The organism is Corynebacterium sp., from assembly GCF_043426755.1.
Taxonomy (GTDB): Bacteria; Actinomycetota; Actinomycetes; order Mycobacteriales; family Mycobacteriaceae; genus Corynebacterium.
Window position 1 is genome coordinate 1 of the sequence record NZ_JBHWRP010000071.1, and the last position, 50780, is coordinate 50780.

At 59.8% G+C, this 50780-nt stretch carries 49 protein-coding genes, 1 tRNA gene and 1 rRNA gene; 31 read left to right on the forward strand and 20 right to left on the reverse strand.

The window, feature by feature from the left end; translation table 11 throughout:
* The first annotated feature begins 219 nt into the window (after positions 1-219).
* Positions 220-337: ribosomal RNA gene (gene rrf, locus ACHFGA_RS06810) — 5S ribosomal RNA — on the forward strand.
* A 240-nt stretch (positions 338-577) separates the two neighbouring features.
* On the opposite strand, the gene ACHFGA_RS06815 is transcribed toward rrf, so the two are convergent.
* Positions 578-706 (reverse strand): hypothetical protein, encoded by a 129-nt coding sequence (locus tag ACHFGA_RS06815; protein WP_394281655.1) that lies wholly within the window; start codon positions 704-706, stop codon positions 578-580.
* Positions 707-748: 42 nt separating this feature from the next.
* Between ACHFGA_RS06815 and ACHFGA_RS06820 the strand changes: the two genes are divergently transcribed.
* The 13 genes from ACHFGA_RS06820 (at position 749) to ACHFGA_RS06880 (ending at position 12929) form a co-directional block, all read left to right on the forward strand.
* Positions 749-1423: a hypothetical protein gene (locus ACHFGA_RS06820; protein ID WP_394281656.1), complete on the forward strand. Its 675-nt coding sequence runs from the start codon at positions 749-751 to the stop codon at positions 1421-1423.
* Between the two features lie 10 nt (positions 1424-1433).
* Positions 1434-2417 (forward strand): HAD-IIA family hydrolase, encoded by a 984-nt coding sequence (locus ACHFGA_RS06825; RefSeq protein ID WP_394281657.1) that lies wholly within the window; start codon positions 1434-1436, stop codon positions 2415-2417.
* A gap of 3 nt (positions 2418-2420) precedes the next feature.
* Positions 2421-2588, forward strand: coding sequence for a hypothetical protein (locus ACHFGA_RS06830; RefSeq protein WP_394281658.1), 168 nt, complete (start codon positions 2421-2423; stop codon positions 2586-2588).
* Positions 2589-2610: 22 nt separating this feature from the next.
* Positions 2611-3438, forward strand: a complete 828-nt coding sequence (locus ACHFGA_RS06835) for a TlyA family RNA methyltransferase (protein WP_394281659.1) — start codon at positions 2611-2613, stop codon at positions 3436-3438.
* Positions 3435-4358 (forward strand): NAD kinase, encoded by a 924-nt coding sequence (locus ACHFGA_RS06840; protein WP_394281660.1) that lies wholly within the window; start codon positions 3435-3437, stop codon positions 4356-4358. The genes ACHFGA_RS06835 and ACHFGA_RS06840 overlap by 4 nt, the downstream gene beginning before the upstream one ends.
* Before the next feature lie 11 nt (positions 4359-4369).
* Positions 4370-6106: a DNA repair protein RecN gene (gene recN / locus ACHFGA_RS06845; RefSeq protein ID WP_394281661.1), complete on the forward strand. Its 1737-nt coding sequence runs from the start codon at positions 4370-4372 to the stop codon at positions 6104-6106.
* 67 nt (positions 6107-6173) lie between these two features.
* The gene (steA, locus tag ACHFGA_RS06850; RefSeq protein ID WP_394281662.1) at positions 6174-7361 is read left to right on the forward strand and encodes a putative cytokinetic ring protein SteA; all 1188 of its coding nucleotides are present in this window, start codon (positions 6174-6176) and stop codon (positions 7359-7361) included.
* A 48-nt stretch (positions 7362-7409) separates the two neighbouring features.
* Positions 7410-8381 carry a copper transporter gene (locus ACHFGA_RS06855; RefSeq protein ID WP_394281663.1) on the forward strand — a complete coding sequence of 324 codons (972 nt, stop codon included), beginning with the start codon at positions 7410-7412 and terminating at the stop codon, positions 8379-8381.
* Between the two features lie 28 nt (positions 8382-8409).
* Positions 8410-9060 (forward strand): NUDIX domain-containing protein, encoded by a 651-nt coding sequence (locus ACHFGA_RS06860; protein WP_394281664.1) that lies wholly within the window; start codon positions 8410-8412, stop codon positions 9058-9060.
* On the forward strand, positions 9061-9966 hold the full coding sequence (gene xerD, locus ACHFGA_RS06865; RefSeq protein ID WP_394281665.1) for a site-specific tyrosine recombinase XerD: 906 nt from the start codon (positions 9061-9063) through the stop codon (positions 9964-9966). It begins immediately after the preceding gene.
* A gap of 139 nt (positions 9967-10105) precedes the next feature.
* Complete coding sequence (locus ACHFGA_RS06870; RefSeq protein ID WP_394281666.1) at positions 10106-11050, forward strand: hypothetical protein; 945 nt, start codon at positions 10106-10108, stop codon at positions 11048-11050.
* 161 nt (positions 11051-11211) lie between these two features.
* A complete protein-coding gene (locus ACHFGA_RS06875) occupies positions 11212-12081 on the forward strand; it encodes a ParA family protein (RefSeq protein ID WP_394281699.1) in 870 nt (289 codons plus the stop codon).
* Positions 12082-12119: 38 nt separating this feature from the next.
* On the forward strand, positions 12120-12929 hold the full coding sequence (locus ACHFGA_RS06880) for a segregation and condensation protein A (RefSeq protein WP_394281700.1): 810 nt from the start codon (positions 12120-12122) through the stop codon (positions 12927-12929).
* On the opposite strand, the gene ACHFGA_RS06885 is transcribed toward ACHFGA_RS06880, so the two are convergent.
* On the reverse strand, positions 12926-13489 hold the full coding sequence (locus ACHFGA_RS06885; protein WP_394281667.1) for a GNAT family N-acetyltransferase: 564 nt from the start codon (positions 13487-13489) through the stop codon (positions 12926-12928). The genes ACHFGA_RS06880 and ACHFGA_RS06885 overlap by 4 nt on opposite strands.
* A 110-nt stretch (positions 13490-13599) precedes the next feature.
* On the opposite strand from ACHFGA_RS06885, the gene scpB reads away from it, so the two are divergent.
* The 5 genes from scpB to ACHFGA_RS06910 are packed head-to-tail and all read left to right on the forward strand — an operon-like array spanning position 13600 to position 19152.
* Entirely contained in the window at positions 13600-14151 is a 552-nt protein-coding gene (gene scpB, locus ACHFGA_RS06890; protein WP_394281668.1) for an SMC-Scp complex subunit ScpB, read from the forward strand.
* Positions 14152-14195: 44 nt separating this feature from the next.
* Positions 14196-15095, forward strand: coding sequence for a pseudouridine synthase (locus ACHFGA_RS06895; protein ID WP_394281669.1), 900 nt, complete (start codon positions 14196-14198; stop codon positions 15093-15095).
* Positions 15096-15106: 11 nt separating this feature from the next.
* Positions 15107-15787: a (d)CMP kinase gene (cmk, locus tag ACHFGA_RS06900; protein ID WP_394281701.1), complete on the forward strand. Its 681-nt coding sequence runs from the start codon at positions 15107-15109 to the stop codon at positions 15785-15787.
* Positions 15784-17343 carry a ribosome biogenesis GTPase Der gene (gene der / locus ACHFGA_RS06905; protein WP_394281670.1) on the forward strand — a complete coding sequence of 520 codons (1560 nt, stop codon included), beginning with the start codon at positions 15784-15786 and terminating at the stop codon, positions 17341-17343. Before cmk ends, der begins: the two co-directional genes overlap by 4 nt.
* A gap of 6 nt (positions 17344-17349) precedes the next feature.
* Positions 17350-19152 carry an alpha/beta hydrolase family esterase gene (locus ACHFGA_RS06910; RefSeq protein ID WP_394281671.1) on the forward strand — a complete coding sequence of 601 codons (1803 nt, stop codon included), beginning with the start codon at positions 17350-17352 and terminating at the stop codon, positions 19150-19152.
* 16 nt (positions 19153-19168) lie between these two features.
* Here the strand turns inward: ACHFGA_RS06910 and ACHFGA_RS06915 are convergent, their stop codons facing one another.
* Positions 19169-19951, reverse strand: a complete 783-nt coding sequence (locus tag ACHFGA_RS06915) for a class I SAM-dependent methyltransferase (protein WP_394281672.1) — start codon at positions 19949-19951, stop codon at positions 19169-19171.
* A gap of 83 nt (positions 19952-20034) precedes the next feature.
* Here ACHFGA_RS06915 and ACHFGA_RS06920 point away from each other — a divergent pair, with 83 nt between their 5' ends.
* From ACHFGA_RS06920 to ACHFGA_RS06935, 4 genes are read left to right on the forward strand one after another with little or no spacing between them, the layout of a single operon-like run.
* Positions 20035-21489 carry an ABC transporter transmembrane domain-containing protein gene (locus ACHFGA_RS06920; RefSeq protein WP_394281673.1) on the forward strand — a complete coding sequence of 485 codons (1455 nt, stop codon included), beginning with the start codon at positions 20035-20037 and terminating at the stop codon, positions 21487-21489.
* Complete coding sequence (locus tag ACHFGA_RS06925; protein WP_394281674.1) at positions 21486-23240, forward strand: ABC transporter ATP-binding protein; 1755 nt, start codon at positions 21486-21488, stop codon at positions 23238-23240. The genes ACHFGA_RS06920 and ACHFGA_RS06925 overlap by 4 nt, the downstream gene beginning before the upstream one ends.
* A 5-nt stretch (positions 23241-23245) precedes the next feature.
* Positions 23246-24271, forward strand: a complete 1026-nt coding sequence (locus tag ACHFGA_RS06930) for an alpha/beta hydrolase family esterase (RefSeq protein WP_394281675.1) — start codon at positions 23246-23248, stop codon at positions 24269-24271.
* A 45-nt stretch (positions 24272-24316) separates the two neighbouring features.
* The gene (locus tag ACHFGA_RS06935; RefSeq protein WP_394281676.1) at positions 24317-25294 is read left to right on the forward strand and encodes a diacylglycerol/lipid kinase family protein; all 978 of its coding nucleotides are present in this window, start codon (positions 24317-24319) and stop codon (positions 25292-25294) included.
* Between the two features lie 3 nt (positions 25295-25297).
* On the opposite strand, the gene ACHFGA_RS06940 is transcribed toward ACHFGA_RS06935, so the two are convergent.
* From ACHFGA_RS06940 to ACHFGA_RS06960, 5 genes are all read right to left on the reverse strand, one after another.
* Positions 25298-25675 (reverse strand): zinc ribbon domain-containing protein YjdM, encoded by a 378-nt coding sequence (locus tag ACHFGA_RS06940; protein WP_394281677.1) that lies wholly within the window; start codon positions 25673-25675, stop codon positions 25298-25300.
* A 15-nt stretch (positions 25676-25690) separates the two neighbouring features.
* Positions 25691-26302 carry a maleylpyruvate isomerase N-terminal domain-containing protein gene (locus tag ACHFGA_RS06945; protein ID WP_394281678.1) on the reverse strand — a complete coding sequence of 204 codons (612 nt, stop codon included), beginning with the start codon at positions 26300-26302 and terminating at the stop codon, positions 25691-25693.
* A 102-nt stretch (positions 26303-26404) separates the two neighbouring features.
* A tRNA-Pro gene (locus tag ACHFGA_RS06950) sits at positions 26405-26478 on the reverse strand.
* Positions 26479-26550: 72 nt separating this feature from the next.
* Positions 26551-26934, reverse strand: a complete 384-nt coding sequence (locus ACHFGA_RS06955; protein WP_394281679.1) for a YchJ family protein — start codon at positions 26932-26934, stop codon at positions 26551-26553.
* Positions 26927-28099, reverse strand: a complete 1173-nt coding sequence (locus ACHFGA_RS06960) for an alpha/beta fold hydrolase (protein WP_394281680.1) — start codon at positions 28097-28099, stop codon at positions 26927-26929. Before ACHFGA_RS06960 ends, ACHFGA_RS06955 begins: the two co-directional genes overlap by 8 nt.
* A 125-nt stretch (positions 28100-28224) precedes the next feature.
* Between ACHFGA_RS06960 and secA2 the strand changes: the two genes are divergently transcribed.
* The 5 genes from secA2 to ACHFGA_RS06985 all read left to right on the forward strand — a co-directional run bounded on the left by secA2 (position 28225) and on the right by ACHFGA_RS06985 (position 33307).
* Positions 28225-30516 (forward strand): accessory Sec system translocase SecA2, encoded by a 2292-nt coding sequence (gene secA2 / locus ACHFGA_RS06965; RefSeq protein WP_394281681.1) that lies wholly within the window; start codon positions 28225-28227, stop codon positions 30514-30516.
* 145 nt (positions 30517-30661) lie between these two features.
* The gene (gene odhI, locus ACHFGA_RS06970; protein ID WP_394281682.1) at positions 30662-31087 is read left to right on the forward strand and encodes an oxoglutarate dehydrogenase inhibitor Odhl; all 426 of its coding nucleotides are present in this window, start codon (positions 30662-30664) and stop codon (positions 31085-31087) included.
* Between the two features lie 146 nt (positions 31088-31233).
* Positions 31234-31980 carry a MerR family transcriptional regulator gene (locus ACHFGA_RS06975; protein ID WP_394281683.1) on the forward strand — a complete coding sequence of 249 codons (747 nt, stop codon included), beginning with the start codon at positions 31234-31236 and terminating at the stop codon, positions 31978-31980.
* 27 nt (positions 31981-32007) lie between these two features.
* Positions 32008-32628: a bifunctional nuclease family protein gene (locus ACHFGA_RS06980; RefSeq protein WP_394281684.1), complete on the forward strand. Its 621-nt coding sequence runs from the start codon at positions 32008-32010 to the stop codon at positions 32626-32628.
* A 121-nt stretch (positions 32629-32749) separates the two neighbouring features.
* On the forward strand, positions 32750-33307 hold the full coding sequence (locus ACHFGA_RS06985; protein ID WP_394281685.1) for a MerR family transcriptional regulator: 558 nt from the start codon (positions 32750-32752) through the stop codon (positions 33305-33307).
* A 96-nt stretch (positions 33308-33403) separates the two neighbouring features.
* Here ACHFGA_RS06985 and ACHFGA_RS06990 read toward each other — a convergent pair whose 3' ends face one another.
* The 6 genes from ACHFGA_RS06990 to gndA form a co-directional block, all read right to left on the reverse strand.
* Positions 33404-34777 (reverse strand): vWA domain-containing protein, encoded by a 1374-nt coding sequence (locus tag ACHFGA_RS06990; protein ID WP_394281686.1) that lies wholly within the window; start codon positions 34775-34777, stop codon positions 33404-33406.
* A 44-nt stretch (positions 34778-34821) separates the two neighbouring features.
* Entirely contained in the window at positions 34822-35670 is an 849-nt protein-coding gene (locus tag ACHFGA_RS06995) for a 3-methyladenine DNA glycosylase (RefSeq protein WP_394281687.1), read from the reverse strand.
* Position 35671: 1 nt separating this feature from the next.
* Positions 35672-36724: a hemolysin family protein gene (locus tag ACHFGA_RS07000; protein ID WP_394281688.1), complete on the reverse strand. Its 1053-nt coding sequence runs from the start codon at positions 36722-36724 to the stop codon at positions 35672-35674.
* Positions 36724-38103 (reverse strand): hemolysin family protein, encoded by a 1380-nt coding sequence (locus ACHFGA_RS07005; protein ID WP_394281689.1) that lies wholly within the window; start codon positions 38101-38103, stop codon positions 36724-36726. The genes ACHFGA_RS07000 and ACHFGA_RS07005 overlap by 1 nt, the downstream gene beginning before the upstream one ends.
* Positions 38104-38128: 25 nt before the next feature.
* Entirely contained in the window at positions 38129-39469 is a 1341-nt protein-coding gene (locus ACHFGA_RS07010; RefSeq protein WP_394281690.1) for a DEAD/DEAH box helicase, read from the reverse strand.
* A 161-nt stretch (positions 39470-39630) separates the two neighbouring features.
* Positions 39631-41091 carry an NADP-dependent phosphogluconate dehydrogenase gene (gene gndA / locus ACHFGA_RS07015; RefSeq protein WP_394281691.1) on the reverse strand — a complete coding sequence of 487 codons (1461 nt, stop codon included), beginning with the start codon at positions 41089-41091 and terminating at the stop codon, positions 39631-39633.
* A 91-nt stretch (positions 41092-41182) separates the two neighbouring features.
* On the opposite strand from gndA, the gene ACHFGA_RS07020 reads away from it, so the two are divergent.
* A complete protein-coding gene (locus tag ACHFGA_RS07020) occupies positions 41183-41626 on the forward strand; it encodes a PaaI family thioesterase (protein WP_394281692.1) in 444 nt (147 codons plus the stop codon).
* Here the strand turns inward: ACHFGA_RS07020 and corA are convergent.
* A complete protein-coding gene (corA, locus tag ACHFGA_RS07025) occupies positions 41623-42696 on the reverse strand; it encodes a magnesium/cobalt transporter CorA (protein WP_394281693.1) in 1074 nt (357 codons plus the stop codon). The genes ACHFGA_RS07020 and corA overlap by 4 nt on opposite strands.
* Before the next feature lie 65 nt (positions 42697-42761).
* On the opposite strand from corA, the gene ACHFGA_RS07030 reads away from it, so the two are divergent.
* Positions 42762-43364, forward strand: a complete 603-nt coding sequence (locus ACHFGA_RS07030) for a class I SAM-dependent DNA methyltransferase (protein ID WP_394281694.1) — start codon at positions 42762-42764, stop codon at positions 43362-43364.
* Positions 43365-43375: 11 nt separating this feature from the next.
* Here the strand turns inward: ACHFGA_RS07030 and pflA are convergent, their stop codons facing one another.
* The 4 genes from pflA to ACHFGA_RS07050 all read right to left on the reverse strand — a co-directional run bounded on the left by pflA (position 43376) and on the right by ACHFGA_RS07050 (position 48326).
* Entirely contained in the window at positions 43376-44179 is an 804-nt protein-coding gene (gene pflA / locus ACHFGA_RS07035) for a pyruvate formate-lyase-activating protein (RefSeq protein WP_394281702.1), read from the reverse strand.
* 110 nt (positions 44180-44289) lie between these two features.
* Complete coding sequence (gene grcA2 / locus ACHFGA_RS07040) at positions 44290-44541, reverse strand: autonomous glycyl radical cofactor GrcA2 (RefSeq protein WP_394281695.1); 252 nt, start codon at positions 44539-44541, stop codon at positions 44290-44292.
* A gap of 38 nt (positions 44542-44579) precedes the next feature.
* Complete coding sequence (locus tag ACHFGA_RS07045; RefSeq protein WP_394281696.1) at positions 44580-46676, reverse strand: pyruvate formate lyase family protein; 2097 nt, start codon at positions 46674-46676, stop codon at positions 44580-44582.
* Between the two features lie 243 nt (positions 46677-46919).
* Positions 46920-48326, reverse strand: a complete 1407-nt coding sequence (locus ACHFGA_RS07050) for an NAD(P)/FAD-dependent oxidoreductase (RefSeq protein WP_394281697.1) — start codon at positions 48324-48326, stop codon at positions 46920-46922.
* A gap of 177 nt (positions 48327-48503) precedes the next feature.
* Here ACHFGA_RS07050 and ACHFGA_RS07055 point away from each other — a divergent pair, with 177 nt between their 5' ends.
* On the forward strand, positions 48504-49820 hold the full coding sequence (locus ACHFGA_RS07055) for a class I SAM-dependent methyltransferase (RefSeq protein WP_394281698.1): 1317 nt from the start codon (positions 48504-48506) through the stop codon (positions 49818-49820).
* 177 nt (positions 49821-49997) lie between these two features.
* On the opposite strand, the gene ACHFGA_RS07060 is transcribed toward ACHFGA_RS07055, so the two are convergent.
* The gene (locus ACHFGA_RS07060; protein WP_394281703.1) at positions 49998-50693 is read right to left on the reverse strand and encodes a YceI family protein; all 696 of its coding nucleotides are present in this window, start codon (positions 50691-50693) and stop codon (positions 49998-50000) included.
* Positions 50694-50780 lie beyond the last annotated feature (87 nt).

Here is a 50780-nt window from a genome sequence, read left to right on the forward strand (position 1 = left end):
GAGATGATGGGGTTGATAGGCCGGATCTGGACACGTGGTGACATGTGGAGGTGACTGGTACTAATTTTGACCGATAAAAACACATTACAAAGCGAAACGAGTAATAAAGGTTTGTTTGCGTCCACTGTGCAGTGTCTGACACAACACGCTTGGTGTGTGTCATGACTTGTTTGATGACCGTTCGTCTGATTGGTTGTCGACACGTTGCCCTAGAGGTGTGTCGGTGGTTGATGGCGGCGGGGAAACGCCCGGTCCCTTTCCGAACCCGGTAGCTAAGCCCGCCCGCGCTGATGGTACTGCATCCGGGAGGATGTGGGAGAGTAGGTTACCGCCGACCTAAAAATTTGAATAGTGAATCTGGAGCGTAGTTGGGATGAGCTGAGTCTGAGTACTCCTTATTCCTACTACGCTCCTTTTTCGTTTCTCTGCTCATAGACCTACTAGAGTAGAAGGACGTGCCGATCATAGAAAGGGCCAGTAGATGAGCGACGAGACGTCATCCCAGAATTTCCGCGAAGACCGCCCTCGTGGTAGAAAGCCGTACAAGGACAATCGCCGCCGCGACTACAAAGGTGGCTCAGGTCCACGTCGGGATGGGAAGCCCTCTGATCGGCGGGACGGTCGTCGACACGCGCAGGGCGGCAAACGCGACGACCGCGACAGAAGCCCGCGCAACGATCGAAACGATCGCGGAGAAGTTCGCCACGATCGATCGAACCCTCAACGGCAAGGCTTTCGTGAAGACCGCATGGCACAAAAGCTGTCTGAGCCTGATCTGCCCAGCGACATCGATATCAAAGACTTAGACCCTATGGTTCTCCAGGACCTGCGGGTCCTGTCGAAAGACAACGCTGATCGAGTCGCTCAACATCTCATCATGTCTGCCACCTTGCTCGAAGACGACACACAGCTGTCGTTGAGCCACGCACGTGCTGCGAAAAACCGTGCTGGTCGGGTCGGTGTCGTCCGCGAAATGAATGGTGTAGCTGCCTATCACGCCGGCGAATGGAAAGAGGCCCTTGCCGAATTGCGCGCTGCCCGTCGAATGATGGGAGGCCCGGGCATGCTTGCCGTCATGGCTGACTGCGAACGCGGCCTCGGACGCCCGGAAAAAGCAATCGAATTGTCGCGTACTCCCGAGGCTCGGCAATTGGATCCAGCATCACGAATTGAGTTAGCCATCGTTGTCGCTGGCGCCCGCCGTGATTTAGGACAGAACGAAGCCGCTGTGGCCACTTTGCAGCGAATGAACCCGTCAAAGGATGCTGATGGGGTCTCACAGATGCGCCTTGCTTATGCCTACGCGGACGCTTTGCTCGAGGTTGATCGCCGTGAAGAAGCCAAGGAATGGTTTGAACACGTCGCAGCCATCGACGTCGAAGAATTGACCGACGCAAACGTGCGGTTGGAAGAGCTGGGCTAAGGTCATAGGTATGAGCCTCATAGAACAGTACGATTCTCTTCTCCTTGACCTTGACGGTACCGTCTGGGCCGGCGGCGATGCTATTGCCGGTGCAGTTGAAGCGATCACAACCTCCGGCCTTCCGGCCGCGTACGTAACCAACAATGCTTCCCGAGGCCCCGCGGAAGTAGCAGAGAAGCTCCGAGCCATCGGTTTGGAGGCTGCGGACACGGACATCATCACCTCGGCCCAAGCCGCCATCGTCATGGCTAGCGAATACCTCGAGTCCGGTGACCCTGTCCTCGTCGTTGGCGCGCCCTCCTTCAAGGAGCTTGCCGCTCAGGCGGGCTACCGCCTCGTCGATAGTGCTGACGACCAGCCCAAAGTGGTCTTGCACGGGCATTCCCCTGAGACCGGGTGGGCCCAGCTGTCAGAGGCTGCGCTGTCCATCCGTCAAGGGGCGACCTATCTAGCGTCGAACATGGATACCACGCTGCCGATGGAGCGCGGCTTGCACGTGGGCAACGGATCCATGGTGGCAGCTGTCACCAGCGCGACCGGAGTCGTACCTGCCTCAGCTGGCAAGCCCGAACCGGCAATGTTTTTCCAGGCCGCAGAAGCGATGAACTCGAAAGCGCCGCTGGCAGTGGGCGACAGGCTCGACACGGATATTGCAGGCGCGGTCGCCGCGAAAATGGATTCCCTGCACGTGCTCACCGGCGTATCCGGTCCCATGGCGCTGATTGAGGCTACCCCGGAGATGCGTCCACGCTATATCGCAGAGGACATGAGCGCGCTTCACGACGATCCCTTCGCGCTGGTGCCTGGCCCACAGGGTGGATTCACCGCACGTGTCGACGGCGAGGATATTCTCCTTGAGCGTGGTAATCCTGACGCAACCAGCATCGAAGCCCTGCGGACAGTGTTGAATGTCGCCTGGTCTATGCCTCATGCTCCTGCGTTTATCCGCCCCATGTCGGATGCTGCAGACGCAGCAACCGCCCAGTGGTGGTAGCTAGTGTCTGCGCCTAAACCGCACGATCCTCGGACCACGGCCGTCCGGCCGGAGGACCTAACGCGTACTTTCGACGAGATCCTGGCACAGCCAGCCGACACCTTGGCCGAGGAAGTCGACCTGCTGGCTCGTGCGCACAGCGTTCTGCACGACGCACTACAGGATAATTAACAACACAAAGGATGGACGATTCGTGGCCCCTGGACGCAGAAGGCTCGATGCGGAGTTAGTTCGCCGCAAAATCGCGCGATCCCGCGAGCAAGCAGTGGACTGGATTAAATACGGTCGGGTCACAGTGAACGGGTTTGCTGCCCACAAACCAGCTACGGTGGTCGAACCAGACGCTTCCATCAAGGTAGCAATGGATGAGGATGACCAGTGGGCTTCACGCGGGGCTCACAAAATGATCGGTGCCCTTGATGCCTTCACGCCTCTGGGGCTCGATGTCGTCGATAAGCGTGTGCTCGATGCTGGGGCATCCACCGGTGGGTTCACCGACGTGCTGTTGGACCGAGGTGCGCGCGAAGTAATTGCCGTGGACGTTGGCTATGGGCAATTGATTTGGCGGCTTCAGAATGACCCGCGCGTCACCGTGCTTGACCGGACCAATATGCGTCACCTCACTCCCGAGATGATGGGTGGGCCTGCTGATTTGATGGTGGGCGACCTCTCCTTTATCTCCTTGAGGCTCGTGCTGCCGGCGATCGCGGACTGTCTTCGTGACGGGGCAGACTTGCTGCCGATGGTGAAACCTCAGTTCGAGGTAGGTAAGGAACGTTTGGGCAGCGGGGGAGTCGTGCGTTCAAATGAGCTGCGTGCGGAGGTCACGGGCGATGTTGCCCGGTTCGCGGCCGGATTAGGGTTGAGCTGTCGGGGCGTAGTGGCCTCCCCGCTGCCGGGCCCCAGCGGCAACGTAGAATACTTTTTATGGTTGGTGAAAGATGGCGGTGCGTCCGTCCCAGCTGACCGGGATCTTGACGCAATGATCGCCACTGCCGTGAAGGAAGGACCTGCGCAATGAGTTCGGATGGACAACGTGAGATTCTCATGGTCCCGCACACCACACGCGAGGGCAATATCTCCGCGGCCGCACGCGCAGCGGAATTAATCCAGGGTGACGGCATCAAGGTACGAATCTTGGCGCAGTCGGATATGGAGGCGATCGACGCGCACCCTAGCTTGGCCAGGTTAGAGCGCGTCGCCCACACCAAAGATGCTGCCCAAGGCTGCGAACTTGTGTTGGTCCTCGGTGGCGACGGAACCTTTCTGCGTGCAGCAGACCTCGCGCATGCTCAAGATATCCCAGTTCTGGGCATTAACTTAGGCCACGTCGGGTTCCTCGCAGAATGGGAGGCCGAAAGCCTTGATATGGCGATCCGGCGGGTGATCGACCGGACCTACGGTATCGAAGACCGCATGACCATCGACATCACCGTCTTGGATCCGGGTGGCAAGGTGCTGGACACCAGCTGGGCGTTGAACGAAGTCAGCGTGGAAAACTTGAACCGCCGTGGCGTACTAGACGCGACCCTTGAGGTCGATTTTCGCCCGGTGTCCACTTTTGGCTGTGACGGTGTTCTGATTTCCACGCCGACTGGTTCGACCGCGTATGCGTTCTCGGCCGGTGGGCCGGTGATGTGGCCGGAGTTGGACGCGATCCTTGTGGTTCCGAACAACGCGCACGCGCTCTTTACTAAACCGTTGGTCGTGTCGCCGGATTCCACTGTGGCAGTGGAATCGCACCCCACCACGTCACCTGCCATGGTGGTGATGGACGGCTTCCGCCCGATCGCTATGCCACCGGGTTCGCGCTGCGAGGTTGTGCGTGGCTCTCGGCCGGTGCGCTGGGTGCGTCTCGACGACTCACCCTTTACCGACCGCCTGGTTCGAAAGCTCCGGTTACCTGTGGATGGTTGGCGTGGTCCGGCCAAACCACAGTAAGTTGGGGCATTATGCTGCTTGATATTTCTATCGAGAACTTAGGCGTGATCCCTCACGCCACTGCCGAGCTTGCCGACGGCCTGACCGTACTGACCGGTGAGACAGGCGCGGGTAAAACGATGGTTGTCACCGGGTTGCGGCTGCTCACAGGTGGGCGTGCCGACGCCTCGCGAGTACGCACCGGTGCGCAGCAGGCCCTCGTCGAAGGTAGTTTTAATGTCGACGCGCTGCCGAAGGACATTAGGGAAGAGGTCTCGGGCATCGTTGATACCGCCGGAGGTGCCGCGGATGAAAACGGGGAATTTTTAGCCTCGCGTTCGGTGAAGGCAACGGGGCGTTCGCGTGCGCATCTTGCCGGCCGCAGCGTCCCGGCGGCGACCCTGGCTGAGTTCTCTTCGCAGCTGTTGACGATCCACGGCCAAAACGATCAGCTCCGCCTGCTCGCGCCGGAGGAACAACTAGCAGCACTCGACCGCTTCGACAACACTATTGGCCCATTGCGCTCTGCTTACACAGAAGCATTTTTGACGTGGCGCGCTTATGCCAAAGACTTTAAGGAACGCACGGAGAAACGTCGTGAACTGGCGCAGGAAGTCGACCGTCTGCAGTTTGCTCTCGACGAAATTGCTGCCATTGACCCGGTGGATGGGGAAGATGAACAGCTGGTGGCAGATATCCGCCGCCTCCAAGACGTCGACAGTCTGCGAGAAGCAGCGGAGACCGCACTGGCCGCGATCGACGGGCCAGACGCCGTGGGCGGATATGGGGATGAAGATGGCGCCTCCACTCTGTCGGGGCAGGCTGAAGCCGCACTGGCGCAAAGCAGCGACAAGCAGCTTGCAGAACTTGGCGGCCGGCTCACGGAATCTACCGCGATTTTGTCCGAAGTGGCGGCAGAACTGGGTAGCTATTTGGCCGACCTACCCAGCGACCCGGCGGGTTTGGATTCAATGCTGCAGCGCCAGCAGGACCTGAAGTCCCTGACAAAGAAGTACGCTCCGGATATTGCCGGAGTGATCGCGTGGAGGGACAAGGCCCAGGAGCGTTTGGCCAGCATCGATACCTCATCGGAGGCATTGGAGAGCCTGAAAAAGCAGGTGGCCGAAGCTGAGCAAGAGATGGTGGCCAAAGCACGCAAGCTCACCCAGGCACGCACGAAAGCTGCTAAAAAGCTCGGCGCGGCGGTCACCGAGGAGCTGCACGGCTTGGCGATGCCGAAGGCCCGGCTTGACGTGGTCGTCGGAAAGCATAAGTACACGCGCGACGGTGCCGATACCGTGGAGATGCGGCTCGCTCCCAACGCAGCCATGGAGTCCCAGCCATTGGCCTCCAGCGCGTCCGGCGGTGAATTGTCACGCGTGATGTTGGCGCTTGAGGTGATTTTGTCGTCAACATCGACTGGTACCACCCTTGTGTTTGATGAGGTAGACGCTGGTGTGGGCGGTCGCGCCGCGGTAGAGATCGGGCGTCGGCTGGCTCGGCTGGCCACGCACAACCAAGTAATCGTCGTCACGCACCTGGCGCAAGTAGCGGCGTACGCGGATACGCACTTGCACGTAGCGAAGAATGTCGGGGATGAGTCGGTGACTTCGGGTGTGTCGGCGCTTTCCGACGAGGAACGTGTCGAAGAGCTTGCCCGGATGATGGCCGGGCTCGACGACACGGATACGGGGCGGGCGCACGCTACTGAACTGTTTGATCGGGCGCAGGCTGAGGTCGTGGAGATGCGAGGAATAACCTCTGGGTAAAGGTGAAGCGTGAAGCTTTCCGCGCGCCTTCCCCACTTGCGGAGTTCTACCGGCCACAATAGGTCCCATGAGTAGCAAGATCACCAGTACTTCTGACCACCCCGGTCTGCAGGGCGCCCTGCGTGACTGCACCCCTCAGGGCAAAGGTCTGAAGCGTTTAAAAGCCGGTGAGATCGCCGTGATTGATGCTCCAGATCTGTCACGCAGGCAGGCACAGGCGCTTGTCGACGCCCGCCCGGCCGCAGTGGTGAATATCGCCGAGTTTTCCACCGGGGCGATTCCTAATTATGGCCCGCATATACTGCTCGATAGTGACGTGGCACTATATGAAAACGCGGGCGCTGAGCTGCGGGCTGCCTTTCGCGACGGGAAAAAGGGTGGTATCACCGAGGATGGTGAGATCTATGTTGGGAAGAAGACAGTCGGCACGGCCACCGAGCTGCTGCGCGGCGACGCTGATACTAACTTCAACGAGGCTCAGCGTCACCTGGTTGACCACATGGAAGCCTACTTCGGAAATACCATCCAGTTCATCCATTCTGAGGCGCCACTGCTGATCGATGGCGTGGGCGTTCCAGACCTCGGCGATGATATGGACGGGCGCAAGGTGCTCATCGTTTCCCCTGAGCAGGGCCATCGCGAACGCATGGCTGGGTTGCGTAACTTCATCCGTGAGTTCAACCCGGTGCTCATCGGCGTGGCTGGGGCGGCTGACACGCTCATGGATTTGGGCTATAAACCTGACTACATCGTTGGCAACCCCAAGGACGTGGCCTCGGAGACGCTGCGCGGCGATGCGCGAGTGATCCTGCCGGCCGATCCTGATGGGCATGCCGAAGGCCTGGAACGGATCCAGGATCTCGGCGTAGGTGCTATGACGTTCCCGTCAGCCCTGGATAATCCCACGGACCTGGCGGTGCTGCTTGCGGTATTCCACGACGCACAAATGATTGTGACAGTCGGGGAGCGTATGGACCTCGACGCAATCTTCTCCAACCGCGAGTACGCGCAACCAGCGTCACTGTTGACCTGGTTGAAGGGCGGTGGACGGATCGTCGATGCGTCTGTGATTGAGGATCTGTATAACGTCAGCTCCGGCCGTGGCGTTGCGTGGGCATGGGCGATTTTGGGCCTTCTGGTGGCCGTGGCTGCGATCATCCTAGTGGTGGGATTCGGAGGCGATGACTCCTTCGCCAATAATTTGATCGATACATGGAACTCCATCGCTTTGACCGTCCAGGGCTGGTTTAACTAGCTGTGGCGCCGCGCGTGCTGCGCGGAGATAGAAAGAGAGACGATAGTTATGGCAGGGAAGAAAACTTCCCGCAGCGGGTGGCTTGTCACCGGCCTCGGGTTCGGTGTCGCAGCGGGTGTCGCGCTGGGCACCCTCGTGCTGGCTCCAGCAATGGGTGATGGGGCTTCGGGCGTATCGACGAATACTTCTGCCGACGCCGGATCCCAGGACACAACTAATACTGAGGGGGAAAGCCAGCAGGCAGAAATCGCAGCGGCCCAGGCCGACGCGGCCGACGGTCTCATTAATGGCATCGGGGACGACGCCGTGGCGGGGACTCTGGAGCAGCGCCCCGTGCTGATGCTGCTCACGGCGGATGCCGACCAGGCCGATGTTGACGCGGTGTCGTCCTTACTGGAGGCTGCTGGTGCCGAGAACTCCGGACAGATTACGCTCACGGAGCAGTTCGGTGATCAGACGAGCGCGGACGAGCTGAAGTCCATCATCGCTAATACGCTGCCGGCAGGGGCCCAGTTGTCGGAAGATAACCTGGCGCCTGGCCTGCACGCCGGTGAGTCTTTGGGCACCGCCTTGCTTTACGACGAGGAGGGCGCGGAGCCCCTGGCTTCGGTGGGAGATCGCGCGCTGGTGTTGCAGACTCTGCGCGAGGCCGGTTTCATCGATTATGAGGATGGCACCATTTTGCCTGCTCACGCCATCGTTATAGTGACCGGTGACGCCGACGGTGCGGGGGATTCGTCGTTTAGCACCGGCGTACTCGTGGACCTGGTCCAAGGTATGGAATCCCGCGGTGGCAACTTGGTGGTCGCCGGCCGCATCCATACTGCCGCCGACCAGGGTGTGATTGGACGGATTCGCAGTACCCCAGAATTGGCCGAGTTAGTGTCTACGGTCGATTCGGTCGACCGGTCCTTTGGCCGAGTGGCTACTGTGCTGGCAGCCTCCGAACTGCTTGAAGGTGAGTCTGGCGCTTATGGTGCGGCCGCTAGCGCCGAGGCGCCTTCGCCTGCGCTGCCGTAGAGTGCGCGGAAAAGCTAGATTGGGTTTTATGAACCGTCACGAATTTTCCGTCACTGACTCCGAGTTGTTGCACGAGGCGCCAATTCTGGCGCTGCGCAGAGACACCGTCACCATGCCCGGTGGCTCGACTGCTAGGCGTGAAATCGTCGAGCATTTTGGGGCGGTGGCGGTCGTGGCCCTCAACGATGAGGGGCAGATCGCCATGGTGGAGCAGTACCGGCACAGTGTCGAGCGCCGTCTGTGGGAACTGCCCGCGGGCATCTTGGATATCTACGGTGAGGACCCCGTCGATTGTGCTGCGCGCGAGCTGCAGGAAGAGGCAGGGCTTGCCGCACAGCAATGGCACTTGTTGAGTGATATCGTGACCTCTCCGGGCTTTTGTGAAGAAGCCGTGCGGATCTTCTTGGCCCGCGATCTCAGCGCTGTTGAGCGTCCGGAGGCCGAAGATGAAGAGGCCGACATGCAGCTGAAGTGGGTCAGCCTTGACGAAGCCCGCGCGGCTGTGATGAATGGGCGGATCACAAACTCGATCGCCGTCGTGGGCATCCTGGCGGCCTCCGAGGTTGTGGCAGGCCGTCATGCCGCCCGGGATCCACACACTCCGTTCAACCTGCGCCCGTCGTCGATGGCTGATCGTCGGCATGCGCGCGGCATCACCCCAGACATGAAGAAGCTCTAAGTGGACGCAGCGGAGATTGGGCGCAGTTGGCTGGATCACTTGGCGGTGGAACGTGGGCTGTCTGACAACACGCTGAGCAATTATAAACGAGACATCAATCGTTATGTCACGTGGTTGCAGGAGGCGGGACGGACTTCGCTTGCCGGCGTGACCACGGCCGATGTGGAAGCTTATGTGCAAGATTTGCGCCGTGGCTACAACGGACGTTCTCCTTTGGCGGCTTCGTCGGCAGGCCGAGCGCTCGTCGTCGCGCGTGGACTGCACAAGTTCGCCACCAGTGAAGGCCACGTGCCCGCTGACGTGGCGGCTGCGGTGTCTCCACCCTCGACGGGGCAGCACTTGCCGGACACGTTGACTATCGACGAAGTAGCCAGGCTGCTCGACGCCTGCCCCACAGAGGAGCCACTCGGTGTGCGTGACAAGGCGTTGTTGGAGATGCTCTACGGCACGGGCGCGCGTGTGTCGGAGGTGTTGTCGCTGGACGTCGACGACGTGACTGACACCGACGGGATCATCACCGTTACGGGGAAAGGCGCCAAGCAGCGGATCGTGCCATTGGGTAGCCATGCTCGTGAGGCGCTCGAGGCGTACCTCGTGCGCGCCCGCCCAGTGTTCGCCACGGGAAAGTCACACGCGCTATTTTTGAATACCCGCGGCGGTGCGCTGTCGCGTCAAAGTGCGTGGACCATTATTAAGACTGCCGCTGAACGCGCTGGTATCGATAAGGAAGTGTCACCGCACACCTTGCGGCACTCTTTCGCCACCCATCTTCTGGAGGGCGGGGCCGATGTCCGCACCGTGCAGGAACTGTTGGGGCACTCGTCGGTGACGACGACGCAGATTTACACTCACGTCACTGCCGATAATTTACGCGAGGTATGGCAAATGGCTCACCCCCGGGCCTAAAGCGGTACACTGCTAAAACACTATTGCTTTTTGCGGCAATGAGTTTTGTTCATCAGTCACCAGGGGAGTAAGTACCGTGACCCAGCGTCGTCACCTTCTAACGGCAAGCCTTGCGATTGCCACTGTTTTTGGACTTGCCATGACAGCGGCACCGAATGCTGTAGCGCAGATCCCCGAAGGCCTTGACCCAGCAGTAGTAGCCGAGATGATTCCTTCCACTATTTCCGTTCCCGCGGGGCAGACAACCTCGGTGGATGTTGGGGTTCCGGTCAATGCCTCATATTCCGATGGAGGCTGGTCGGTAAGCGCCTCGGGCACAGGTGTAACCGTGACTGCTCCGAACCAGCCGGGTTCTCAGATCAGTGTGCCGGTGAGCGCTGGTGGCTATTCGGCCACGATCACACTGGTGGCAGAGGACACGTCCGGAGCTGGGGGATCTGGGGGCATCGCGGAAGATTCGCCTAGCGGTGGCGCAGGAGGCGACGCCGGTGCACCAGCTGCGCCAGGGTCGCCTGCTCAGTCTGGTGGGGAAGCAGCATCGACTCCGCCACGGCAACCCGCCGCTCCGGTGGACACGGACCAGGCCGATCGTCTCTACTTCGACGGGGAGATCCACGGCAACGTGCTGAGCGTTACTTTGTCGCTGAAGCAGGCAGCAGACTTGGCGCCGTTGGCGGCCGGAAACTCAGAAGGGTTGAAGTTGCGTTACCTCGATGTCAACGGTCAGATCATCGAAGGTGTGCAGCGTGACATCGATATGGGTGCACGCACGATGACGCTGACGTACCCGGAGGGCGAGACCCCCGACAATCCCTTCATCATGGAGGTGGTGCGCGATGACGCGATCGCGGAATATATCGTCACCATTACCGCCACCAACGCTCCCGTCGCGCAACCTTCGGCTTCAGCAGACGGCGAATCCAACCCTTATGGTGAGGTGGCGCAAGGAGCAGATGCCGCGCGCGAACAGCAGAGCGATTCAACGTGGGTGTGGTGGGCGATCCTTGCTTGCGTGATTCTTATTCTTGTGTTGGTTGTGGCCCTCATCCTTGCGTTGCGCAAGCGTGGGCGTGGTCGTCGATAAGCACGCTAGTGTCTCCGTCAAGGTTATGATCTTGATTCTGGCTGGTGGCTCTGGTGCTCCCGCTTGGCTTCTGCAGTCTGGTTAAGATAGTCGTTAAGATGGGAATGACAACGATGTAAGCTTGCACCCGCACTGCCCAAGTCAAGGAAGAAGGTATGACCGTGAGCAAAGACGGACTGTTTGACGCTTCCGAGGTGGAAGTTGGCCTGACTGGGCGACCTGTTCGTGAACTCCCGCAGCCCAAGCCGCTAGAGAAGCATGGGCCGGCACGGATCATCTCGATGGTCAACCAAAAAGGTGGTGTGGGTAAGACTACTTCGTCGATCAACCTAGGCGCGTGTTTGGCCGAGCAGGGCCGCAAGGTGTTGCTGGTGGACCTTGATCCGCAGGGCGCACTGTCCGCCGGCCTTGACGTGGCGCAAAATGAAGACGACATCACGGTCTATGACTTGATGCTGGATAACACCACCAGCATTCATGGCGCGATCCAGCGCAGTAACGTTCCAGGCCTTGACCTTGTGCCTGCCAATATTGACCTGTCGGCTGCAGAAATCCAGTTGGTCAATGAGGTCGGCCGCGAACAGACCTTGGGGCGCGCGCTGCGCCCAGTGCGCGGCGAGTATGACTACATCATCATTGACTGCCAGCCGTCCCTGGGCCTGCTAACCGTGAACGCCCTGGCGTGTTCTCACGGTGTGATCATCCCGATGGAGTGCGAATACTTCTCGCTGCGTGGCTTAGCGCTGCTCACCGACACGGTGGAAAAGGTGCGCGACCGCATCAACTTCGATCTGGAGATCGTGGGCATTCTGGTCACCATGTTTGACCGCCGAACCACGCATGCGCGTGAAGTGATGGGGCGTGTAGTCGAGGTGTTTGGTGACAGAGTGTTTGACACGGTGATCACGCGCACTGTGCGTTTCCCTGAAACGTCGGTGGCCGGCGAGCCAATCATCACGTGGGCGCCGAGCTCCCAGGGCGCAGAGCAGTACCGTAACCTCGCCCTCGAGGTTATTGAACGGACTTCCTAGTGGGCGTATCGACGACCACCCCGGCCAGTACTCCTGCTGTGCCCGAGGGGGCGTACCAGCCTGAAATCACCGGCTTTACCCTGGTACTCAATAATTTCGAGGGCCCGTTTGACCTTCTGCTCAACTTGATCAGCGCCAAGAAGCTAGACGTCACCGAAGTTGCCTTAGCTGAGGTCACCGATGAGTTCATCGCCTACACGCGTGCGCTCGGGGAGACGGCAGAGCTAGATGAGGTTACCGAGTTCCTCGTGATTGCGGCCACGTTGCTCGATTTGAAAGCGGCCCGCTTGTTACCCCGCGGCGACATTGACGATGCGGAAGACCTCGAGCTGCTCGAATCACGGGACCTGCTCTTTGCCCGCCTGTTGCAATACCGGGCCTACCAGCAGGTGGCTGACCAGTTTGTGCAGTGGCAAAAAGATGCCCGCCGCCGCTACCCGCGCGCGGTCTCGATGGAAGAGCAGTTCGTAGATCTTCTGCCACCGGTGCGCCTGGGGCATACCCCGGCCACCTTCGCAGAGCTTGCTGCCAGCGTGTTTCGTCCGAAGGCTCCCGATGAGGTCCGCGTGGACCACCTGCACCAGGTTGAGGTCTCGGTGCCTGAGCAGGCCGGAAAACTCTTGGACACCCTGAAGCTGGTGGGTCCGGACACGTGGCTGTCTTTTGCGGCGTTGACGAGGGACTGCACGCGGTCCATGGAGATCGTCGGCCGATTCTTAGCTCTGTTGGAGTTGTACAAGGCGCGCGCAGTCGAGACGGAGCAACAGGAGGCACTGGGGCCACTCGATGTGGCGTGGACGGGCGTCGATGTGGACCCCGCCGTGGTGGCCGCCTCCAACTGGTCCTAAGGGCGTGTTTTCAAGACGTTGAGAACGTCGTCGGAAAGCTCCCTGTCGGCGTAAATGCGCACGTCGGGTTCGCTGGGGTCGTCCTCGGCGCCCGCGCGTCGGCCTTCCCAGACGGTCGATAGCCCGAGCTTTTCGACGATGCGCCCGCTGGCTGGGTGGTTCGTCGTGATGCGCGCCGTAATGGGCATGTCTGGGTTGGTGCGCTTAGCCATTCTGATGGCGGCCTCGGTGATTTCTGTGGCGAAGCCGTTGCCCCAGTGGTCGGGCCGGAGGCGGTATTTGATGTCGTAGACATCGTCGTTGTAGACCTCCACGCCACCAACCCCGATGAACTCGGAGGGGCGCTCGCGCAGGTACGCGGCCCATGGTCCGAGGTTGTGTTTGGTCCAGGATTGGTGGGTGCGCTCGATGAGCTGGCGGGTCGTTTCCTTCTCCGTGTGGACTTGGCCCGGCCGGTGCCGCCAGATGCGCGGGTCGGAGTACACCTTGAAGGCTTCGGTAGCCTCCTCGACGGTGAGTGGAATCAGGATCAGTCGGTCTGTTCGTGTTGTAGTAGCCATAGTGAGATGTTAGACAACCCACAGTCGCAGTGTGAACTGTTTCACTAAAAAACTTGCGCGGATTTCCCGGCGAAGTATCTTAAGGGGGCAACGCGATAGACTCGGTGACCATGGAACTGCCCATGGTGCCCCAACTGCGCTCGAATATCGAATCCATCCTGCTTGTGATTGACTCGCCTGCCGACGCTGAAACTATCGCCCACGCGCTTGGCGCAGATGTGATCGAGGTTCGTGATCAGCTACGGGCGCTTGCCGACGAGCTGGAATCCCGCGGCAGTGGAATTGACCTGCGGGAAACTGAGGAGGGGTGGCGGTTGTACACCCGCCAGGAGAATGCGGAGGCCGTCGAAAAGTTCTTGCTTGACGGCACGCAGACCCGACTGTCCCGTGCTGCGATGGAAACCCTAGCGGTGGTCGCGTACCGCCAACCCGTGACACGCGCCCAGGTTGCTGGTGTACGCGGTGTCAACGTAGACGGTGTGATGCGTACGTTGACGTTGCGTGGTCTGGTTCGGGAGGTGGACCCGGATGAGGCGACCGGTGCGCACCGCTATGTCACGACCGAGCTGTTTTTGGAACTGCTCGGGATTGATTCACTGGATCGGTTGCCTGATCTGGCGCCGTTGCTTCCGGAAGTCGATTCCATTGAGGATGCCTGGTAGGATCAGCCCAGGTAAAAATCGCATATCTACAGTTAGGACATACTGTGACCCCTCCCGCTCGCCGAGAAGGCATACCGGACAAAGACAGGCAAGACGAAGAGTTTTTCCTGTCTAACGCGAAACCGGCGCATAAACAGCACGTCAGTCGCGCAGAGCGCGCAAAGAACGCCGACCACCCGCTGAAAGATAATTGGTGGGAAGATGAGAAGCCCCAGGGCATCCGCCTGCAAAAAGTGCTCGCTCAGGCCGGGGTGGCCTCTCGTCGACACGCGGAAGTGATGATCGACAAGGGCCGCGTCGAGGTCAATGGCGAAACCATTCGCCGCCAAGGCGTGCGCGTGAACCCGAACGTGGACATCATCCGTGTCGATGGGGTGCGCGTCAACGTCAACGAAGATCACGAATACTTCGTCTTCAACAAGCCCCGCGGCGTGCACACGACGATGATGGACGAAATGGATCGACCATGTGTGGGCGACTATGTCGCAGACAAGGTCGTCTCCGGCCAGCGACTCTTCCACGTGGGCCGCCTCGATGCGGACACTGAAGGACTGCTATTGCTCACGAACGACGGCGAGCTGGCGAACCGCCTGACGCACCCGAGCTACGAGGTGCCGAAGACCTACCTGGCAACGGTCCTTGGTGAAGCCGACAAGTCCGTGATCCGCCAGCTCAAGAAAGGCATTGAGCTTGACGACGGCCCAGCGAAGGTGGACTACGCCCAGATCGTTGACGTACACAACGGCCAATCATTGATCCGGATTGAACTGCACGAAGGCCGCAAGCACATTGTGCGCCGCTTGCTGAAGGCTGCGGGGTACCCTGTGCAGCGCCTAGTACGCACCAAGATTCATACCGTGCAGCTTGGCGAGCAGAAGCCTGGCGCCTTGCGCGCTTTGAACCGTGCAGAGCTGACCTCTTTGTACAAGGCGGTGGGAATGTGAGTCTTTCCAACATGCCCGATGGCGGCCTGATCCTGGCAGTTGACGGACCTTCGGGAACAGGTAAGTCATCCACGTGTCGCACCTTGGCGAAGCAATTGAACGCAAAGTACGTGGATACCGGTGCGATGTACCGGGTGGCCACGCTTGCGGTGCTGCGCGGTGGGGTCGACCCGGCGGATAAGGAGGCGGTAATCGTCGCTACGCGCGACCTGCCGCTGAGCGTGTCTGATGATCCAGACTCCACCGAAGTCCTGTTGGATGGTGAGGACGTCTCGGGAGAAATCCGTGGGCCGGAGGTCACACGTAATGTCTCGGCGGTCTCAGCGATCCCGCAGGTCCGCGAAAACCTGGTGGCTCTGCAGCGCAAGCTGGCGAAAGAGGCGCATCGGGCGATCATCGAAGGCCGAGACATCGGAACCGTGGTCCTTGAGACCGCGCCCGCGAAAGTTTACCTCACCGCGAGCGCGGATGTGCGCGCACAACGCCGTTATGACCAGGACATCGCCGCTGGCCGTGAAGCAGACTATGAAACAGTGCTTGCCGACGTGCAACGCCGCGACAGGCTTGACTCCTCGCGGGAAACCTCACCCCTGCGCCCCGCAGACGACGCCCAGGTGATCGATACCTCCGAGCTGACCCCAGATGAGGTGGTCGAAGCTTTGATCACCGTGATTGAAAAGAGTGCGAAGTGACCGACAAGAACACGCATGACGACGAGCACGTCGATGACACGAGCTTCGTCTACGCCTTCGGTGGTGGCGAGGAAGTCGATGCCGATCAGGCGTATACCGACGAGATCGTCGAAAACCCCGGCGGCGGCTGGGCCGACGATGGCTTCGATGAGGAAGATTTTGACTTCGAGGACATGACGGAGGAGGAATGGGCGGAGCTCGACGAGCGCCTCGGCATTCTTGATCCCGAACTGATTCATGAGAATCTGCCGACAGTGGCCATTGTCGGCCGACCAAACGTGGGTAAGTCCACGATGGTGAACAGGTTCCTGGGCCGCCGCGAAGCAGTTGTGGAAGACCACCCTGGTGTCACCCGTGACCGCGTGAGCTACCTGGCGGACTGGAATGGGCAGCGTTACTGGGTGCAAGACACCGGTGGCTGGGACCCGGATGCGAAAGGTATCCACGCGGCGATCGCGCGCCAGTCGGAAGCCGCAATGGCTACCGCAGACGTCATTGTCATGGTGGTGGATTCGCACGTAGGGATTACCGAGTCTGATTCCGCGATGGCGCACAACCTGCAGCGTTCTGAGGTCCCTGTGATTTTGGTGGCCAATAAGTTCGAGTCCGATAGCCAGTGGGCTGACGTGGCTGATTTCTATGGCCTTGGGCTGGGAGACCCGTGGCCGGTATCCGCGCTCCACGGCCGCGGCAACGCAGATGTGCTGGATGAAATAATCCGTTTGTTCCCGGAGGAGCCACGCCAAGCGGCCTCGATTACGGGTGGGCCCCGGCGCGTCGCCCTCGTCGGCAAGCCTAATGTGGGCAAGTCGAGCCTGCTGAACAAGCTGTCCAAGTCGGACCGTTCGGTGGTGGATAATGTTGCCGGAACCACGGTGGACCCCGTCGACGAGATGATCACGCTGGATGAGCGCACCTGGCAATTCATCGATACGGCAGGGCTGCGCCGCAAGGTCAAGAGCGCGCAGGGGCACGAGTACTACGCATCCCTGCGCACGCAGAACACCATTGAGGCGGCGGAGGTGTGCATCGTGCTGATTGACTCCTCGCAGGAGATCACCGAGCAGGACCAGCGCATCATCTCCATGGTGATCGATGCCGGCAAGGCATTGGTGATCGCGTTCAACAAGTGGGACCTCATGGATGAGGACCGTCGTTACTTCTTCGACCGCGAATTGGATCTGCAGATCGATCGTTTGCCGTGGGTCTCCAAGATTAATATCTCGGCCCAGTCTGGGCGCGCATTGCACAAGCTGGAACCAGCAATGATCGAGGCTGTAGAGAACTGGGACAAGCGCATCTCCACCGGCCAGCTGAATAACTGGCTGCGTGAAGCGATCGCTGCGAACCCGCCGCCGATGAACAATAACCGGCTTCCACGGGTGCTCTTTGCGACAATGGCCTCGACTCGGCCACCAACAATTGTGCTGTTCACCACGGGATTCCTCGAGGCAGGGTATCGTCGCTATCTGGAACGAAAGTTTCGTGAGCAATTTGGTTACCATGGCACCCCGGTGCGTATCGCGGTGCGTGTGAGGGAGCGTCGTAGGAAGTAGGTTGGTGTGCATTTTTCGTCGCTTGTGCGTTCTGCCTTTGCCATAGTCGCCGTTGGCGCGGTCGCGCTGGGTGTTGCGGCTTGTGAGCCCGAGGAGGAAACCGAGGGGCAGTCTCAGGATTCCCTGCCTGAGCCGGTCATTCCTGGCGTGACAGGAGGGGAGGGAGGGTCGTCGACAAGCGGCCCTGCCTCCCCGCTTGTTCACGCGGTGGGGCATAGCGTCCCTGTGGTGGGGACTGCGATCGAGGACCAGGTCCCGGGTTGGACGTGTGGGTCGGCGGAGCAAACCCATTATGGCTGCAAGAGTGACTCTGGGGAGTCTTTCTCCTTCGCTAATGTAGACGGCATTTGGGAGCTTAGCGACGGTTTCCGCGAGCAATTTGTCGAGACGGACCATAGCAAGGTCGTCCGAGATATGCACCAAGGCGAATACGTCAGTTTCCCCGGCGGGGCCTGTGCCGCAACCGGTGAAAATGAGCTGACCTGCGCCAGCTTGGAGTCTCACGCCGGGTTTGTCTTAGACGAGGACGGGCGGAAGGAGCTTTCCGAGGAGGAGGCTAGCGAATTTTTTGGTGGCAACATCTTAGAGTCCGGTACTCCAATTCTCCCAACACGCTCCTTCACGGTGTTCTTTGGCGGGGAGGAGGTGACGTGTGGTCTGAATCATCGAAACGGTGCGCCAGATGTCTATTGCCAAGGCAACGATGTTGATTGGGGGAAGGCCGAGGGATTTGACGCCGACGCGAACGGAGTGGGATTCCATACTGAAGGTGACGGCCGAAAGTTCGCTGCAGCCGCGAACATGGGCCAAGACATGGAGGGCACTACGTGGCTGAACGAAGGAACCTATAACTGGATGAACAGCGCCGATGTCACCTACGAAGATTCTGAGCTGCGCATCGACTATGACGGCTTCGAGATTACTGTCACGCAGGATAGCTACGATATTGTCAAGGCCGAGCGCGAGGGGTCGGCCGTTGATCTGCGCTCGGAATCTGTGAATGTGGACGGCACCGAGCGTTCCTACATGGTGGCCGCCCCGCAGGGTTGGCAGAACAGGCGCCTGCCGCTGATCTACGTCATCCATGGCAAAGGTTCCAACCCGCAGCGCATGTCGAACGCAACTGAGTTTCACAAGTTTGCCGATGCGATCGTCGTGTACCCAGAAGGCGTTGACGAGTCCTGGGCGCCCGCCTACTACGCAGCCGACCCTTCGGGTCGCAGCGATTTAGCGTTCATGGATCAACTGCACAATCGGCTCAGCAATGACTTCGAAGTGGATCAGCAGCGCGTGTACGTTTCCGGCTTCTCCAATGGCGGAGGGTTTGCCCGCTACTTGTCGTGCCAACGTCCGGGCCGCTTTCCCACGATCACTACCGTGGGTGCCGCAGTCTTCGAAAGTACTGTTGAAGATTGTGCCGAACGCCCGACGAATTACCTAAGCTTCCACGGTACCGACGACGACCGAGTCGCGTTTGATGGCGGGCCGCGCAAAGATAACGGCGAGGAGTACTATCTCCTCGGTGCTGAAGAAGCACTCCTGACTGCAGCTATGGATGCCGAATGCACCGCGCCCCGTGATGGTGTAGAGCTAGAAGAAAACCGCGTTGACGGATACCCCTCGCGTGTGAAGTCGATCGAGCATGCAGGTGGCTGCCGTAATGATCTGCAGCTGATCTCCATCGACGAAATGGGGCACCGCTGGCCCCGAGGCCAGGAAGAATACGCTGGTGTGGATGCCACCATCGAAAGCCTGAACTTCTTCGACATTGAGCACACCGCTACCCGAGATGAGCCCGATATCATCTAAGGCACCTAGCACCGCGCTAGCGGGTGTACACGAAGGCGTCGAGGCGGTACGGGATCGGCACCAACTGGCCCGGCTGGAGTTCGAGCCGCTCGAAGAGGTACCAGTGTAGATTGTTGCGCATCCGCTCACGTGTTTTTTCGTTGGCGCGCAGCCACGACGATCGTGTCTGGCTGAGCGCGTAGACCTGATCGGTCGTGAGATGTTGCACCCACGTGGTCCGCAACTCCTTGTTTAGCCGCCAGGGTGGTGCGACCTCAGGGTAGAAACCCTCCCGCTGGATGTCGCCAGAGCGCATGATGCGCGCCAGCCGAAGCACCCAGGGGTGCGATGTGTCCAGCGTGTTCCACAACAACACCAGCTTTCCTCCGGCGCGGATGACCCGGTCGGCTTCAGCGCTGGCCGCGGTGGTGTCTACCCAGTGCCACGTCTGCGCACACGTGATGGCATCGAGGGTGTCGTCGGCAAGCGCGGTGGCTTCGGCAGTCGCGCGCCAGACAGGGACATCCGGCAATTGGGTGGCGCACACGCGCGTCATGTCGGCGGAAGGATCGCAGGCAAGCACGGTATGACCCGGCGCGTCGGCAAGCAGGCGGGTGAGTTTGCCGGTTCCGCATCCGCTGTCTAGAACCACGGGGCAATCGTCGACAAGCGATATGGCCTCGGTGGGGTAGGAGGGGCGTACGTCGTCGTAGATGTCTGCTCCGCGTGCGAAGGCGGCCGCGGAGCTGCGCCGGTGGGCGTCGTCGCGGAAGCTGGGCGCATCTTTCTGGCTGGGGACGCGGCGTGGGGCGGGGTTCATGGGTGTCTAAGTTACCTGGGGTCTGGTTGGAAACTCCAAGTGCGTTCTATCGGTCTCGGGATACCCCCGTAATATGTATTGGCATGAGTGTTCTGCCTGCGCCTGAGGATCCCCGGTGGCTGATTAAGACTGTGACGTCGCGGTGGCAGCGCACCCTTCCCGCCGCCATACTGATGTCGACGACATTTGTGACCAACGGTTTGACTCCGGTGATTGTGGGGCAAGCGATCGACGATGCGATTGCGCGTGGAGACTTTTCGCGGCTGTGGGTGTGGATCGGCGTGTTGGCTGTGACCTTTTTGGTCAATATCGCTGCGGGCTTTTTTGGCCGCCGGCTGTTGATCGCGGCAACGCTGTTGGTGGGGCATGATCTGCGGATGGCTGTCAGTGACCGCATCATGCACCCGCGGGGAATCGGCGGTAAGCGTAGGACGGCCGGAGAGTTGTTGTCGATTGCGTCTTCGGATACCCAGCGCGTGGCGGATGCGGTGATGATGACGGTGTTTCCGGTGGCGGAGGTTGTGTCCGTGATCTATGTGGGGGTAATGGTGATGGCGATTCATCTGCCGCTGGGCGTGGCGATTTTGGTCGGTGGACCGATTGTGGTGGCGATTGCGCTGGCCGGGGCCACTCCGCTGCGCAAGGCTTCGGGGAGGCGGCAGCAGGCGTTGGCGGATACTGCCGCGACGGCGACGGATGTGGTCCAGGGACTGCGTACGCTGAAAGGATTGGGTGCGATTGCTACCGTGCGCGGCCGTTTCAGCAGGGTGTCGGACCTGGCCTATGAGCGGACGGTTAACGCCAACGCGGCTCAAGCGCGCTTGAATACGCTGACCGAATCGACGGGTTCGCTCTACATCATCGCCGTCGCGGTTGTGGCGGGGTGGCTCGGGATGAACGGCACGATCAGCATTGGTGAGCTGATCACCGTGGTGGGGCTGACCCAATTCATCATTCACCCGATGACGATGCTGGGCAAAAATATTGCCTCGCGGTGGGCTGCGGCCCAGGCTTCGGGTACGCGCTTGCGGGGCATTTTGGGTGCAGAGTTCGCTATCGCGCGTGACGACGAGCACGTGCCCGCTTTGGCGCCCGGGGTTACGGTGGTGACCGGTGATGTCCCGGACGACCTGTTGACCGCTCCGCGTGACCGTGTGATCGTCGCACCGCACTCGGCTGACCTGTTTTCGGGCACGGTAGCCAGCAATATCCACCGCGACCCAGATGTGGTGAGCACAGCTTTGTATGTTGCTGCCGCCGACGACATTCCCGGAGGCCCCGAGCGTGAAGTAGGGGAGAACGGTGGGCAACTGTCCGGCGGGCAGCGTCAACGCGTAGCACTTGCCCGAGCAATCGCGTCTGACCCTGACATTTTGGTGCTGCAGGACCCGACCACCGCCGTGGACTCCATTACTGAGCAGCGGATCACCGAACGCGTGGCACGCCACCGCGGTGAGAAACCAACGGTGGTCTACACCAACCAACCGGCTTGGAAACGCGTGGCCACCCGCGTCGAGGAGGAGGTGGCGCAGCCATGAGGTTTCCCCTAGCCACTTTTGGTGAGGTGCGCCGGACGTTGGGGCAGCACATGCAGCAGGTGCCGGGTGCTCGTCTTGACGCGACCATCGCCCTGATCCTGTTGACGATCGGCGCTTTTGCCAACGTGTCCGTGCCGCGGATCTTGGGCGGGATCGTCGATATCGTCATCGAAGGCCGCGGAGTGGGGGCACTTGCTGCAGCTGGCGGCGTGTTGGTGGTCGTAGCGCTGTTGGCGGCGGCACTGAGTGCTGCGGGCTTTTACCTTGTGGCGCGCATCGCTGAACGCGTGATCGCGGATCTGCGCGAGTCCATGGTGGGCACGGCCCTCGGCTTGCCGGTGCACCGTGTCGAGGAGGCGGGCACCGGTGACTTGGTGTCGCGTTCCACCGACGATGTGTCAGAGCTATCCAAGGCCGTCACCGAAACGATTCCCGTGATGGCGTCGAGCGCGTTCACGCTTGGAGCGACTCTGGTGGCCCTGGTCACGCTGGACTGGCAGTTCCTGCTCGTTCCAGTGGTGGCGGCACCCGTGTATATTATCGGCGCGCGGCGCTACCTGCGCGTCGCCCCGCAGCGCTACGCGGGTGAGCGCTCCGCCATGGCGGAGCGAGCCCGGCGCATCCTGGAAGCAATCCACGGCCGCGAGACGGTGCGCGCTTTTCAGATGGAGGAAGCGACGCACGATCGGATCTATAGCTCGTCGATGGACGTGGTGACCCGTGGTTTTTCCGCGCGTTCGACGATGACCACGCTGCAGGTATGGATGAGTTGTGGCGAATTCCTCATGATCGCCACGGGGCTGTTCGTTGGGTTCGTGACTGTGCAGTCGCAAGCGTTGTCGGTCGGCGCGGTGACTGCGGCGATGCTCATGTTGATTCGGCTGCGGGGCCCGATCATGGGTGTGATGCGCGTGCTCGACACCGTCCAATCCGGTTATGCCTCTTTAGCCCGCATCGTCGGAGTCACCGCGCACCCACCCGCCGCGGTGCCACCGGTTGGTGCTCCCGAGCCACGCGGGGAGGTCGTGATGGATCACGTCAGCTTTGCTTACGACGACACCGGCCTTGCCCTCGAGGACGTGAGTCTGCAGATCCAGCCAGGTCAGACTGTGGCCGTCGTCGGCGCGTCGGGTGCGGGCAAGACCACCGTTGCCGCCCTGGTATCGGGCCTGCGCGTGCCGACGATCGGCTCTGTCACCATCGACGGCGAGCATGTCCATGAGCTTTCCGACGACGAACGCGTTACACGTATTGCCCTGGTGTCACAGGAGGTCTACGTCTTTTCCGGCTCACTACGCGATGATCTCACTTTGGCGCGCCCCGACGCGACCGATGAGGAGTTGGTGGATGCTCTTAGGGCGGTGGGCGCACAGTGGTTCGAGGAGCTTGCAGATGGGCTGGATACCATCATTGGGGCCCGCGGGCACCAGCTTGAACCCTACGAGGCACAACAATTAGCGCTTGCCCGCATCCTCTTGCTGGACCCAGCTGTGGTGGTGATGGATGAGGCAACCGCGGAGGCAGGGTCCTCGAACGCGGCGAGCCTGGAGCTGGCCGCGGCTCTGGTAGCGCGTGACCGAGCAGCTCTGGTTGTCGCGCACCGATTGGACCAGGCTCGGCAAGCAGACACCGTCATCGTGATGGATAATGGTCGTATTATCGAGTTGGGTACCCACGAAGATTTGGTGACTCACGGTGGTGCGTACGCCCGCATGTGGGACGCGTGGCAAGAAGGGCGAGACGAGCAGTGAGCAACATGAATAAGACACCGTGGTTGACTCGCACAGCTGCGGTGCTGAGTGTTCTCGGTGTGCTGGGACTGGCTAGTTGTGGTTTTCCCTACGACGACGCAGAGCTGCGTGACATCAACGACGCATTCGGGGACACGCTGCAGGCGGAAGAAACTCCGACAGAGAGTGCCACAGAGGCGGCAGACGCGACCAACACCGAGACCGACACCGAGACTGATACTGAGACCGAAACACAGGCGACCAGTGAGCCGAGCAATTCCAGCCAGTCGATCACCGTTGACGGCCGGAAGCGGACCTACTCTGTAACTGTCCCGCCGGAGGCCTCGGAAGGGACCCGGCTGCCACTGATTTTCGCCTTTCATGGCAAAGACGAGACCTCAGATGTGCTGAGAGATTATTCAAACTTGGACCGCGCACGCGCGTACGTGGTTTACATGGATGGAATAGACAAGGCGTGGGCACCGGCGCCCTACGCAACGACCACTAGTGAGGAAGACCTAACGTTTGTCGATGAGGTACGCAAGAAGATGATCGCTGAGTTCAACATCGATACCGCACGAGTCTTTGCCACCGGACTGTCCAATGGCGGTGGATTTGCAGCGTACGTGGGATGTCAGCGGCCCACGGGTTTTACGGCGGTGTCTACCGTATCTGCTGCGTATTACTGGAAAGTCTCCGATAACTGTTCCGTGATCCCCATGAAATTATTGGACATTCATGGCACGAATGATTCCGTCATCTCCTACGAGGGAGGCAGCCGTCACGACACCGCGTATAGCTCGATCCCGCAGATCCTAGACGATGCAGCTCGGCGCAATCATTGCACAGACGAAGTCACCATCAGCCAGCTGGGCAGCAATGGGGTGAAGCAAAAATGGGATGACTGCGATGCTCCACTGGAGCACATCCGGATCGGCACCGGCACTCACACGTGGCCAGGCGGGGAACGCGACCCGAATGAGAATGCACCGAAAGACATTGGGACCGAACAGATTCTGCAGTTCTTCGGCGTTTCTATGCGTGGAAAATAATGCTTCAGTCTCTGCTATGGGTTCGTGCCAGGTAGTATGACGCGCATGGCACCTGAGGACGGACTACGTTTCGCAACCATTATCTATAACCCTGTCAAGACCACACGAAGTGAGCTTGAGACCCTTGCCATGAAGTACGGCGATGGTTACAGCGAAATTCATTGGGAAGAAACCACCGAAGAAGATCCCGGTTACTCCCAGGCGCAAAAAGCTGTTGCAGAGGGCGCCGATGTCGTCGTTGCGTGCGGCGGTGATGGCACTGTACGTCTCGTCGCTGCGGCGCTCGCCCACACAGATACCTCGCTGGGCATCATTCCCGCAGGAACTGGTAATTTGCTCGCGCGCAATATCACGCTCGATCCCGAGTTTGATAAGTCAATGGAGACGGCGCTCCAGGGCACGGAGCGCTCCATTGACGTGTGTTACGCGAAGGTGGATCGCCCCAATGCCGAGGAGGAGACCTTTCCCTTCGTCGTTATGGCGGGTGTCGGTATCGATGCGCAGATGATCAAAAATACCGACGATGATCTGAAGGCGAAGATCGGATTCCTGGCCTATGGCGTGGCGATTGCGAAGTCGCTCAAGGGCGGCGACCGTATCAAGCTGTTGCGTCGCGTTGATCGCGGTCGCTGGCGCACGGCACGAGCACACAGCGTGATTGTCGGCAACTGCGGCGACCTAGTGAATAACATCGTGCTATTGCCGGACGCGATTCCCGACGATGGCAAGCTGGACGTGGTCATCATGCGCCCAAAGGGGCTTTTTGGATGGTTCAATATATTCGGCCAACTGGCTTATCAGATGGGACAAAAGCTTTTCTATACTCTCCGGGGCCGCGGCGCCGAGGTCGACGGCGAGGATAGTAACTCGAAGTCTTTGCGCTACCTGCAGGGAAAACAGATCGACGTGAAATTTTCCCAACCAGAAGAGTTCGAAGTTGACGGAGACCCCGCAGGAACAGTCGATGGTTTCAGCGTGACCGTGGAACCATCGGCACTACGGGTGCGCGTGCCACGGCGCTAAAACCTAGGACTTGCGCACGATCGAAGACTTCAACGTCATGGCGCCGAAACCGTCGATTTTGCAATCGATATTGTGCTCGTCAGTCGTATCGATGAGGCGGATATTGCGCACTTTTGTTCCGGCCTTGATGGGCTGCTGAGCGCCTTTAACTTTGACGGTTTTCACCACGGTGACACTATCGCCGTCGGCAAGCTCGTTTCCCACGGAGTCCTTGATCACCACCGGCCCGTCGGTGGCATCTGTGTCTTCGGCAGCTGCGTCGGTGCTCCACTCGTGGGCACACTCGGGACACACCAAGAGAGGATCCATCTCATAGGTGTACTCGCTGCCGCACTCCGGGCAGGGCGGCAAAGTAGCTACTGTGTTTGCAGAGTCAGTCATATCTTGACCATACAGTTAGACCATGCAAAAGGCAGACGGCAGGGGGCTGCGCCCAGTGGCGGCAAGTAACAGGTCCAACTTCTCCTCAGGGGTAGCGATGTCGGCGACCAGTGACAGGCACTTCTTCAATGTTTCCATCGTCGTGTCGGGAACCTGGACTCCGATTGCGCTGGCCATATCGATCGTATGAACACTGATTTCGAAAGCTCGGGTCTCGATATATGTTTCGATATTGATGGTGCCGGAACCAGTATCTACCAGCGCAGTAATGGCAGTTTTATCGAGGCGAGCCATGACACGCTCGATGATCTCGCGCACCGCCGCCACAGGGTCGTCGCCAAGTTTCTCCCCGGCACCAGGTCCGCGCTCGTAGTCGAACTGCGGGTCGGAAGCCACGTGCCTGGCTGCCCGGTAGTACTCGCCGGCAGACTTCAGTTCGGGCAGCCCCGTCCTTCCGTTTGCCTCATTGAGGAAGTGCTCGATCAGCAGATAGGCGCGAGAGGTGTGCCCCAGCAGCGCACGGACTGACCAGTCACCGATCGCCGGCTCGTTGAGGTGCCCCTGCACGGCTGGGAGAATCTCGATGAGTCCACCGGTTGCAGCATTAAGCCAAGAACGTGAATCCATACGCCATAGGGTAGTGGGTTGACATGATCCACGGGAGACATCAGGTGTGGTCTTTCCAACAGAAAAGCGTCGTGGCCTCTGACCACGACGCAATAATCTTTGTCGGACTGACAGGATTTGAACCTGCGACCCCCACACCCCCAGTGTGGTGCGCTACCAAACTGCGCCACAGCCCGTAAACACCGCGCATGCGATGTTAACAGGTTACAAGGTTACAACACTGTCATCTGCGTTACCTAATCGGCAGCTCAATTGACATCACCGGCGGAATAGACCCACTGGCCATCGTCCAGTCGCCGGAAAGTAGAGCGCTCTCTTTGCGATCCTGCCTGCCCATCCACGGAGTAGAAGGCTTCAAACTCGACGACACCTTCTGCATCGAAGAAACCCCCGGCGCGCTTATCGACGATCATAAGCCGCTCAAACTTCACGGGTGAATCGGCTAAATCGAGAGATCTCGGCCGCGTGTCAGGGGCCCAGGTGCGCAGCAAATAGTCTTCGTCGCCCACCACGAAAGCGGAGAACCGTGAGCGCATCAACGCTTCGGCGGTGGGGGCTGCTGTGCCGCGGTGAAAAGGGGCGCAGCATTCGTCGTAAAGCATGCCTGTGCCGCATGGGCAGGTTCTATCCACGAGGCTGGCCCTCCACGTCGACGATCTTGTGCTTGTCCAAGATGGCGTTTGCCTCGGACTTCCGGGCGGCGTCGAGGAGTGCACGTCGTTCGCCCTCGGTCAGGTCCCCGATGAAGGTGAACCTGCGCTCAAACGTGGCGCCGGTGATGTGGGTGACTTCCACGCGAACGTCATCCAGCTTCATGCCCTTGGCCGCCTCGCGTACGGCCTGGGATGCCGATGTGGCGATCGACGCCATGAACAGGCCCTTCGATGTCACGCCTTGGCCCTTGCCGCCCTTGTTCTTGGGCCGGTCGGTGGTGATCGCGCGATTAGAGGTGCGCACGACATCGCCGTACCTGGTGCCCCGGGCGGTATAGGAGATGGCGTTGTCGTCGCCGGTGGGTTCTGGGGTGAACTCGGAGACGAGATATTGCTTGGCCCAGGAGCCGATCATGTCGGCGGCGCGCTGCGCAGTGCCCTGGCGGGTGACTAGGTGGTCGGCCTTATCCAGCGCCACAAGCGACTTCGGGTAGCGCGTGGCAAGGAAAATGTTCTGCGCATTGTCGATGCCCACGGTTTGATCGATGGGGGAGTGCACCAGCAACAAGGGTGCGCGCAGGCCGGGCAGGTAGGCCTCCGGGTTGGTGTCGGCGAGGTCCTCTAAGAAACCGCGAGAAATCACCAGGTCTTTGCCGCCTAGGGTGACGGTGACGGCGCCGTTTTCGTCGGCTTCGGAAATTTTATCGGCGTAGTGCAGCACGGAGTGCGCGGGATCGAAAGGTGCGCCCAGCGTCGCTACTGCCTTCAGGGAAGGGATGCGATTGGTGGAGGCGGCTTTCAACGCGGCCGCGCCACCGAGGGAATGTCCCATCAATAGCTGCGGGGCGCGGTGGTTTTCGGCCAGCCACGCGGCGGCGGCAGCGATATCATCGACGTTCTGGCTAAAGGATGTGTCGGCGAAATCGCCCTCGGACTGCTCCAGGCCTGGGAAATCGAAACGCAGCGTGGCGATCCCAAATTCCGTCAAGCGCTTTGAAATCCGCGATGCGCCCGGCGTGTGGCGTGAGCCGGCGAAGCAGTGCGCAAAGATCGCGTACGCCTCGGCGGGCCCATCGGGTCGGTCAATGGTGCCGGCCATTTTTAGGCCTGTCGACGATGGGACGATGACGTTCTCGGACTTCATAGTGGGTTTCCTCCGCGCGATAGTGATTATCTGTATCGAGTTTAGGCGAGCAGTTCTGAAGGCGCGCGGACCTGTCACGTAAAGTCGTGGGGAGAAGTTCTTATCGCGGAAAGGGTTGCGCAGGTATGGCTGCATTCGACTGGTTCTGGAAGGCCCTTGGTGCCTCGTCGGAACGCAATACGAAGAAGTCCAAGGGGATCGTCGACAAGGCGCATTCGCGTATCGACGAGCTCAGCTCGCTTTCCGACGAGGATGTGTCCCAGCGCGCCCGGGTACTTGTCGACGACGGGCAGATTACTGACAAGGCCGAGTTCTTGGCGCTGCTGACTGTCGCCTCGCAGCGCACTTTGGGCATGACGCCGTTCAACGTGCAGAACCAGGCGGTGCTACGCCTGCTGGAAGGCGACGTTATCCAGATGGCCACTGGCGAGGGCAAGACGCTGGTCGGCGCGATGGCTGCGACCGGCTTCGCTCTGACGGGTAAGCGCACACACGTGATCACGGTGAACAACTACCTGGCCGAGCGCGATGCCGAGTGGATGCGGCCCCTCGTCGAGTTTTTCAGGCTGAGCGTGGGCGCGGTGACGGAGAAGACCCCGGGCGAGGCACGTGCGGAGATTTATCGTCGCGACGTAATCTACGCCCCGGTGACCGAAATCGGTTTCGACCACCTGCGCGACAACCAGATCACGCACCGCTCCCAGCTCGTCCAGGCCCCGGCCGAGGTGGCGCTTGTCGACGAGGCCGATTCCGTGCTTGTCGACGAAGCCCTCGTGCCTCTCGTGCTGGCCGGTTCCGAGCCGGGTGTGCAGTCCACCGGCCTGATCACGGATGTTGTCAGCCACCTGCGCGAAAAAGAGCATTACACGATCGACACCGAGGGACGTAATACTTTCCTCACCGATGCGGGCGCTGACGCGGTGGAACGCGCCTTAGGCATCGACTCGCTGTACTCCGACGATCACATCGGCACCACCCTGGTCAAGGTCAACCTGGCACTCCACGCAAAGGCGTTGCTGCTGCGGGACGTGCACTATATCGTCGCCGACGGCAAGGTCGCGCTCGTCGATGCGTCCCGTGGCCGTGTTGCCGAATTGCAGCGGTGGCCGGACGGGCTTCAGGCGGCCGTGGAAGCTAAAGAAGGCCTCGATGTCACTGAGGGCGGCCGCATCCTCGACTCGATCACGCTGCAGGCGCTGATGCGCCGCTACCCAATGGTGTGCGGCATGACCGGCACGGCCGTGGAAGCCACTGATCAGCTACGGCAATTCTACGACCTGCATGTCTCTGTCATTGATCGCGACAAGGAGCTGCAGCGTTTCGACGAAGCCGACCGCATCTATCACACGATGGAGGACAAGAACCAGGCGATTGTGGAGGAGATCGTCCACATCAACTCCACGGGCCAGCCGGTGCTCGTCGGCACGCACGATGTGGCGGAGTCGGAAGCCTTGGCCGACGCGCTGCACGAACGCGGCATCGCGGTCAACGTGCTCAACGCCAAAAATGACGCGGAAGAGGCCCGCATCATCGCCGAAGCCGGCGACCTAGGCCGGGTGACCGTGTCCACGCAGATGGCTGGCCGCGGCACCGATATCCGCCTGGGCGGGGCGGACGAATCCGACCATGACGCTGTTGCTGAACTTGGCGGGTTGGCCGTGATCGGTACCGCACGGCACCGCACAGCACGCTTGGACAACCAGCTGCGCGGCCGCGCCGGACGTCAAGGCGATCCCGGGCTGAGCCTGTTCTTCGTCTCGCTGGAGGACGACATTGTCACCACGGGTGGGGCTGATGAGGAGCTCACCGTCCACCCCGAATCCGACGGTCGGTTGACCTCCAAGCGCGTGCAAGACTTCGTCGAGCACTGTCAGCGCGTCACCGAAGGCCAACTGCTGGAGATCCACGCCCAGACCTGGAAATACAACCAACTGCTTGCTGACCAGCGCGAGATTATCGACGAACGCCGCGCCACGCTTCTAGACACCGACAAGGCCTGGCAGGAATTAGCCCAGCGCGCCCCAGAGCGCGCAGCAGAGTTGGAGGCTCTGGATTCGTCGATACGCGAACAAGCAGCCCGCGACATCATGCTCTTCCACCTCGACAACGAGTGGAGCGAACACCTGGCACACATGGATGACGTGCGCGAATCGATCCACCTACGGGCGATCGCGCGCGAAACACCGATCGACGAATATCACCGCATTGCGGTCGGGGAGTTTAAGCAGCTGGCGCAGCGCGCGGTGGACGCCGCTGTGGACACCTTCCGGGAGGTGCTTATCGACGAGAATGGTGCCCACCTTGAGGACGCTGGTTGGAAGCGCCCGAGCGCAACATGGACCTATATGGTCTCCGATAATCCGCTTGCGGGAAGCGGAAATTCGGTAATCTCGGGTATTAGCAATATGTTCCGTTAGGAACAGCTGTTGTTGATTGTCGCAGGTGGCAGCCACGTGAGGTGATTGATTTACACAAGATTGTGTTGCAATCGGCACGAGCGGGCTACGTATCGCTATGATTGTAAGCAGCACTCAAAAGTTGAAAGAACCGTCAGGAGATGTAATGAGCCAAAACACCGGTACCCCCGAGCAGCAGGTTGAAACCACCTCGGTCTTCCGCGCCGATTTGCTGAAGGAGATGGAAAACGGTGCAGGCACCAGCTCTGAGAACCAGGGTGTCGATAACCTTCCTGAGGGCGCGGCGCTGCTGGTAGTCAAGCGTGGCCCGAACGCTGGTGCCCGCTTCCTGCTTGACCGTGAAACCACCACAGCAGGTCGCCACACCGAGGCAGACATCTTCCTCGATGATGTCACCGTGTCTCGTCGTCACGCGGAGTTCCGTAACAATGGCGACGAGTTCGAGGTGGTAGATGTCGGCTCGCTGAACGGCACCTACGTCAACCGTGAGCCACGCAACTCCCAGGTTCTGGCATCGGGCGATGAGATCCAGATTGGCAAGTTCCGTCTGGTCTTCATTACCCAGGACTAAGACGGCCCGCAAGGATCACGGCCGCCGCGCGCCGAATCGGCAGCGGTGGGCGTGATTGACGCGTTAATTAGTAATACTGTTAATACCGATGATGGATTGGTTCCACGAATGGATACGGATCCCCGAGATAGAGCAAGAGACCTTTAGTGAGCGCAGTTCGTAAGACCCAATCGCGTCCCACCCCTTCTCGGGCGGGGAAGAAACAGGGTAAAAAGACCATGTCGATCGGCGTGGTCATTGAGCGCCTGCGCGAGGAATTTCCGGACGTTACAGTCTCTAAAATTCGCTTTCTCGAATCGGAAGGATTGATCACCCCGCAGCGCACGGACTCCGGCTATCGTCGCTTTACCGACGATGACGTTGAGCGACTGCGCTATATCTTGGTCACACAGCGCGACAATTACCTGCCACTGAAGGTAATTCGCGAGCAGCTCGAGGCAATGGACTCTGGCCAAGTGACTGCGATCCTCTCGGCCACCGATGCGGAGCCTATCATCTCGCCCGAAAGCTTCCGCGCCCCCGCGCCGACTCGGCTGACTGATACCGATGTGGCCGAACAGGCAAACACGACTGGCGAGCAGATCCTGGAGCTGGTCAACATCGGCGTATTGAGCCCTGATGCTTCAGGCCTGTTTACCGCCGACGACGTGCGCACGGCGACCACCGCGCTGGCGCTGATGGAGTTCGGCTTTGATGCACGCCACCTGAAGTCTCTGCGTAACGCCGCGTCCCGCCAAGCAGACCTGATCGGGCAAGTTGCCGGGCCTGTCGCGAAGTCTCACAAGGACACGGCCAAAGCCCAAGCCGAGGAGATCGGCCAGCAGATGTCCGCGCTAGTTGTTTCGCTGAACGCGTCGCTGGTGAAAAACGAACTGCGCAACCGACTGGACTAAGCACCAGGACAGCTAGACTAGGGGACCATGACTATGGTCCCCTTAGATTTTTATGGTGTACACACGCTCGGCCCCGAAAATTTCATCTGCGTGCTGCTGCATAGCCGCGAGCGCGATCGTGTCCTGCCGGTGTGGATCTCGCCGGTAGAGGGAGCTCGCCTTGCTGCACGGCAGGCCCAGTGGGAGCCCGATCGCCCCGACACCTATGACCTGCTGGCTTCCATTACTACGCAGAGTACTTCTGGTGCCACCGCGGTTGAGATCACCAGTTACTATAACGGCACGTTCATCGCTGAGATTCAGATGCAGGACGGGGAACAGATTGACTCCCGGGTCTCTGACGCGGTCCTGCTCGCACAACTGTTGGACCTGCCAATTGCTGCCGATGAGCTTGTCGTTACTCAAGCCGGTGTTTGGATCTCCCGCGAGGACGCACGCCAGCATTTTGGCATCGACCTTCCTGAGCCCTTTGAGAGCGAGGAGCACTCTGACTCGTCTGCTAGTGGTGACGCAACAGCGGATCAAGAATTCGCAGAAATGATGCGCAACATGGGAGTCGACGCCAGTGATCTTGGGGGCGATGATGTTGATGGTGCTGATGGTGTGAATGATACGGATGTGACTAAAGATGACAACGATGAAACTTAAGTCTAAACTTGAAGTTGAGGGTTAGAGTTCGGCGTGTTATCGGCGCTAGGGCTTGACCAACGTCTACGCTTGACATTTAATAGCCATAAGGCGCTTTGCCAAACACCACGGGAGTAATTACGTGAATAGCAACGAAAACGACAAGGGCAACCAGCCCGTCCAGGAATCCCTCTTCGACCTCGGACCCTCCGACGAGGTGGGTTACCGCGTGCCCATCGCATGCCAGGTCGCTGGCATCACTTACCGCCAGCTTGACTACTGGGCACGCACCGATCTGGTGAAGCCGTCGATCCGTGGTGCACAAGGCTCCGGTTCCCAGCGTCTCTACTCCTTCAAAGACATCTTGGTCTTGAAGATTGTGAAGCGTCTGCTGGACACGGGTATTTCGCTGCAGAACATCCGTCTGGCCGTAGATAAGCTGCGCGACCGCGGTGTCAACGACATCGCCGAGATCACGCTCGTCTCCGATGGCACCACCGTCTACGAGTGCCGTAGCGCCGATGAGGTCATCGACCTGCTGGGCGGGGGACAGGGCGTGTTCGGCATCGCTGTTCCTGGCATCATGAAGGAACTCACCGGCACTATTTCTTCCTTCCCATCCGAGCGAGTTGTCCCAGAAGAAGACAACATCGTGTCGATGGATGAGCTCGCGGCACGGCGCCGCCGGAAGTCTTCTTAAAAGGACTCAGCTGCCGTCACTCCCGCGGCGCGTTCAAGCAACAACAAACCCCGTAACCACTTCCTGTGGCTACGGGGTTTAGTTGTCTTTAGTCCACTAGTTCACTTCAGCGGCGGCCTGGACTGCGGCTGGGATGTCGCCAGCCGCATCCACGGTGGTGGCGCTCGTGGCTAGGTTTGCCAGCGCATCATCGGAGGCGGCATCGCCTACATGAATCACTGAGAGGCTCACCCCTTGAGCCAAGAGAGGCTCGAGTACGGCGGTATAGGCTTCATCATCGCCGGCATCAGTTGACCCGGCGGTCACTACGACGATGCGGACGTTTTCGTCGAAGTCAGCTACCGCGTCGACTGCGGCTTGCACCGCTTCGCGCGCATTCGACTGACCACCATTACCCAGCCGAGCCGCGCTTCGCCCCACAGCATCCTTCTCGGAGGTGAACTGCACATTGGAGCGCCAGCTCTTCGTCACACCGGGATTCAGTGGTGAAGAGAAGTTCCATAGCGCAACCTCATGACCCTCATCGATCACAGCGTTGGCGGCCTCGCCGACCGCCTCGCGCGCGGTGTCCGCGTAGGGGCCCATCGCTAGTGAGGTGTCGAGGAGGAAGAGCGTGTCGATCGTCTCTCCGGCGGCACTAGTTGCACCTGACTCAGTGCTCTCGCTCGGCGACCCCGCGGAAGAACCTCCCGCGACGCTGGCCGCGGCCGACCACACGGCAGGATCTACTTCGACGGCCTGCTGCCCACCTTCGAAGGCCTCGGCGGAGAATTCAGCGAAGTCGGAGCCTGCCCGTGCTTGGTCTTCGTTGACCACATCGTTGGCAGCTAAGGGGATTGCGGAGTACATGACCTGCGCATCATCCAGCGCGGCGAAGTTCTCACCGGAACTGGATTCGGCTGCCGCCCGGTAGGCCCCGCCGGGCGATTCCAGCGCGGTGCGCGCCTGTTCTGACGAGTCCGTCAGTACCGTCGCGATTGTTGCGGCGACTGCGGCATCGGGGGTCGCAGAGTAGTCCACGTCGGCAGCAGCCACGGCGGCAGGGTTCTGGATCGCCGAATCAGCAGTCAGGCCTACAGGCTCGGCGGCTACGGCCGTGCGCTCCGAGGTCGAGGCCGTGCGGGAGGCATCCTCAAGCGCCTGATCGGTCAGCGGCGAATCAGGGGCAACGACAACCGCAGCCTCCGCGATATCGTCGACAAGCTCCGGCTGGATGCAATAATCGCGCACCACTGGCTGCGACTCGGCATACTTATCGACGATCGGGCGCGCGACCTCCTGATTCACCGCGGCGATCGGCAGGGTGAGATCCCCGGAGACACAATCCGGCTGCGCGTTGGTGTCGGCGGTGTCATCACGGACGAAGAAGAACCATATCGCAAGCGCGATAATCGCAATGATCGCGACCAACGTTACGATGGCGCCTTTCGACAGGCTGTAGTTATTCTCACCGCTGCTGTGACGACCCACAATGCCTCCTCAAGCAAGAAACTGCGCTATTACCTGCATCTTACCTAGTCAAGCATTTTATCGAGCACAGCGACAAGCTGAGTTCGCAGATCTTTCCCACGCCGCGCTAGTTCGCGCTGTCTACGCACGTACTCCGCCTTGCCTGCGGCCGTCTCAATGGCCACCACGCCCCACCCAAGCTCAGCGCAATCATAAGGCGAGGCCTCCATGTCTAGGCGACGTGCCGCCACCGCCAGCTCAAAACAATCCAGTAGCAACTCTCCAGGGCATGTGGGACCCAATTTGAACGCCCACTTATATAAATCCATCGTTGCGTGCACGCAACCGGCCTGCTCATGGCGGGTGCGTTCGTCGGAATGCAACACAGTCAGGTTGAGCGGCTGGGCGGGTTCGGTGAAGAAGCGGTACGCGTCATAGTGCGTACAGCGCAGGGTGTGCGTATCGACGACCGCGTTAGTCCTTTCCGCACCCAGACGCAGCGGGAGACTGTGCCGCGGGGATCCGTGATAGACCATCGCCCACTCGTGCAGTCCGAAGCAATCAAACTGTGCCGGCCGCGAGGCGGTAGCCATGAGCAACTCATGGATCTGTCCAAAGGCGTGGCCTCGGCGCGCCAGCAAATTGTCGCGATCCACTCGCACGGTCGATCCTTCTATAACGTAGTCACGCCAACCAGCATGTTCGCTGTCGACGGCATCGCAAAGATCGACTCCAATCCCAGGGTGCCACTTATACAGGTGGCTTGCCCGCATGCGGTAGTAATCGAACAGGAAATCAATTCCCGCATGCTCTTCGCCCCTGCGGCGGCGCGAGAGGTAGGGCTCCACCCAAGTGGCGGCGCGGGCGAGGTGATCGTCGTTAAGCGCGCGCCACTGCTTACGTGCAAGCTGCATGCTACTGGTCTTCGTGCGTCCAGTCCGAGACCGTGCCGACGTACTCCTCGATGAGGTCTTCCAAAGCGATCAGCCCGACCAGTTCGCCCTTGACGCGGACCTGGCCCATGTGCGCACTGCGGCGGTGCATGGCGGTTAACGCCTCATCGAGGGCCCCGGTGCCATCGATGACGGTCAGAGGGCGAATGCGGTCATAGGGGATCATGGTGTCGTCCGCGCCCTCCTCCAGGAGGTCGAGGACGTCCTTGACGTGCAGGTAGCCCAGCAAAGCATTGGATTGCCCGGAAATAGGGTAGCGGGAGTAGCCGGTTTCTTGCACGCCGGTGATCACATCGCTGAGCGCTACACCACGCGAACGGTAGGGGATGGTGTACACGTCGTCGATGGGGATCATGACGTCCCGAAGACTGAGCTGATCATTTTGCAGCGCCTTCGCCAGGCGCTCGGTCTCCTCGGCGTCGAGCAGGCCTTCTTGACTGGACTCCTGGATCATCGTTGCCAACTGGACTTCGTCGACAGCGGAGTCCAGCTCATCCTTTTGTTCCACGCCCACAGCGCGCAGGGTGATGCGGGCGACCCAGTTCAAAAACTCGATGATGGGGCGGGTGAGCTTCACCCACACGTCCATGGCTGGTGTCAGCCACATCGCCAGCGATTCCGGGCCGGCGATCGCAATATTCTTCGGGATCATCTCACCGAACAAAATATGCAGGTAGGTGATGAACGCCAAGGCGATCACGAAGGAGATCGGGTGCAGGAGATTATCCGGAATGCCCAGCGCAACCATGGGCGCTTCAAGGAAGTGGGCAACGGCAGGCTCGGCGACCTTACCCAGCACCAGCGAACAAATCGTGATGCCGAACTGCGCGCCGGCAAGGTAAATAGACAGGTGCTCGGTGGCGTTCTCCACGCGGCGAGCCGCCGGCTTGCCCTGGGCGACCAGTGCTTCGAGGCGGTCTCGTCGAGAAGAAATCAGCGCGAACTCTGCGGCCACGAAAAACGCGTTGGCCAGCAGCAGCGCAACGATCAGAATAACGGTGGTCCAAACTCCCATTACTTATACTCCTCCGCGGCCTCGTTGCTGATCGGTGTCAAGATTGCGCGGTCGACGCGGCGATCATCCATCACTGTGACGCGCGCGATCCACCGTCCGGTAATGCCGGATTCAAATTCCTCCATCGCATCGTTTTCGGTCTGGGGCAGCAAGACCACATCGCCGACCTCAGGCACGGCACCCTTGGCGGCCATGATGAGCCCGCCAAGCGTTTCGTAGGGTCCATCGGCGGCGGTATAGCCGATCTTGTCCGGTAGCTCGTCGAGACGCACCAGCCCCGCCACCTCCCAGGAGGCGCCGAAGCGCTGGAAGTCGCGTTCTGATTCGACGTCATCGTATTCGTCGTAGACCTCGCCCAGAATCTCCTCGACGAGATCCTCGATGGTCACCAGGCCCTGGGTGCCGCCGTACTCATCGGCGACTAAGACCACCTGCGAGCCCGCGGAACGCACCTTGTCCAGCACGGAGTCTCCGTCGAGGGTGCCCGGTACGAACGGCACGGGCTTCGCCAGGGTCTCCAGGCGCGTCGTGGCGCGCTCAGACTTGGGAACAGAGAAAGCGTCCTTGATGTGCACCACCCCGACTGTTTCATCGAGGTCGCCGCGGCGCACAGGGAAGCGTGAGTGCCCGGTTTCGCGGGCTAGGGCGATGAGATCGTCGACATTGTCATCAGCGTCCAGGGAGTTAATCGTCGAACGCGGCGTCATCACCTCGTCGGCAGTAGTCTCGCCGAAGCGCAGCGAACGATCCAGCATGGCGGCCGTCGACGCGTCCAACCCGCCGGCTTCGGCAGAGTTGCGCACCAATGCACCCAGCTCGTGGGCGGTGCGTGCCGACGCAGGCTCATCCGAAGGCTCAAAGCCAAGCTTGCGCACGAAGAAGTTCGCGGACTTATTCATCGCTTGGATGAACCACTTGAAAATGGTGTTGAACCAGTGCACCGGCGGGACAACGAACCGCGCCACGGTCAGAGGATCGGTGATCGCCCAGTTCTTCGGCACAAGCTCGCCGAACACCATCGACAGGAAGGTCGCCACGATCAAGGCGAGCACGAGGGCCACGGCGCTTGACGCCGATTCGCTCAGGCCAATCAGTTCCAGCAGGGGAGTGAAGTACTGGGCCAACACTGGCTCTGCAAGAAAACCCGTGGCCAACGTAGTCACGGTGATTCCTAGCTGCGCGCCTGACAGAACGAAAGAGAGGTTCTGGTAATCGCGCTGGACTGCTTTCGCCCGACGGTCGCCCTTTTCCTTAACGTGATTGTTAATGGTGGAGCGTTCCATGCCGGTGAGCGCGAACTCAATGGCGACGAACATACCTGTCGAGGCCGTGAGCAGCACGAAACCGATCAACGAGATAATCGATATGACTATGTCCATTAGTTGTTCGACGCCACATCAGGGTTTAGGTCGAGCGTCCATTCTTCCTTGGTTTCCGTCGCCCGGATCTCGAGCGTCCGATATTCCTGCCACGGTTCGACCCCGATCCACCGCGTTGGGAACGATTCTGGTTGCGTTGAGTGCGGCCAGCATCGTTACCCTTTTTCGGGTGTGTCGCCTGCCCGGGAGGGGGAAGCGGAGACCCTTCGGGTTTCCGCGCTGAGGTAATTCTAACTAACTCCTCTGAGTCTGGGGTGACCCGGACCGCCTTTGCCTCAACACCGGCCTTCTTCAGCAGGGCTGCGACTTCTTTTTCCTGGTCATCCATGACCAGAGTGACGACAGTTCCGCTGGTTCCGGCACGAGCGGTGCGCCCCGCGCGGTGCAGGTAAGCCTTATGTTCCGCAGGCGGGTCGAGGTGGACGACGAGCGAGACATCGTCAATATCAATCCCGCGCGCAGCAATGTCGGTGGCGACGAGAACCGGGGTGCTGCCATTAGCGAACCCCTCAAGCGCGCGGGTCCGGGCACCTTGGCCCTTGTCGCCGTGGATGCCATCGGCGTGGATGCCCACCCGGCGCAGCTTCTTCACCTGGCGGTCCACACCGTGTTTGGTGCGCATGAACATGATCGTCTTGCCCTCACGCGCCGCGATCCGTAATGCGATCTCGTTGCGTTGCTCCCGACTACCGACGAGCAGCCGGTAGTGATCCATCGTGTCCACAGACGCTTCAACGGGGGCCGTGGAGTGGGTGACGGGGTTGTGCATATAACGCTGCACGAGCTTATCGACATCCCCATCAAGCGTTGCCGAAAACAGCAGCCGCTGCCCATCCTTCGGGGTGCGGTCTAGCAACTTGCGCACCTGGGGGAGAAAACCCATGTCGGCCATCTGGTCCGCCTCGTCGATCGCGGTGATCTCCACCTGGTCGAAGAACAGTTTCTTCTGATTGATCAGGTCTTCGGCGCGCCCGGGCGTTGCGACGAGCACATCGACCGGTGCGGCCAGCGCGCGAATGTGGTGGTTGATATTGACGCCACCCACGATGTCGAGCATCCGCATGCCCAAGGCTGCTGCCGGCTCGTCGAGTCGCTCGCGTACCTGGCTAGCAAGTTCGCGGGTAGGGGTAAGGATCAGCCCACGTGGATGCCCCGGGCGCGAGGGGGAACCGGTGAGGCGGGCCAGCATCGGCAGCCCGAAGGTGAAGGTCTTGCCGGAGCCGGTGGGCCCGCGGCCGAGAACGTCCTTACCGGCGAGAGCGTTGGGGATCGCCGCCTCTTGAATGGGAAATGGTTCAGTGATTCCTTGCTTGTCCAACACGTTCACAATTTCACGTGGCAAGCCAAGGTCGGCGAAAGTAGTCATTGTGGCGAGTGTAGCCGGAAGAACCCACCCACCGTTAATGCACTGGCCTGTCTCTGGGCCGTGTCCGGGCAGGCGCCAAAAGGTCTAACGCGGGCAGATTCCCGACATTCTATGGAACATCAGGAACCTGCCCGCGCTAGAGTGCAGGGCGCTATTTAGCCTTACTCGATGGTGGTCTCGGAACGATCACCAGACCACTCGGTGTGGAAGGTGCCTTCCTTGTCGATGCGCTTGTAGGTGTGCGCACCGAAGAAGTCACGCTGGCCCTGGACGATCGCTGCTGGCAGGCGCTCGGAGCGCAGCGAGTCGTAGTAAGCCAACGAGGAGGTGAACACTGGTGCTGGCAGGCCCAGGCGGGTGGCGTAGACCACCACGTTGCGCCAGGAATCCATCAGGCCCTCAAGCTCACCGTTGAAGTATGGGTCGAGCAGGAGCGATGCCAGCTCAGGGTTCTTGTCATAAGCTTCCTTGATGCGCTCCAGGAAGACTGCGCGGATGATGCAGCCGTTGCGCCAGATCATGGCCATGTCGCCAGGGTTGATTCCCCAGTTGTACTCGTCGGAGCCAGCCTTGATCTCGTCGAAGCCCTGTGCGTAAGCAACGAGCTTGGAAGCGTAGAGAGCCTTGCGGACCTCCTCGACAAAGTCATCCTTGGAGATACCCAGATCATCGAAGGACTTCAGCGCACCGGTCGGCAAGTTGCCCTGCGCTGCCTTGCGCTGGTCCAGAGAGGAGCTCAGAGCACGTGCGAACACGGCCTCACCGATGCCAGTGGTGGGGATGCCCAGGTCCAGGGCTTCCTTGACGGTCCAGCGGCCGGTGCCCTTTTGGCCGGCGGCATCGAGGATGACGTCGACAAGCGGCTTGCCGGTCTCCGCGTCCACCTGACGCAGGACCTCCACGGTGATCTCAATCAGGTAGGAGTTCAGGTCGCCCTTGTTCCACTCAGCGAAAATGTCAGCGATCTCGGCTGGCTCAAAACCAGCGCCGTAGCGCAGCAGCTGGTAGGCCTCGCCGATCACCTGCATGTCTGCGTACTCGATGCCATTGTGGACCATCTTCACGAAGTGGCCAGCGCCATCGGGGCCGACGTGCGTGACGCATGGGGTGCCATCGTCGGCACGCGCTGCGATCTGCTCCAGCAGGGGACCAAGAGTCTCCCAGGATTCCTTCGGGCCACCAGGCATGATCGATGGGCCCTTCAGCGCGCCCTCTTCGCCACCGGAGATGCCGGCGCCAACGAAGTGGCGGTTGCGCTCTGCCATTTCCTTCTCGCGACGGATGGTGTCATTGAACAGTGCGTTGCCGCCGTCGATGATGATGTCGCCGTCGTCCATCGCGTCTGCCAGCTGGTTGATCACCGCGTCGGTAGCCCTACCCGCCTGGACCATGATGATGGCCTTACGTGGCTTCTCCAGCGAGTTCACGAACTCTTCGATGGTCTCGCTGGCGACGAAATCGCCGGTCTCGCCGAATTCATTCATGAAGTCTTCGGTCTTGGAGTAGGTGCGGTTGTAGACTGCAGTCTTAATATCGCGGGACGCGAAATTTCGTGCAAGGTTGGAGCCCATGACTGCAAGGCCCACAACGCCGATCTGTGCAAGGTTATTATCTGTGGTCATAGTCTCAACCATACTCGTGAGTGAGATGCTTTTCAGCAAGAATTCCCTAAACGTACTACCTTTTCCCATTTGGGGGTAGAAAGAGCGAACAATGATGTACGAAACTCTTATCAACGCGGGGCAGCGCGCGCTTAACGACGAAGAGCTGGCCGAAGTCAACGCCCAACGTCCAGTCTTCGACACCTTCATCGGCACGACATTTACCTCTATTGGGTGCGATGGCGTCAATGCAATAACGGAGGTCACCGAGAACGTGCTCCAACCAGCTGGCCTGGTCAACGGGGGAGTGCTCGCCGCCATCGCCGAGTCTGTCGGGTCAGTCGCGGGTGTGAAAGCAGCGCTGGCACCCGTGGTCGGCATGAACAACTCAACGGACTTTCTCCGCGGGGTCAAAGGCGGCACCATCGAGACACAGGCGCGCCCCGTCCACCTCGGCAAGACCACTCAGCTGTGGCGCATCGAAATGCGCAACAACGGGAGACTCGCCGCGGTGAGCCAACTGCGCACGATGGTCCTGCGTGAGAAAACTAGCTAGATCCAGTCATTGCGCTTGAACCACCACAGCATCAACAACACCACTGCCAGCATGAGCAAAAGCGCGAAAGGGTAGCCAAAGTCCCAGCCCAGCTCCGGCATGTCCTCAAAGTTCATACCGTACACACCCGCGATGAGGGTAGGCCCGGCGACCATACCGACCACGGCCGAAATAGTGCGCATATCCTTATTCTGCTGAAGGGTCACCTTCGCCACCGAGGCATCAAGCAGGGAGGACAGGCGCTCGTCGAAACCCGTGACCTGGTCCGTCACGCTCAAAACGTTATCCTGCACATCGCGGAAGTAGCTCCGCAATGGCTTCGACAGGAGATCTTTGTTCGCGCTCAGACCCGTCCGCAAGGCAGGCCCGAGCGGGCGGACGGCATGACGCATCTCGAGGATCTCTCGCTTATACATGTAGATCTTGTCGATATTGATCTTCTTCTGAGGCGTAAACACCTCATTCTCCACCTCATCGACGTCCTCCGAAAGCTCCTGCGTAATCCGCGCATAGCCCTCGACGATGGCATCGGCGATCTTCCACGCCACCGCACCCGGTCCCAGCGCCGCCGTTTCCGGTTCACGGTCGAGCTCATCAGCAACCTCGGGCAAAGCGGCATTGTGGCGCACCGTGATGATGAAATCGGGGCCCACGAGCATCTGCACCTCACCGGTTGAAATGATTTGGCGCGTATCGACGACCTCCTCATCGTCTGTGTACTTCACCGAGTGGACAACGAAAAACAGTTGATCGTCGTAACGCTCCACCTTCGGCCGCTGATGCGCAGTCACAGCATCCTCGACGATCAACTCGTGAATCCCGAACGCCTCCGCCACCTTAGACATTTGTTCATCACTGGGCTCATGCAACGCCAGCCACACAAAGCCATTGTCATGCTCGCGAGCTTTCTCCACCGCGGAATCGATCTGGTAGTCGCCGGCCAAGCGCAAACCATCGTGAAAAACTCGGCAATGATCGATCGCACGTTCAACAGGCACAGAAAAACGCGATCGAGGATCACCCGTAGGTTCACTGGGCCTCAACATTCGTCGCGGTAACCGAGGTGGCATGCCAAGACCTTTCCGTCAAAGGGTTAAGACAAAGGGCTAGTTTACGCTTCCCTATACTGGGCTCCATGCCTACCTGGAAAGAAGTCACCGCAGCCAACCCCGACCATTCTGAAAACTACGCTCGGCGTTGGCAAAACATGATCGATGCTGGCGACGATATCGATGGCGAAGCCCGTCTTGTCGATGCTATTGCACCACAGCGTGGATCGCGCATTCTCGATGCCGGCTGTGGCCAAGGTCGCCTCGGTGGCCGTTTGGCAGCGCTTGGGCACGAAGTAGTTGGCACGGATATCGACGAGATCTTAATCGACCACGCAAAGCGCCAATTTCCTGGCGCCACGTGGTACGTCGGCGACTTGGGGACGGACCCAATCCCCGAAAGCGGCTTCGACATTGCCGTATCCGCTGGAAATGTGATGGGCTTTCTTGCCCCAGAGGGGCGCGAGCCAGCCCTTCAGCACATCTATGACTCGCTGACCGGTGGCGGCCGCTTCGTCGTCGGCTTTGGCGCGGGTAGGGGATGGGCGTTCACTGATTTCCTCGATACCGCAGCGCAGGTCGGCTTCACCCAGGATTATGTGTTCGAATCATGGGACTTGAAACCTTTTGCCAAGGACTCTCATTTCCTTGTAGCGCTGCTGACGAAACCAGCTACGTTGAATTTTTAATCATTGGCCTTTTAGAACGTGGTGAGGCCACGGCTGCGGAAAATTTCGCGCGTGGCCTCCACGGACTCTGGGGTGGGCGGATCCACGTCCCCCAGCTCATAATCGAGGCCCAAGTTCTCCCACTTGTCGGCGCCCATGTTGTGGAAGGGGAGGACCTCTACACGCTCGACGCTATCTTTCCAACGCGCTGCGATGTCTGCGACGTTTTCCACATTCGCCGGATCGTCGGTCAGGCCTGGGACGAGGACGAAACGCACCCACACCTTCTTGCCTAAGGCATGAAGCCGATCACCAAAATCGATAGTAGGCTGCAGCTGCCTCCCGCCGGTGACCTTGGAGTACGTGTCCTCGTCGCCGGACTTGAGGTCCAACAGAACGAGGTCGATATTGCCTAAATCTTCGTCGGATAAGCGCGAGCCTAAGAAGCCGGAGGTGTCGATCGCCGTGTGCACACCCGCCTCATGCACCTCTTCGAGGAGCCGGCGGGTGAACGCGATTTGAAAGAGAGGTTCGCCGCCGGAAATCGTGAGACCACCGCCGGAGGCATTGAAGACGGGACGGTACCTCAGGACGCGCTTCACGACGGCAGACACCTGCTCAAGGGTGCCTTCCTTCATCCCCATGGTGTCTGGGTTGTGGCAATACAAGCAGCGGAGAGGGCAGCCCGACATGAAGATAGTCATCCTCGTGCCGGGACCGTCGACCGCGGTGACAAGCTCCCACGAGTGAACTAAGCCAACGTCGCCGGTGCGGCGTGCCTCCATGAGTTCGACGCGCGTGAAATCGTCAGCCGTGTCGTAGGGGGTGGCCCCCAACCCGGAAGCGACACCACGGACTTTCTCACCCTCCTCTGGAGTAAGAGTGACGACGCCGGTTATACCGTCATGAGCGGTTGTAGACACGGTGGGGAGCTGCCCTGCTTTCTTTACTTGCCTTGGTGAAAGGTACGCGAGATTACGTCGCGCTGCTGTTCCTTCGTGAGCTTGACGAAGTTCACGGCGTAGCCGGATACACGGACGGTAAGGTTGGGGTAGTTTTCCGGGTTTTCCATTGCATCTTCCAGGGTGGTTTCGTCGAGGACGTTGATATTTGCGTGGAAGAGGCCGGACTCCATGTTGTTTGCTTCACGGTTAGCTTTCATGGATGCGAAGCGTTCGTCGAAAGTTTTGGTAGTCATTGTGGGTTCTCCTTTGGTTGTGAATTAGGTGGTATGGGTTATGCGGTGGGTTCCGGGTCCATGATGAACCCGGCGTCGAGGACACCAACCAGGTTGGTGATTTGTTCGTCCTTCGTGCGGCCCAAGCCCGACGGGGTGATTGTGTTTGTCAGCGAGATGCCGTCCAAAGCGTCGTTGTAGTCAAGCTTGCCCACTGAGAGCATGGATGCGACCATGCCGTGGTTGTCGGCGCCGTTTTCTGGGTTAGCACCTGGTGCGAATGGCGTGCCGGCGCGGTGACCGGACGGGAAGTTCCCGGTAGCCTTGCCGTACACCACGTTCGAAGTAATGGTGAGTACCGACTGGGTGGGGATCGCGTCCCGGTACATCGGGATGGCCTTAATCTTTTCCATCACGGTGTGCACGATGGTCGCAGCAATGTCGTCGGCACGATCGTCGTCATTGCCGTAGAACGGGAAGTCACCTTCCGTGCGGTAATCAACGACCAAACCCGTCTCATCACGAACGGAGTAGACCTTGGCGTGCTTGATTGCCGACAGCGAGTCCGCCACGATCGACAATCCTGCGATACCACATCCCATGGTGCGGATGATGTCCGAATCATGCAGGGCCATCTCCATGGACTCATAGGCATACTTGTCGTGGCAGTAGTGGATGATATTGAGTGCTTCCACGTACGTACCGACGACCCAGTCCAGCATGAGCTCGTACTTTTCCCAGACCTCATCGAAGTCCAGCGGGCCGTCGCCCTCGATGGGGGTGTGGCCCTTTGTCACCTGCTTGCCGGTCATCTCATCGCGGCCACCGTTGATCGCGTACAGCAGCGACTTGGCGGCGTTAACGCGCGCGCCGAAGAACTGCATCTGCTTGCCCACCTTCATCGGGGAGACGCAGCAAGCGATGGCGGCATCATCGCCCCATTGATCACGGATCTGTTTGTCGGACTCGTACTGGATCGAAGAGGTTTCAATCGAAATCGCCGAGCAGAATTCTTTATAACCATCCGGAAGCTGCGGGTCCCAGAAGATCGTGATGTTTGGTTCTGGTGCTGGGCCTAAGTTCCGGAGGGTCTGCAGGAGACGGAACGCCGTCTTCGTCACTTGGTGGCGACCGTCCTCAGAAAAACCACCATCGGACCAAGTGGCCCAGTAAGGATCACCGGAGAAGATCTGGTCATAATCCTCAGTCCGCAGGAAACGGACAATGCGTAGCTTGATCACCAAAGCATCGATGATTTCCTGGGCGTCTTCCTCCGTGATGGTGCCATTGGCGAGGTCACGTTCGAAGTAGACATCGAAGAATGGGGAGAGGCGGCCGAAACTCATGGCGGCGCCGTCCTGGCTCTTCACAGAGGCAAGGTAGCCAAAGTACGTCCACTGCACGGCTTCCTGGGCACTGGTGGCTGGGCCGGAGATGTCGAAGCCATATGCCTCTGCCATGGCCTTAAGTTTCTTCAGCGCCTTGATCTGCTCGGAGTGTTCCTCGCGGTATCGGGCCCAATCTTCAGAGAATGGTTGATCAACTGCTCGATCTTTCGCAGCGACTTTGTCGTCGATAAGCGCGTCGACACCGTAGAGCGCAACACGACGGTAATCGCCGATGATGCGACCGCGACCATAGGCATCCGGGAGGCCCGTAATGATGTGCGAGGAGCGGGCTGCACGGATACGCGGAGTGTAGATATCGAAGACGGCATCGTTGTGCGTCTTCCGATACTTCGTGAAGACTTCCTCGACGTCCGGATTAACTTCTTCGCCGGCTTCGAGGATGGCCTGCTTGACCATGCGCCACCCGCCGTTGGGCATCATTGCACGCTTGAGTGGCTCATCCGTCTGCAAGCCGACGATGATGTCATCATCTTCTGAAATATATCCCGGGCCGAAAGCATCGACATCCGCGGGCGTATCGGTATCCACGGCGTACACGCGGCGCTCGCGCTCAATGGAAAGGTAGTTCTTCTCTAGGTGGTCCCACGTGCGCAGGGTCTTTTCGGTTGGCCCAGAAAGGAAAGACGCGTCCCCGTCATAAGGGGTGTAGTTGCGCTGGATGAAATCGCGCACGTTAATGCTGTCTGTCCACGGGCCTTCTTCAAAGCCTTCCCATGCGGTATGGCTTGATGTGGTGACTGTAGTCACAGGCGGTGCCTTTCAGTAGATTTTCGCTAAAACCATTCTGGAGTTCACGCTACCCAAGTCCCATACAATCAGCCTCTCGCTGTTTAAAGCGTGGACCCCACTACGCACCCCATTATATAGGTGATATTTAAATAACACAGTATTGCTTTAGTTATTAGAGGTCAGAATAGTGCGAAAAAGCCCGATCCCCCTCAAACAGGGGAGACCGGGCTATACCGCTAATTGCGTGAAGTGAAAGCGCGTCTATTTGTCGCCGAGCTTTGTGGTGTCACGAACCTCTGGCAACTCCTTGGCATCGTTGCCTTTTGACTGCTTGAGCTTGCTTAGGCCGGTGCGGCCGTGCATCTGCTGCGACGTCGTCGCCAGGTTATACCGACGTGGCGACAGGGCGTTGAGGCCCCACGTAATCATGGAAACGAAACGGTTGCGGAAGCCCACCAGGAACATCACGTGAACAACCAGCCACATGATCCAGCCGATGAAGCCAGTCACTTCCACCTTGCCCATCTTCACGACGGCGGAGAAGCGGGACACGATCGCCATGGAGCCCTTGTCGAAGTACTCGAAAGGCTCGCGCTCGCGTGGGTCCTGATCCTCCTCGACGAAAGCCTTAATGGATTGCGCGGCATACTCGCCGGTCTGGATGGCCACCTGGGCCACGCCGGGCAAGTTATCCAGGCTCATCATGTCACCAACCACGTAGATGTTGTTGGTTTCGCCAACCAGCACCTGCGGGGTGACAGCGACGCGACCTGCGCGATCGACCTCAGCGTCGGTCTGATCCGCAATCATCTTGCCCAGCGGCGATGCCTGCACGCCAGCGGACCAAATCTTCGTGCCCGACTCGATCGTGATTTCCTCGTCAGTCTTGGTATCGCGGAAGGTGACAGTATCCGCATCGAGGTCAGTCACCATCGCGTTCAAGCGGACAGTCACTCCGAGCTTCTCAAGCTGACGCTGCGCGTTGCGGCCCAAGCGCTTGCCAAATGGAGGCAGAACCTGGGGAGCACCGTCGAGCAGGATGATCTTCGCTTGGCTTGGTTCGAAGCTATCGTAATCGTTCTTGAAGGAACGGTTCGCCATCTCGGCGATCTGGCCTGCAATCTCAACGCCGGTCGGGCCGGCACCGACGATCACGAATGTGAGCAGTCGCTCGACCTCAGCTGGGTCTTGAGCTACCTCGGCACGTTCAAAAGCCGTCATGATGCGCGCACGCAATTCAAGCGCGTTGTCCACCGTCTTCAGGCCTGGTGCGTGTTGAGCAAAGTGGTCGTTGCCGAAATAAGATTGGCCGGCGCCAGCTGCGACGATGAGTGAATCATACTCAAAGCTGCGCTCATACTGGCCCGAATTAATGGAGACAACCTGGTCTTCAACGTTAATGTCAACAACATCACCCTTGATCACACGCGCGTTTTGCTGCTGTGACAAGATCTGGCGGGTAGAGACGGCGATTTCACCAGAAGACAGAATGCCGGTAGCTACCTGGTAGAGCAGCGGTTGGAACAGGTGGTGGTTGGTGCGATCGATCAAGGTGACGTCGACATCGGCGTCTGCCAATTCCTTCGCCGCAAAAATGCCACCGAAACCGGATCCGATAATGACGACGTGGTGGCGATTTCCCGGTGGGCGAGTGGGTGTGTGCGACACAGATAAAACTCCTTGTACAACAGTGTGTTCCGCGATGTATGAAAAATTCGTCTTCATTCTACGGGCGATTTCCCGATTCAGCTGAAGACGGTCATCTGCGATGATACGCTCCTCCATCGCAAGTGATGTCGACGCGCCTTACGAAGAATACCGCCCGTACTGGTTAAGGTGAAAAGCGTGACCGAAACACCCCACACCCAAAGCATCGACGCCGCCGCATGGCCCAGCGTCGCGCACATACCTGATGGTTGGGGGATTCACCTGCGCGCTCGCAGGTCAGAGGCAGCGTTCGCGCGCGCCTGTGCTTCCGCAGATCTCACGTTGGTGCCTAACGACGAACAACCCACACCAGACCTCGTCGTTAAGCACGAAGCTCTCTTCTCACGTATCGCAGCGCACGGATGGGTGGGCCTTGCGGAGGGATATTTGGCCGGGGAATGGACTACCGAGACGACGGACACGCTTGTCGACGTTCTCGCCGCACTCTTGGCCGCCGATTATCGCCCCAAGACAGCACATGTTGATCCGGGAAGTGATTATCAGGGTGGGGAAGTGCCCCCTGAGCTCACCGAACGGTTTTCCGGTGATGGGATGAGCGCATTTGCCGGGCGTTTCGCTACGGGCGTGCCGACGACGGAGCGCATTAGTATGCCGTCTCACGTTCGTGGGGCGGGTCGCGGCAATGAACCGGCAACGCATTTCGTCGACATCACAGAGATCAGTGAACCGCTAGACATCCAACGAGGAGACCTGGGGGATGCGCAGCGACGTGCAGCCGCGGAGCTTCTTGACGCTGTGGGCGCCGGCGCGGGGACCCATATTCTTGAGTACCCGTCGGCTGGGGGCGCTATCGCCATTGAGGCTGCGCGACGCAATACCACCGTAGACGCCGTCACCGCAGATCCGGACATGTTTGATGCGCTGGATGAGCGCCTGACGTTTGCCGGTGTTGCTGACGCAGTTCATACCGAACTGATCGAACCGCCCATCTTCGCGCCAGGGCGTTGGCATGGACGTTACGACGCTGTGGTCAGTGTGGAGAAACTCGAGACCATACCAGAGAATCAGCGCGGAAAATTCATTTCAGCGGTGGACAAGCTGGTCGCACCGGGTGGAAAGGCTGCGCTGCAGACTGTCACGGCGACTGAGCGTTTTTCGCCCGCGGCTGGTGCTGCAGTGGAATCTTTGCGGGCGTTCATTTGGCCGGGGTTGAGTTATCCGCAGCCCGACGAGGTGCACAAGCTTGTCGACCGAAATTCCGGTCTGCGCGTGATCGGTCAGGTGCACGCGCCAGGACATTTAATGCTGTCGCTAAAACTGCAACGAGAGACATTCGTTAGCCAGCTGCGCGAGGCCGCCGCGGACGGTTTCGATGCGGTGTACCGCCGCCTGTGGCTGTGGCAGTTGGCGCTGCGTGAGGCGATGGCACGGGAGGGGATGCTGGACGTGACTCAATTTACTTTGACGCACCGGCATCGGCGCGGGCTGCGTTAGCGAATGGCAGTAGTGCAGGGTCCGAAAATCTAGTTGACATAATGTACATTATCGGACAGTTATTAAAGTTAGGCGCCCTGGGTGGATCTTCTGGAAAAAGCCCCGCGACCCCTATTAACGTAACAGTGACTTAAATGAGTGACCCTCCACTATATCTGCGGAGGGCCACTTTTCGGCCTATTCCGCCCGAATCAGGTTCAGGCGCACATTCACTTCGCCTTCTTCAGCGATCTTCGCTGCAACGAACTCAGGCGACTCCACACCGTAGTCCAAGCGGTTGATCGGGATGTCACCCGCGACGACAAGATTGTTCCCATCGCGCGCGACATCAAACATCTGCGTGATCGAATTCGTCTGGCCGTGAATCGTCATGTCGCCGGTCAGTTCCACCTGGCCCACGGAGCCGTCTTCCGGCAGCCCGGAAAGATCTGCGGGCTCGGTGACCTTAAAGGTTGCTACCGGGAATGTATCGGTGTGCAAGATCTTCATCCGGACATTTACGTCACGGTTGTCCCGGTCCGTGACGATATTGCCCATGCCGACCTCAATCTCTCCTTCGCTCAGGGTTTCATTCTCGATCACCACGCCACCGGAGACGTCCTGGGTCGAGCCGGATGTGCTTGTCCGCTCGCCCGGCAGGACCTCGTCGAAAGTAAACCCAGTTGAGGTCGAGTTGTGCCCAGCCCGTGTGGTCACGGTCCACTCGCCATTGACATCGGTCACCGCAGGCTGGACCTGCTGTTCGTTGATGCCTTCGGTTTTGACACCTCCGCCCATCGCCAAGGTATAGACCACGGGGCCAATGGCGACGGCAGCCAGGCCCAAGATGATGACAAGCGCTACCGCCAAGACTACCTTCGTGGTCGCGGTCATTTTCTGCACGTTTTCTACCTCAGTTTCTCGATTTGTTTCGCCATGGACACCAACTCGTCACACAGGTGTTGAATCTCCCCGTGGGAA

Coding starts and splice junctions, on each gene's coding strand:
- ACHFGA_RS07000 (WP_394281688.1), bottom strand. CDS start 36,724: ATGGGAGTTTGGACCACCGTTATTCTGATCGTTGCGCTGCTGCTGGCC.
- corA (WP_394281693.1), bottom strand. CDS start 42,696: ATGCCACCTCGGTTACCGCGACGAATGTTGAGGCCCAGTGAACCTACG.
- ACHFGA_RS06915 (WP_394281672.1), bottom strand. CDS start 19,951: ATGAACCCCGCCCCACGCCGCGTCCCCAGCCAGAAAGATGCGCCCAGC.
- ACHFGA_RS06925 (WP_394281674.1), top strand. CDS start 21,486: ATGAGGTTTCCCCTAGCCACTTTTGGTGAGGTGCGCCGGACGTTGGGG.
- ACHFGA_RS06860 (WP_394281664.1), top strand. CDS start 8,410: ATGAACCGTCACGAATTTTCCGTCACTGACTCCGAGTTGTTGCACGAG.
- ACHFGA_RS06940 (WP_394281677.1), bottom strand. CDS start 25,675: ATGACTGACTCTGCAAACACAGTAGCTACTTTGCCGCCCTGCCCGGAG.
- ACHFGA_RS06960 (WP_394281680.1), bottom strand. CDS start 28,099: ATGAAGTCCGAGAACGTCATCGTCCCATCGTCGACAGGCCTAAAAATG.
- ACHFGA_RS07005 (WP_394281689.1), bottom strand. CDS start 38,103: ATGGACATAGTCATATCGATTATCTCGTTGATCGGTTTCGTGCTGCTC.
- ACHFGA_RS06855 (WP_394281663.1), top strand. CDS start 7,410: ATGGCAGGGAAGAAAACTTCCCGCAGCGGGTGGCTTGTCACCGGCCTC.
- ACHFGA_RS06995 (WP_394281687.1), bottom strand. CDS start 35,670: ATGCAGCTTGCACGTAAGCAGTGGCGCGCGCTTAACGACGATCACCTC.
- scpB (WP_394281668.1), top strand. CDS start 13,600: ATGGAACTGCCCATGGTGCCCCAACTGCGCTCGAATATCGAATCCATC.
- ACHFGA_RS06825 (WP_394281657.1), top strand. CDS start 1,434: ATGAGCCTCATAGAACAGTACGATTCTCTTCTCCTTGACCTTGACGGT.
- ACHFGA_RS07010 (WP_394281690.1), bottom strand. CDS start 39,469: ATGACTACTTTCGCCGACCTTGGCTTGCCACGTGAAATTGTGAACGTG.
- ACHFGA_RS07020 (WP_394281692.1), top strand. CDS start 41,183: ATGATGTACGAAACTCTTATCAACGCGGGGCAGCGCGCGCTTAACGAC.
- ACHFGA_RS06885 (WP_394281667.1), bottom strand. CDS start 13,489: ATGGCTACTACAACACGAACAGACCGACTGATCCTGATTCCACTCACC.
- steA (WP_394281662.1), top strand. CDS start 6,174: ATGAGTAGCAAGATCACCAGTACTTCTGACCACCCCGGTCTGCAGGGC.
- grcA2 (WP_394281695.1), bottom strand. CDS start 44,541: ATGACTACCAAAACTTTCGACGAACGCTTCGCATCCATGAAAGCTAAC.
- ACHFGA_RS06945 (WP_394281678.1), bottom strand. CDS start 26,302: ATGGATTCACGTTCTTGGCTTAATGCTGCAACCGGTGGACTCATCGAG.
- ACHFGA_RS07030 (WP_394281694.1), top strand. CDS start 42,762: ATGCCTACCTGGAAAGAAGTCACCGCAGCCAACCCCGACCATTCTGAA.
- ACHFGA_RS06920 (WP_394281673.1), top strand. CDS start 20,035: ATGAGTGTTCTGCCTGCGCCTGAGGATCCCCGGTGGCTGATTAAGACT.
- ACHFGA_RS06935 (WP_394281676.1), top strand. CDS start 24,317: ATGGCACCTGAGGACGGACTACGTTTCGCAACCATTATCTATAACCCT.
- ACHFGA_RS07060 (WP_394281703.1), bottom strand. CDS start 50,693: ATGACCGCGACCACGAAGGTAGTCTTGGCGGTAGCGCTTGTCATCATC.
- cmk (WP_394281701.1), top strand. CDS start 15,107: ATGCCCGATGGCGGCCTGATCCTGGCAGTTGACGGACCTTCGGGAACA.
- secA2 (WP_394281681.1), top strand. CDS start 28,225: ATGGCTGCATTCGACTGGTTCTGGAAGGCCCTTGGTGCCTCGTCGGAA.
- gndA (WP_394281691.1), bottom strand. CDS start 41,091: ATGACCACAGATAATAACCTTGCACAGATCGGCGTTGTGGGCCTTGCA.
- recN (WP_394281661.1), top strand. CDS start 4,370: ATGCTGCTTGATATTTCTATCGAGAACTTAGGCGTGATCCCTCACGCC.
- odhI (WP_394281682.1), top strand. CDS start 30,662: ATGAGCCAAAACACCGGTACCCCCGAGCAGCAGGTTGAAACCACCTCG.
- ACHFGA_RS06930 (WP_394281675.1), top strand. CDS start 23,246: ATGAATAAGACACCGTGGTTGACTCGCACAGCTGCGGTGCTGAGTGTT.
- ACHFGA_RS06840 (WP_394281660.1), top strand. CDS start 3,435: ATGAGTTCGGATGGACAACGTGAGATTCTCATGGTCCCGCACACCACA.
- ACHFGA_RS06820 (WP_394281656.1), top strand. CDS start 749: ATGGCACAAAAGCTGTCTGAGCCTGATCTGCCCAGCGACATCGATATC.
- ACHFGA_RS06870 (WP_394281666.1), top strand. CDS start 10,106: ATGACAGCGGCACCGAATGCTGTAGCGCAGATCCCCGAAGGCCTTGAC.
- ACHFGA_RS06980 (WP_394281684.1), top strand. CDS start 32,008: ATGACTATGGTCCCCTTAGATTTTTATGGTGTACACACGCTCGGCCCC.